The organism is Pseudomonas sp. NPDC089406 (assembly GCF_044900265.1).
In the GTDB taxonomy this organism is placed as follows: Bacteria; Pseudomonadota; Gammaproteobacteria; order Pseudomonadales; family Pseudomonadaceae; genus Aquipseudomonas; species Aquipseudomonas fakonensis.
The window spans coordinates 55,955-99,940 of record NZ_JBJDNC010000026.1; the positions used below are offsets into that span (position 1 = coordinate 55,955).

Here is a 43,986-nt window from a genome sequence, read left to right on the forward strand (position 1 = left end):
TACACAGGTTCGCCCTGTTCGGTGTAGCCGACCGTGCTGTTGCCCCCACCGAGCGTTGGCGCGGTGTTGGGCGCCAGCGCTGCGTGCAGGGTCACCAGTGCCTGGCTGCTGGCCGTGCCTTTGTCAGTGCCGCCGCCATTGTCGACCACACTCAGGCTGATGGTGCGGGTGCCGGCGAGGTTGTCGCCGCTGTTGCTGTAGGTGAGGCTGTCGACCAGGACCTGGGCGCGCTGGGCGTCGCCGTTGACATAGAGGACCAGCTGGGTCTGCCCGCCGCTGCGGATGATCACGTACTCCTGGCCGCTGGCGCTGAACTGCGCGCCGCTGTTGGTATCGTCCAGGTAGATCTTGCCGCCGTCGACGCCGATGATGTCGCCGCTGGCGGTGGGGTCCAGGGTCAGCACCACCTGCCACACCTGCTGGCCGGCCTCCACCACGTCGATCTGGGTGCCCTCGAACAGCTTCACCGGCTCGCCCTCGGCGTTGAACACCGGGGTGAGGCCGGTGGTGTCGACCACCGGCGCATCGTTCACCGCCTCGATGGCCAACTGCACCAGGCGGCTGTCGCTGTGGCCGTCACCGTCGTTCACCTGCACGCTCAAGGTGGCGCTGCTGGCCGGGTCCTGGCTGCTGTTGCTGTAGGCGATGCTGCGCAGCACCTGCTGGGCGTTGGCCTGGCTGACGCTGGCGATGAAGCTTAGGGTGAGCACGCCGTCGGCCTGCACGAAGCTGGCGATGGCCTGGCCGTTGAGCAGTACCTGGCCGTTTTCCAGAGTCAGGCCGCTGCCGGTGAGCAGGCTGAACACATCCTCGGTGCTGCCGCCGCCGTCGCGCTGGATGACGATGCTGGCGCCCTTGTAGTCATCCAGGGCGTCCAGTTGCGGGTCGTGCAGGGTGGCGCCGGGTAGCACTGCCACGGCGTCGCCGCCTTCGGTGAAGGTGCTCGACTGCGCGGTGAGGTTCAGTACCAGCAGGCCTTCGCTACCGAACTCGCCGGTGAGGTACAGCTGGGTGCCGTCAGCGCTCAGGCTGACAGCGCGGATTTCGCTCAGGCGCACGCCGTCGATATTCAGCTGCTGGCCGCTGCCCAGAGTGCCGTCGCTGCCCAGCTTGTACAGGCTGATCTGGCTTTCGCCCACGGCGATCAGCGCGCTGCCGTCATCGCTGACCACCAGGGCCTTGGGCGCGGCGGGCAGGGTAATGCTGGCGCCGCTCTGGGCCAGCTTGCCGTCGGCGCCCACCTGCAGGCTGTACAGGGTGGTGCCGTCGGCGACGTACAGGGTCTTGCCGTCGGCCGCCAGGGCCAGGCTGTTGGCATAGTGCTCGCCAGCGCTGCCGGCCAGGTGCTGCACCAGGCTCAGGGCGCCGTTGTCGGCCACGGCATACACGCTGACCAGTGCATTGCCGCCAGAGTTGGCGGCGAACAGGTACTTGCCGTCGGTCGACAGTTGCAGCGCGCTGAACCAGGCGTTGCCGTCGGCGGGGGTGAGGCTTGCGCTGCGCGCCCAGCTGTCGCCAGTGCGGGTGAACACCAGCAGGCCGCTGTCGCTGCTGATGTAGGCGGTGTTGCCTTGCACCAGCACGTCGTTGGCCAGGCCCGCGTCGGCGCCGAAGGTGCCCAGGGCGGTCAGTGCGCCGCTGCTGGTGTCGCGGCTGAACACGGCAATGCCATGGCTGTCGGTGCTCAGGTACAGGGTCTTGCCGTCGGCCGACAGGCCCAGGCCACTGGAGCCTTCGCCCAGGCCGTTGCTGGCCGTGGCATCGAGGGTGCTGGCCAGGGTCAGGGCGCCGTCGGCGCCACGGGTGAACACGTACAGGGTGCTGAAGGTCACGTCAGCGCCGGTGCCGGTGGCATCGTCGTACACCCATTCGCTGGTGCTGCGCAGCACGTAGACCTGGTCGCCGACGCTGACCACGCCGTTGATGCCGGCATAGGGGTTGGGCCAGTCGCCGGACTGCACCAGCTCGGCCAGCTCCAGCGCGCCGATGTCGGCGCCCAGCACCGGGCTCTGCCGGGTGACGGTCACCTCGGCGGCAAGGCTGGTGGTGGCGGTGTCGCTGCCACCGTTGGCGGTGCCGCCGCTGTCTTTCACTGCGCTCAGGGTGATGCTGCGCACGCCCAGGGTGGCGCCTTTGCTGTCGGTGTTGGCGTAGCGCGCACCATCGACGACCACAGCCGCCGCACTGGCGCTGATGCCGGCGGCGCTGCCCAGCACCACGGTGGCGGTGCCGTCGCTTAGCGTGACGGTGTAGCTCAGGCCACCGGCGGTGATGCCGCTGCCGGCCACCAGGGCGATCTGGGTGCCGTCCAGCAGCAGGGTTTCGCTGGCACCGTCCTTCACGCCGCTGACGGTGAAGGTCAGGCTGGTGATGGTCTGCCCAGCTTCCACTGCATCGATGGCGCTGGCGTCGAACAGCTTCACGCTGTCCTTGCCAGGCTCTTGCTGGCTGTCCACCGGGGTGGTGCTGACTACTGGGGCGTCGTTGACTGCGGCGATCTGCACCACCAGTTCGCGGCTGGTGGTGCCGCTCTTGTAGTCGTCCTGGAAGGTCAGCTTGAGGCTGATGCTGGCTTCGGGGTCGTTACTGGCGTTGGCATACGAGATCTGGCGCAGCACCTGGTTGGCCACGGCCTTGGTGGTGTCGGCGGTGAAGGTGACGGTGAGCTTGCCGTCGACACGGGTGATCGTGGCGATGGTGGTGCCGTTGAGCTGGATCTGCTCGCCGCTGCGGGTCAGGCCATTGCCGGTGGTGAAGTCGAACAGGTCGTCGGGGTTGGCGCCGCCGTCGCGTTCCAGGGTAATCACCGCGCCTTTGTAGTTGCCGGCGCCGCTGGCCAGGGCGTCGAGTTCGGCGTCGGACACGCCGAGGTTGGCGCCAGGGTGGATCACCTCGGCCTGGCCTTCGGTGTAGTCCAGTTGGGCGGCGTCGGAGATGCTGATGGTGCCCAGGCCGCCTATGGTGAAGAAACCACCGCCGTAGATCGATTCACCGTCCGCCGACACTGCCATGCGGTAGGCACGGCCACTGGTGCCGGTGATTTCCTTGACGAACACCGGGACGCCGTCGTCGCCGAGGCTGTAGATGCGCAGGGTGGCCGAACTGGTGCCGGCGAACAGCGTCTTGCCGTCGGCCGAGAGCGCGACGCCCCAGGTCTGGGCCGCTGTAGCGGCGGTGTTGACGAACACCAGGCTGTTGCTGGCGCTGTCGTAGTGGAAGGTACGGATACCATTGCTACCGGTGGGCACGTAGATGTAGCCGCTGTCCGAGACCACCAGGTCGCGCATGGTGGTATTCAGGCCGTTGCCGGTGATCTGTGCGGTGCGCGTCAGCCCGCCTGCGCCATCCGGTTCGTAGACCACCAGGATGCTGGTGCCGATCACGTACACGTTGCCCTGTGCGTCGGCCTTGACGGCGTAAGCGGTGTTGAAGGTGCTGTCGGTGATCAGCGTCGCTGCCGACAGGCTGCCATCGCCATTGGCGGCGAAGCGCAGCAGGGTGTTGCCGGCCACGGCGTAGAGGGTGCCGTCGGCGCCCACGCTCATCTGCTTGATCTGTGTGGCACCGGCGTCGAGGCTTTGCCCGGTGGCGCTCAGGGTGCCATCGGCGTTGACGTCGAACACGCTGACTGCGTAATTGCCGCCGGCGGCTTTCTGGCCGACCACGTACAGCTGCTTGCCGTCGGCCGAATAGACTGCCGATGCCGCATTCTTCAGGCCGTCCACCTCGACACCGTTGCTGGCATCGCCATCGTCGGCAGTACCCTGAACGATACGCTGCACCAAGGTCAGGGCACCGGTATCCAGGTTGCGGCTATACACGTACAGCGTGCTGTTGCCACTGGGGACGATGGTGTGCCCGCCCGCGCTACTGCCCAGTACAAATACCGTGCGCCCGTCGTCGGAGACTTCCACACTGTAGACATAGTCGCCGAAACCGCTGAGCCCGCCGTTGTTGGTGTACACCAGGGTGCTGCTGTCCACGCTCAGCACCGGCTTGCTGTTGTCAGCCTCGGTCTGGGAAATCACCCGCAGGGTCAGCTCGGTGCTGGTGGAGGCGCCGGCGCTGTCGGTGACGGTCACCTTGATGGTGTATTCACCGGTAGCGCTGGTGTCGCCAATGAGAGTGCGGGTGGCCGGGTCGAAGCTAACGCCCGAGGGCAGCCCGTCGACGCTCCAGGTCAGGGTATCGCCGTAGCCCTGGTCCTTGTCGCTGAACAGGGCCTGGTCGAGGGTGGCGCTGTTGCTGCCCACGGTGAGCAGCACGGTGTCGGCAGCGCTGCTGTTATGTTCGGGGGCGCGGTTGGCGATCTGCTCGACGTCCAGGGTCAGCTCCACCGAGGCGCTCTGGCCGCTGGCGTCGGTGGCGGTGACCACAATGACGAATTCACCGGTGGCAGTGGTGGTACCGCTGATGGTACGGGTGACGCGGTCGAAGCTCAGGCCGTCGGGCAGGGGGCTGACGCTCCACACCAATGCGTCGCCGTCGGCGTCGCTGAACAGGTCAGCCGGCAGCACGGTGCTGTAGCCGGTCTCGCTGGTGACCTTGGGCGGCACATAGCTGCCGGCGTTGCCCACCGGCACGCTGTTGGCGCGCAGGGTCAGGCTGAGCACGCCGCTGGCCAGCAGGCCGTCGCTGATGCTCACCTGCAGGGTCATCAGGCTGCCGGGGGTGGTGCCGCTGGCGGCGCTGTAAGTGAGTTGTTGCAGCACCTGGTTGGCCACGGCCTTGCTGGTGTCGGCGCTGAAGGTGACGGTGAGGGTGCCGTCGGCGGCCACCGTGAAGCTGGCGATGGTGCTGCCATCGCGTTTGATCGCGCTGCCTTCCAGGGTCAGGCCGTTGCCTTCGGCCAGGCCGAAGCTGCCGCCAGTGACACTGGGATCGACGCTGATGCTGGCGCCGTTGTAGTTGTCCAGGCGGTCGAAGTTCGAATCCTTGAAGCTCAGTTCCTCGCCGAACCGGGTTGCCTGGCCCAGGTTCAGGCTTTGCACGCTGCTGTAGCGGGTGACGTTGTCGCCGGCCACCAGCACCGAACCGTTGCCGGACACCGCAATGTCCTTGCCGCTGGTGTTGCCCTGCACGCTGGCGTGCAGGGTGAGGTTGCCGCTGCTGTCGATACTGTAGCTGCGCACCGTGCCATCGCTGCTGGCGGCGTACAACAGGCTGCCATCGGCGCTCATGGCCAGGCCATTGACGTCGCTGGCGGCGATGCTGGCGATGCGGGTCACCTCGTCTGCCTCGTAACGCAGGATGACGATGCTGTCCTTGCCCGGGTCGGCGATGTACAGGTACTTGCCGTCGGGGGAGATGGCTAACGCATCGCTGGTGCTGTCGGCGGTCAGGCCGCTGAGCACCAGCTGGTTGAGTAGCACCAGCTTGCCGTCGCTGCCGTGCTGGTACACCGCCAGGGTGGGTGAGGCGTTGACGCCAACGCCGGTGTAGAGGATGAACACCCGGTCGTCGCTGGTAATGATCTGCCCGCCGCGGCTGTTGCCGTTTTCGATGGCGCGGGTGAAGTAGGTGAGGGCGCCGGTATCCTGGTTGCGGGTGTACACCACCACGTCGTTTTGTGCGGTGCCGGCGTACACATAACGGCCGTCGGCAGAAATCGCCAGGCCGCCGCTGGTGCTGCCGTTCTGGGTGGCCACTGCCACCGCCGAGGTGATCTTGCCGTCGGCATCCACGCTCAGCTGCATGATGCTGGTGCTGCCGGAGCTGGTGTAGATCGACTTGCCATCGCTGCTGATCACCAGGTCCGCGATGTTGCCCAGGCTTGCGTTGCTGTAAGTCTGCAGGCGGGTGAGGGCGCCGCTTGCGTCCACCGAGAACACTTGCAGGGCATTGCCGCCGGCGACATAGGCAAAGCGCCCGTCGGCCGACCACACCACGTCGCTGCCATTGCCGATGCCAAGGTCTGCCGGGGTGTAGGTTTCGCGGCTGTCCAGGCCACCGCTGTCGCTGAGCACCGGGGCCACGTTGACCTGGTTGTCGAGGGTGACGCTGGCCTTGATGGCGGACAGGTCGGTGCTTTGCCCGCCGCTGTCGGTGAGGCTTTTCAGGGTGATGCTGACGGTGCCGCTGTCGACGGTCTTGTCCAGCACCTGGTAGCTGAGGTTGTCGATCAGGGTTTGCGCCCGTGCGGCGGTGGGCGCCTGCACGCTGGCTTGCAGGTTGATGGTGACGGTGCTCACGCCATTCTCGACGCTCACCGACCAGGAGTAGCCGTTGGCTTGGGTGAACCCGCTGCCGTTCTGCAGCACGATCTGCTCGCCGTCGATCACCAGGGCCTGGTTGCTGCCGCTGCTGCTGACCTGCAGGGTCAGTTCGGTGGGCGCCTGTTTGCTGCTGTCGAGGGTGACCTTGACGTTGTCGAACAGGTTGACCGGCCCGAAGCTGTCGGTGCTGTCCTTGATGGTCACCGTGCTTTTGGTCGGGGTGGCCTCGGTACCGGGCGCGGTGGCGCTGGCATCGACCTTGGCGGCCACGTCGGCGGCAGTGGCGACGGCCGCGGCATCCAGCAGGATGCGCGGCTCCAGGGCCAGCGCCAGGCGGGCGCGCGGGGTACGGTTGCGGGCGTTCGGGGTGGTGGTCATGGGTTCGAAGTCCTGTCGATGAATGCGGGCGCGGCCTTGGGTCACTCGACCAGGCGGGCGTAAAACTCGTGCTTGATCTTGTCGGCGATGTCGTCCAGCAAGTGCTGGATCTGCTCCTGGCCTTCGTTGAAGGTGGGGGCGTTGGCGAAGGTCATGCTGCCGCCGCCCTGGGCGCAGGTTTGCAGGGGGATGCCGGCCACCCGGTCGAACAGCTGGCGGCCGAAGTCCTGCGGGTCGCCCGGGCGTACGCCGATGAAGTGGAACTTCAGGTGGCGGCTGCGAAAGCTGTCGCACAGGTCCTGGAAGCGCCGGCTGGCGGTGGCGGTGCCGCCCGGGTCGTTGTTGCCGTTTTGCACCGCTTCGCCGACCTTGCCGGCGTTGTAGGCGTCGGTGTCGAACCAGTCGCCGGTGGTGTTGGCCAGCATCACGATGATCTTGGCGTTCTGCGCCTTGTCGCTGTCGGGGAAGTCCAGCGGCAGCTCGCTGTCGCCCCAGCCGGCACTGCCGCGCATTTCGGGGGACAGGGCATGGCCGGCCCAGCCCATGCCGATGGCGTAGTTGACGTTGAAGCCGGTGCGCATCTCGTCGAGGCGGTCCTCGACCTTTTTCAGCTGGTTGGTCAGCGGCAGCAGTGCGGCCCGTGGGCAGCCGACGTTGCCGATGATGAAGCGGGTGTCGTTGACCCCGGTGGCCTGGCCGAAGTCGGGGTTGGGGCCGGTCCAGCTGATGCTGGGTTCGAGCGGGTGGTTCTCGGGCAGGTCGTGGCGGTAGTACACGCGGGTGAACTGGCCGGTGGGGGGCTGATCCCAGTAGTACACCTGGCCCGGGTACAGGCCGCGGTTCATGCACAGGCGCTCGGTGCGCGGGTCGGGCATGCGCCCGTCGGACAGGTCGCGGATGCCGGTGCGCCACAGCGAGGTCAGCTCCACCGGGCGAATGGCCGCAGCGGTGGCCCAGCGGCGCAGGCGCCCGGTGTCTTCGCGGTCATACACGTTGACCACCTGGCTGAACGGCACCAGCGACAGCCAGATGCGTTTTTCGCTGTTCTCGTCATCGTCCAGCAACTGCCCGGCGAAGCGCTTGAACATCTTGCGCAGGGCCGCCAGTTCGGTGGCGCCTTCGGTGCCGCTGTTGGGCAGCACGATGGCCACTTCGGTGGAGCGCGCCACCACCTCGACGGTGGAGTGCACGCGCATGTCCTTGACCTCACCGCCGAGCAGCTCGGGGTCGGCCTTGAAGCGCACTTCGACCTTGTAGCGGATGCGTTCGTCTTCGCCGGTCTGCTCTTCGAGCTCGACGCTGTCGCGGTCGATCTGGCTGGCCAGGCTGGTGTCCATGCCGAGGTTGTTGACCACGTAGCCGTAGGCCAGCTCGCGCAGCACGGTGGGCGATTTTTCGTTTTTCATCAGCCGTTCGTTGCCCACTGCCATGGCGGCGGCGTCGGTGGCGCGCTTGACCTGGGCGGCGTTGCTGGTCATGCGGTTGGTGTCCAGGGCATAGGCGGTGGCAAGCAGCGCGCCGCCCAGGGCCAGGACCATGAATGGCGCAATGCTGCCGCGTTGGCGGTGGCGGGCGGCGGTCATGGTTTTTTTGCGGGAGAGCATGGGCGTCGGGGCATCCGGGGTGGCGTGGCAGGGGGATCACGCGGGATGCAAAGATAAGAATAATTCCCAATATCGCTCAATGGGCGGTTTATTAAGAATGCTTAAGGGTGGGGGTTTTAGGGGGCGGTGGTGGGGCTGGCAGGTGTTCGCCACAAACCTTGCAGCGCCTGTGAGATCGAGCGCCGCCCGCGCGGCGCATCTCGACCGGACGGCGCCCCGGCAAGGCCGCTCCTACATTTGTTTCGGGCCAGTTATGCCTGTGAAAGTATCGGCGCCTGCCTTGGTGCATGCCTTGAGTCATGTGAAGCGGCGGCAACGCCCACGCTGAAATCGCGTCGTACCAACAAGGCGGACCAGGTGATGGCACAGGAGAGACTGGCCCGAAACAAATGTAGGAGCGGCCTTGTGTCGCGATGCGCCGCGTGGGCGGCGCTCGATCTGATAGGCGCTGCAAGGTTTTTGGCGAGCACCTGGCAGCCCTGATGCGGTTACCCTGAAAGGACCTAATGCCCTGCGCGAGCAACGTTCTTGTGTTGCCTGAACCGGCCTCATCGCCGGCAAGCCGGCTCCTACAGGTACAACGCAAACCTGAAGGTCATGGGGTCCCTGTAGGAGCGGCTTCAGCCGCGAAGCCGACAACGCGGTGGATGGCACCGGCTTCGCCGGTGTTCGCGGCTGAAGCCGCTCCCACACGGACCGCAAAGCCTTGCAACTTGCGCGGTACCTGTAGGAGCCTGCTTGCCGGCGATGAGGCCGGCACAGGCAGCACAAGACAGTCACCCGCTCAACGCCTCCACCTGTCAAACAAATGGGTGAATGCCAACGCATGAAAAATAATCATGGCTCCCGTTACCGTGGTCATGATCCAGAAACTGGCCATGTGCATGGTTTCCAATGGGAACTCAATGACACCTTTTCCCGCCATGATCTCGAAGTAAATGACAGCCATGCAAGTCGCATAGATGAGTTCTCCCCAAAATTGCCAAGCTCGCATCATGTCCTTGAAGATGTATTTGTTGAGTACCAATCTCAGTCCTACGTCGGACAGTGCGAAGATGACGAGCCCAAGCAGTTTCATTATTGTATTTTCGATGGGTGAGTTAAAAGTGAAGTCGGGAGTTGACCCTCGGCGTATAAGACTCTGGGGGCATTCTCCCGACCGGTCGCACAATTTAAAAAAGTCATGGATGTTCGTGGAAAATGCGGGATGCCCACATGTGAAAAGCAACCATGCCCAAGCTGTATACTACCAATGCCCAGTAGCCAGCGGAAAAGGAAGGGCCGAAGTCAAACGCAATGAAACCATTATCCCCCAAAAGCTGGAAGTAGAGGCCGGAAAAGTATGCGGCGTGGAGAATGGATACCCAAACCTGCCAAGTGCGCGTCATGCTGATAAAGATGAATCGTCTAAGTAATAGGCTTGCGACGATATCGGCTAGCGCGAATAGTATAAGCGTGGCGATTTTCATGTTTCATGCCTGTCTGAGAACAAGGCTCGACTCCTTATAGCCATTTATCGTATCCATCTGTCAAAAAGATTCGTGAATGCCAATGCATGAAACAGGATCATACCGCTGGTTATGACCATTACGCTCCAGAATCCAATAGAATGCATGGAAGCCAGTGGGAACTTTATGATCCCACGCTCGCCGAGAATTTCGAGATACGCTTCAACCGGCCACATGGCATAGAACAGTGCGCCCCAAAGCTGCCAGGCTCGAGTCATGTCTTTGAATATGTATTTATTGAGCACCAATCTCAGTCCTGCGTCGGATAGTGCGAAGATGACGAGTCCAAGCAGTTTCACTTTTGTATTTTCGACGGATAAGTTAAGGGTTGGCCGGAAGTTGACCCCCGGCGCATAAGGTTTCTGGGGTTTTTCTCCCGACCGGTCGCACAATTTAAAAATCACGGGTGCTCGTGAAAAAAGCCGGACGCCCACCAGTGAAAAGCAATCATTCCAAAACTGTATGTCACCAGCATCCAGTAGCCAACGGAATAGAAGGAATCAAACTCAAACGCTACAAAACCGTTATCCCCCAGAAGTAGGAAGTAAAGACCGGAAAAGAACACGGTATAAAGGTAAGCTACCCATGTCTGCCAATTGCGCGTCATGCGGACAAAGATGAGTCGCCTGAGTAATAGGCTCAAAAATATATCGCCTGCCGCAAATATCGCCAGTGTCGCAATTTTCATTTTTGTATTCGTCGGCCAGTTGTTTCAAGTTGACTCTCAACGGCGCCACCTGTCAAAGAGGTGAGTGAATGCCAAGGCATGAAAAATAATCATGGCTCCCGTTACCGTGGTCATGATCCAGAAACTGGCCATGTGCATCGTTTCCAATGGGAACTCAATGACACCTTTTCCCGCCATGATCTCGAAGTAAATGACAGCCATACAAATCGCATAGATGAATTCTCCCCAAAATTGCCAAGCTCGCATCATGTCCTTGAATACGTATTTGCTGAGGGTCAATCGCAGCCTGACATCTATGAACGCCAATAGGATGAGTCCCAGTAGTTTCATTTTTTGTATTCGTCGATCAGTTGTTTAAGTGTGAGGCCGGAAGTGAAAGCCTCGACAGATAATGCTCCCTTACCCATTTGCATGATCGCCCGCTCCTTGTCAGTGCTCATGTAGTGGTATAGGCGCCATGCACCTCTTTTTGGGATTTTTCTGACAAGCGCTCTTCCAGAAATTAATAGGTCGGTAGCGTAGTAGGCGATGTTCCCTTCTCGCTCGCTATAGCCCATCCGCAGAGCGACCTCTTGATAGGTTTTTCTGACTGGCCCAACTACATCTGTTCGCCCTTCATACATCCCTCTGGCGTTTTCGTAGAAGTTGTTACCTCCATGGGCAATCAGTGGCAGCCCGTGAAACGCACACGTCGTCCCATAGCTACGTACGCAACTGCGTATGCCGGTAAAAAACTGTGAAGCACCACCGGCCATACCGCCCATTTGCGTGAATATTCGACTGGCCTGCGATTTCAGGCTGTTGGCCTCACCCCGTATCGCCTCCAACCCCTGCTCCGGACTGATCCGCCGCTGATACACATCCTCCACCACACGCTTTGCGTAATACGCCAGCTCGCGGTTGAACTGCATGCGCAACTTGCGATCACGCAGATGCCGGGCACTGACCCCGCAGCCGTAGCTGATGAACCGCGAGGCGGCTGCGTTCACCTCCCAGAAGGCATCGTCCAGCCGGTCGCCATAGTCGCCGCGCTGGCTCATGGTTGTTCTGCCCAGGAGGCGTGGCCGCTGGTGCTGGCGGCGTGGTGGATCCAGCTGATGGTGCGGTAGCTGATGCTCAGGCGTTCTTCGGCGTCCTGGTCGCTCATCAGGATGGCGTGGGGCATTTCCAGGTCCTGGGCGACGATCAGCGCGCCGCCGAGTTTTACCGAGAAGTACTTTTCACGGTGCCCGCCGGGGTGGGTGCGGTACAGGTGGATGTCGCAGTCGACCACTTCCCGGCCATCCACGGCCTGCGCCAGCAGGGGCGTGGCCTTGTCGATGTACTTGGTGATGAATACCGGGTGGTGGGTGCCGCGCAGGGCGTTGACCGGGTTGACCTGGCCGTGGTTGAAGGACAGCACCATGATTTCGTCCCGGTGCCCGTGCTGGCAGTGGTGGCCGATGGATTCCTGCGAACTGCAGCCGGCAGATATCAGGCCTTGCTGCTTGCCGGTGATGGTCATGTAGCCATGAAAAGCCATGGGGTGAACTCCTTGTCAGTGAAGCGCGCAGCCTAAGGAGTTCGCGGGCATAAATATGCCAGCTGGTTCTGAAAATTCATGCGGGTTTAGAAACGCAATGTTTATTGACAGGAGGGGTGCAATTGCGGGGGGGAAACGAGAAAGGGGTGTCGTATTCACAAGCCTGTGCCGGCCTCATCGCCGGCAAGCCGGCTCCTACAGGTACGGCGCAAACCTGAAGGTCATGCGATCGCTGTGGGAGCGGCTTTAGCCGCGAAGCAGACAACGCGGTGGATGGCACCGGCTATGCCGGTGTTCGCGGCTGAAGCCGCTCCTACAGGGGCCGCGCGGAGCTGAAGACGGGGCGCCTCACTCGCCCTCATCCTCAAGCCCGATCTCTTCGGTCAACTGCTTGTCCAGCGTCACATCGTTGTACACCACCCTTGCAAAGGCCAGGGCCTGGATGTCCTTGTCCACCAGCAGGTTGCTGCTCAGGGCCAGGTCGGCGCTGCGCCGGCACAGCTGCACCACCAGCATCGCCGAGTCGATCTTGTCTTCATCGTCGCGGCTTTCGGTGAGCGTGCGTTCGGGCAGCTCGGCATTGTAGGTGGTGCCGCTGGAGTACACCGGGCACAAGTCCTGTTCGTCGCCGCGGTGCAGCGGCTTCCACTTCAGGCTGCGGTCCAGCTCCACCCGGGTGATCACCAGCTGGTAGCTGCCGAACACCTCGCTGGGGGCGACGCCGTTGACCAGCGCCTGCAGGCCGTCGTAGTCCAGGCGGTTGTGCATCGCCAGGGTGCTGGCCAGGGTGTGGGCGGCGCGCTCCAGGTGGGCGCGGGCCTGGCTGACGTTGTACAGGTCGGCGATCACCAGGGTCATGCCGATCAGCAGCGGCAGAATCAGGGCGGTTTCTACCAGCGCGTTGCCGCGCTGTCGTTTGCGCAGGCGCATGCTCAGTAGTCCTCCGCCTTGTCGCTGGTCAGGTTGCCCAGCAACTGCCGGTACTGGTACTGGAACGCATCACCAATGCCGAACAGCATCGGCAGCGGGGTCATGAACGGCTGGGTCAGGTCGACGGTGACACTGAGCACCGGCGGCGACTGGTCCTGGTCGTCGATCTGCTTGTCGGCCTCGGCGCCGCCGAACTGGCGCAGGGTGTCGAAGGTGAAGATCTCCACCACGAAATTGTCCTTGTTCAGCAGGCCGTAGGAATAGTCCACCAGGCGTTCCTCGATGGCGTCCTGCAATGCCTCGGGGGTTTGCCGGTAGAACGCCTTGTCGCCGCGAAAGTCCTGCAGGGCGCGCTCCAGGCCCAGGTTGCCGATGCCGATCATCAGCGAGATGCGCGCCAGTTCGAACAGCATCATCACCCCGAACAGCAGCACCGGCAGAATCAATGCGGTTTCCACCGCAGTGACCCCGTGCTGCTGGTTGAGCAGGGCGCGCAGGCGGGCTGCGATCATCGCCTCAGTCCTCGAGCAGCTTGAGCGGGTGCTGGCTGGCGGCAAGCAGCTCGCTGGTCAGCGGCGCACCGGCCTGTACCCGCGACTGGGCGGTGCGAAAGCTGGCCAGGATGGCGTCGGCACGGGCCGGCTCCAGGTGCTCCAGCAGCACGTTGCGCGCGGTGTCGTCGTGGCCGGCCAGCACATAGGCCAGGGCCAGGTTCAGTTGCAGCGAGATATCGTCCAGCCCGCGCGCCTGGTTGAGCAGGCCGATGGCGCGGGTGGTGTCGCCGGCGGCCAGCCAGGCCAGGGCCAGGTTGTTCAGCGCCGGGGTGTAGCCGGGGTCCAGCTGCAAGGCGGCGTCGAACTGCTGGCGGGCCTGCTCGCTTTGCCCTTGCAGGTTCAGCGCCACGCCCAGGCCGTTGAGCGCTTGGGTGTTGCGTGGGTCGGCCTGTACCGCGCAGCGGAAGTCGCGTTCGGCCTGGGCGCTCTGGCCCAGGGCCAGGCGGGCGCGGCCAAGGCCTGCGCACAGGGCCAGGCGCTGCGGCGCCGGCAGCGCTTTTACATCGCCGCCCAGTGACAGCCGCGCACGTTCCAGCAGGCCCAGGGCCTCGCGCGGCGGGCGCACGGCCGAGGCGACGCTGGCGTATTCGAGCAGGTAGCTGCCGCTGAGCTGATGGCGCTCGTCCATGCGCGCATACACGCCGTGGGCGGCTTGCAGGCGCTGGGCGTCGCGCAGGGTGTGGGCCAGTTTCAGGGCCTCGCGGCCCTCTTTGTCCAGCGCAGGCTCGCGGCTGGCCAGGCTGCCGAGGTTGGCGCAACCGGTAAGGGTCAGGGCCAGCAGGGCGGTGAGCAGGGTAAGGCGGTGGGCACGCATGTTCGGGTCTCGCTTCATTGGCTGAGCAGGCGGATGACGCGCACCAGTGCAGGTGCGCCCATCATCGCAACGATGGGGGGCAGAATCAGGGTCATCAGTGGCACGCTGAGCTGGGCCGGCAGCTTGCCGGCGCGTTCCTCGAGGCTGAGGATCAGCGTTTTGCGGCTCTCTTCGGAAATGGTCCGCAGCGCTTGCGACAGCGGCGTGCCGTAGCGCTCGGCCTGGATCAAGGTGGCGACCATGCTCTCGATGCCGCTCACGCCGGTGCGCTCTGCCAGGTTGAGCAGGGCGCGCGGGCGGTCGCTCAGAATTTGCAGTTCGGCGCAGGTGTAGCGCAGCTCGTCGGCCAGCTCCGGCGCCGACAGCGCCAGCTCCTTGGACACCACCTGCAGCACCCGCCCCAGCGGCAGGCCGGCCTCGGCGCAGATCACCATCAGGTCGAGGGCATCGGGCAGGTTGCGCGCCAGGCGCTCGCCGCGCCGGGCACTGCGCATGCGCAGCCATAGCTCGGGCAGGGTGCTGCCGGCAAACAGCGCCAGCAGGCCGCCGGCCAGGCCGTTCAGGCCCAGGCGCGAGCCGGCCGGCACCAGGCCGAACAGCACCACCACCGCCAGCAGCACGCCCAGGCTGAGCTTGCCGGCCATCAGCAGGCCCAGGCCCTGACGGCTGCGAAAACCAGCCATGGCCAGCAGGCGGCGCAGCTTGTATTTGTCGTTGTCGCTGCCGGCCAGTTGCTCGCCCACCCGGGCGATGGGCAGCAGCAGCGCTTGCAGGCGTGGCGGCAGTTGCAGGCCCTGGTCGCGGGCCAGGTTGTCGGCCTGGCGCTCGGCGCCGTCGCCAGCGGCCTCGCCCAGCAGCCGGGCGCGCAGGGGCGCCGGTTGCGCGCGGCGGTGCAGGCCGATCAGCAGCAGGCCGATGCCGGCCAGCAGCACGGCCATGGCCAGGGCCAGCAGGGGGTCGTCATACCAGGCCATCAGGACACCCTCCGGACCATCAACTGGGTAATCAAAAGGCCCAGGCCGACGCTGCCGAAGGCGTAGAACAGCACGGCGTTGCCGGTGGGGTCGTTGAGCAGGAAGCGAAAGTCCTTCGGCGCGCTCATGTACATGTAGCCCAGCGCCAGCGGCACCAGCGAGGCGACGATCTTGGCCGAGGCGCGGGCCTCGGAGGTCTTGGCCTGGATCTTCAGGTGCAGCTCGTGGCGGTCGCGCAGGGTCGAGGCCAGGCGGTCGAGGGTTTCGCCCAGGCGCCCGCCAGCCTCCTGGTTGATGATCAGAATCACCGCAAAGAAGCGGTACTCGTTGAGCGGCACGCGCTTGGCCGAGTCCTGCATGGCCTGGCGCAGCGGCACGCCCAGGCGCAGCCAGTTGTCGATCAGGGCGAACTCCACTGACAGCGGCCCGGGCAGGTTCGGCGCCACCAGGGCGAAGGCGTTGCTCACCGGCACCCCGGCGCGGGCGGTGCGGGTGATGGCGTCGATGGCCTCGGGCAGGCTCTGCTTGAGCTCCTTGAGGTGGCGGGCCATGCCGTTGCGGTAGCCGATGCTGGCCAGCACGCTGAAGGCCAGCACCGTCAGCAGCAGGCTGCCGAGCACCGGGAACGGGGTTTCGCGGCCCAGCAGCACGCCGGCCATGAAGCTCACCAGCAGGGTCAGGCCGGCGCGCATCGCCAGGCTCTGGCGCCAGCCCAGCACTTGCAGGCCCAGCCACAGCTGCGCCAGGCGCGGGCCGAGCAGCGGCAGGTCGGCGAACGGGGTGTGCTCCAGGTCCTTGAGAATGCCCGCTGCGGCGCCTTGCGGGTCGGCGTTGCGGGCTTGGCCTGCGAGGTCTTCCTTGAGCTGCTCCAGGCGCTGGGCGATGGCCTTGTCGTCCGGGCCGCGGGCCCGCAGGCTGCGGGCGGCAAGCACCGCCAGCAGCACGGCGAGGAACACCAGTGCGGTCAGCAGGTCGAGGGTGGCGTCCATCAGGCGTGGCCCCCGAACAGGTGCGAATGCGAGGTGTAGAACTGCGGGCGCTGGCCGCTGGCTTCGTACTGGCCGAGCAGCTTGCCGTTGGCATCGACGCTGTGGGTCTTGAAGCCGAACAGTTCCTGGGTCTGGATCACGTCGTTCTCCATGCCGCAAATCTCGGTGACCGAGACGATGCGCCGGCCGCCGTCGCGCATGCGCTCCACCTGCACGATCAGGTTCACGGCACTGGCGATCTGCCGGCGGATGGCTTCCAGCGGCAGCTGCATGCTGGCCATCATCACCATGTTTTCCAGACGCATGATGGCGTCGCGCGGGGTGTTGGCGTGCACCGTCGACAGCGAGCCGTCGTGGCCGGTGTTCATGGCCTGGAGCATGTCGAAGCATTCGCCGCCGCGCACCTCGCCGAGGATGATGCGGTCTGGGCGCATACGCAGGGCGTTGCGCACCAGGTCGCGTTGGTCGACCTTGCCGGTGCCCTCGGCGCTGACCGGGCGGGTTTCCAGGCGCACCACGTGGGCCTGCTGCAGTTGCAGCTCGGCGGCGTCCTCGATGGTGATCACCCGGTCGGCGTCGCTGATGTTCTGCGACAGGGCGTTGAGCAGGGTGGTCTTGCCCGCGCCGGTACCGCCGGAAACGATGATGTTCAGCCGCGCCAGCATGGCGCGCTTGAGCACCTCGACCATGTCCATGGACAGCGCGCCGCGTTCGGCGAGAATCTCCAGGGACATGTTGCGGCGCATGAATTTACGAATCGAGATGCTGGTGCCGTCGATCGCCAGCGGGTAGGTGATGACGTTGACCCGGCTGCCGTCGGCCAGGCGTGCGTCGACCATCGGATGGCTTTCGTCGATACGCCGGCCCACCGCTGCGGCAATGCGCTGGGCGGTGTTGAACACGTGCTCTTCGTCAACGAAGGTGATCGGCGAGAGCTCCAGCTTGCCGTAGCGCTCGACGAACACCTGGCCTGCACCGTTGACCAGGATGTCGTTCACCGAATCGTCGGCCAGCAGCGGCTCGATCGGGCCGATGCCGACCATCTCGTTGAGGGTCTCTTCGGCGATGGCTTCTTCTTCGGGGCGCGACAGCTGCAGGCGGTGCTCGTCGCAGATGCGCCGGATCATGCTCTCGATCTGCAGGCGCAGCTTGTCGCGGCCCATGGCGGCGGCTTTGAGCGGGTCGATCTGGTCGTACAGGTGGTGGCGCACCAGCTTGCGGTTCTGCGCCCCCGGGGTGTCCTGCGGGCGTTGCTGGGCGCTGCGCTGGGTGCTGGTGGCGCGCAGCTCCTGGCTGGGCGGCGCAGGCTGTTCGGCGGCGTGTTTCACATCGGCGCGCACCGGCCGGGGTTTGTGCGGTTGCTTGATCAGCATCGATAGGGCTCCTTCACGCGGCGCGCTGGCGGGTCAGCGCCTGCTTCAGGCGGGCCATCAGGCCACTGCCCTGGGCGGCGCGCTGCGGGGTGTGGCCGGTGGCGAGGTCGGCGAGGTCGAGCAGGGCGTTATGGAATGCCGGGGCCCCGGCCAGCTTGAGCGGGCCGGCCAACAGGCTGCCGGGCAGCGACGGGCCGGCCCAGGGCAGGGCCAGGTCGATGCGCCGCTCGACGAAGTCCTCGAACTGGCTGCGCTCGATCACGCCCGGGTGCTGGCCACGGGCGGCGTTGCTCACCAGCAGCAGGTGCTGGCCTTCGCTTTCGTCGCCGATTTCGCGCAGCAGGCGGTGCAGGTTGCGCGCGTCCTGCACGGTCAGGTCGGTGAGCAGGATGCGCGTCTGGGCGTGGGCCAGCACTTCCAGGCTGCCGTGCGGGCGGCCGGCGGGCAGGTCCCAGACCACCTGGTTGAACATGCTGCACAGGGTGCCGCCGATGTTCAGCAGGTGCTCCACGCTGAAGTTCTGCGCCGGGCGCAGGCCTGGGGCCTGGGCCAGCAGGTGCAGGCGTTCGTTGATGCGGCCCATGGCCCGTTGCAGCAGGCGGCTGTCCAGCTCGGTGCTGGTCAGGGCGCTGGCCAGGCCCGCTTCGCCCTCAAAGCCCAGCAGCAGGCTCTGGTCACCGTTGCAGCGGTCGAAGTCGACCATGGCGGTGGGGGTGTGGCGTTGTTCGCTCAGCAGCAGCGCCAGGCTGGCGGCCACGGTGCTGGTGCCGACCCCGCCCGAGGCGCCGCTGATGGCCAGGGTGCGCCCGCTGCGCACGCCGTGGGCGACGCTGTGGCCGTTGCGTGCGCGGGCCACGGTGGTGGCCAGCAGGTCCAGCGGCACGGGTTTGGCCAGGTAGTCGAACACGCCGCTGTGCAGCAGGGTGCGGTACAGGTCGATATCCTGCTTGCGGCCCAGGGTGACGATGTGGCACGACGGGTCGCAGACCTGCGCCAGTTCTTCGAGCGATTGCAGCGGCAGCGGGTCACCTTCGATGTCCACCACCAGCACTTCGGCGGGCGGGTTGCTGCGGCACCAGGCGATGGCAGCGGCAATGCCGCCGGGCAGGGCCTGTTCGGGCGACTGGCCCAGGCGCGTGAGCATTTCGCCGAAGCGGGTGGCCTCTTCGTTGCTGGCGGCAAACAGCATCAGGTCCTGGGCGGGGAGGGTTGTGTCGTTCATGTCGCGGTTCTCTCTGCGAGCGGCCGAAGGCGGTCAGTCCTGGAAGTCGATGTCGAGCAGCTCGCGCACTTCATCCTCGTGGTAGCGCTGCATGGCGCCCACCGCGTGAATGCCGTCGGCGCTGTCGAGGGTGCGCGGGCGGGCCAGGTCGCGCGGGTCGGCGACCATCGCGGCAATGTTGGCGCGCACCGCGCAGCCGGGCTGGCCGACGGCCTCGAACGGCTTGACCGTCCAGGTTTGGGCATTGGCCACGCTGCAGTCGGGGATCTTCGCCACGATGGCTTCGGACACCACTTGCAGGTCCCAGTCACGGGCTTCGCCGGCGTCCAGGCGGGTGGGGCGGATGCTCACCTCGGCGGCGCCCTGATCGCGCAGCACGCTGGCCAGGCGCTGGGCCAGGCGGTCGCCGCTGGGGGTGTATGGCTGCAGGGTCAGGTGCTGGTTGTGCAGGCGGCCCTGGGCGTGCAGCAGGCTGTTGAGGTTGTCCAGGGATTCGGCGGTGAAGCTGCCGTTGCCGCTGGCCTTGAGCGAGGCCATCAGCGCCGACGGCGCCACCGTGGCCTGGGGGACCGGGGTGAACGGGGCAAAGCGGGTTTCACGCATCTGGTTGAGCTGGCGGTCGCAACCACCCAACAGCACGGCCAGGGTCAGCAGGGGCAGCAGGGCACGTCTAGTCATGGCGGTTCTCCTCAGAACAGGTAGCCGGCGGTGGCTTGCAGCGGCAGCACGGCGTCCAGCGAACGCACGCCGCGGCCTGGGGTTTGCAGGTCGCCAGGGGCGGTGGGCTCGACCACGTAGGCGGTAGCGATGATTACAAGCTCCGTGTCTTCCTGTTTGCTGCTGTCGGTCTCGAACAGGCGGCCAATGCCGGGGATGCTCTTGAGCCCGGGCACGCCGGTGACGGTCTGGTTGACGTTGCTGCGCAGCATGCCGGCCAGGGCGAAACTCTGGCCGCTGGACAGCTCCACGGTGGTGTCGGCGCGGCGTACCTTGAATGCCGGGATGGTGAAGCCCTGCAGGTCGACGGCACCTTCATCGGACAGGTCGCTCACTTCAGGGGCCACGTGCAGGCTGATGCGGTTGGGCGACAGCAGGGTCGGAGTCATGCGCATGATCACGCCGTACTGCTTGTAGTCGATGGTCACCTGGTTGTTGTTCATGATCACGATCGGCACCTCGCCGCCGGCGGCAAAGCCTGCGGTCTCGCCGGACATGGCAGTGAGGTTGGGTTCGGCCAGCACCGTGGCCAGGCCGTCCTCGGACAGCGCGGTGAGCAGCCCGCCGACGGTCATCGAGCCGCGCGTGCGCACGCCGCCGGCCACGGCGTTGGTCACCGTGCCGCCGGTGAAGGCGCCGGTGGTGGCGTCGAACAGGCTGCTGCCATTGCGGAAGAAGAAGTTGCCGTCCTTGAGCGCGACGTCCCAGTTCAGGCCCAGGGAGGTGGTCATCGAGCGTGACACCTCGACGATACGCACGCTGATGTTCACCTGGGACGACAGCTCGACCTTGAGCTGGTTGACGATGCGCGGGCTGTCGCTGCCGCCGCCTGGAGCACCGCCACCGCCGCCACCGCCGCCACCACCGCCCCCTGCGCCGCCGCCTCCGCTGCTGTCGTCTTCACCGCCGACGTAGGCCTTGACCGCATCGATCACCAGCTTGGCCTGCTGCGGAGTGCGCACATTGCCGCGCACGATCAGGCCGTTGCCCGAGGCCGGGCCGAAGTTCACGTTGACCCCTGGTACTTCCTCGGCGATCTGCCGGGTGAGGGCGTCCAGGTCGTAGTGGGTCTCGAGGTTGATGGCGCTGATTACCTGGTCGTTGGCATCCAGCGCGTACAGCGTGGTGCGCCCGGCGCCCTTGGCGTAGACGAACACGTTGCCCGGCGAGGGCATCTGGAAGCTGGCGATGGTCGGGTCGGCCACCAGCACGTTGGCGGCCAGGGCCGGCAGTTGCAGCAGGCGCCCTTGCTTGACGGTGAGGTTCACCGTTTCGCTGGGTTGTACCTGGGTCAGCTTGCGTGGCAGTGGGCGCGGCGCAGGTTCGGCCTCGGGCTCAGGGTCGGCCGCAGTGGCCGGCAGGTTGGCGTAGATCGACGGGTCGCCCCAGGTTTCGAAATTGTCGGCGGGGTTTTCCTGGGCGGCGGCCTGGGTGGTTTCGGCCTGCACGCCTTGGGCGAGCAGGGCGCAGCCGAGGGCCAGGGCCAGTGAGGGGGCGAGTGTTGCTGGGGCGAACTTCATCGTGGGACTTCCAGAAAAGCTGCGGTGTCAGGTGGCAGGCGTGGGGTGGGCGAGTGCGGTCAGCGCGACAGGTCGCGGACTTCGACGGCGTCGCCGCGGTACATCTGCAGCATCGCCGCAGGGCTGCTCAGGCTCTTGTAGACGCCGGTGGCCTGGCTCAGGGTGGTGATGCTGCGGCCATCGGTGACCATCGGCTGGCGCGGTTCGCGGGCGCCGCGCAGTACCAGTTGCAAGGTGCCGACTTCCTTGGCTACCGACAGGCGCTCGGCCTGGGCCGGGGTCACCTCCAGGGTCACGGTCTCGAAGCTGGTGTAGCGCTTCTTGTCCTTCTCCACCGGTTGCTCTTCACGCACGATCAGGGCGCCGCGGGTGATGTTGTTCAGGGCCAGCACGCGCACGTTGCGCAGCAAGGTCTGCGAGGCCAGGCGCGGGGTGCTGCTGCCGGCACCAGCGGTTTCTTTCTCTTTGTCGCGGTCCAGGCTCAGCACCACGTCGACACGGTCACCGGTGGAGACCATCCCCGAGTTGCTGGCCACCGCGCTGGTGGGCACCGAGATGGCGCGCAGGCCCGGTTGCAGCACGGCGGCGATGAAGCCCGGCTCGCCTGGCTTGATCAGCAGGGTGGCGGCCAGTGGTTGGCCTGCGCGCAGCGGGCGGCGCACGGTGCCGCCCACGGCGACGGCCAGGGTGTCTTTGTTGTCGAGGAAGTACAGCAGCGACGAATGCTCGCCTTCCAGTACTTGCCAGCGCACGGCCAGGGTGTCGATGAACTCGCCGGGGCGCAGGTCGCGGGCGGCCACCAGCACGGCGGGCAGGGCAGGCGGCGCGGGTGGCGGTGCAACCACCACAGGTGCCGGGGCCGGCTTGAGCATGACCCGCACCAGCAGCGCGGCGCTGCCGGCGACCAGCAGCGTGCCTGCCAGCAGAAGGACGGAAGGGGTTTTCATGATGAAGTCGCGTGCTCAGGAATGGATGGGAATGAACAGGATGTAGAGGGCACCGGTGACGATGGCCAGCCCGTAGGGGATGCCCTGCGGGCAGTGTTCGGTGATCACGATCGGGGTCTGGATGCCCAGGCGCGGAAAGCGCCGGGCCAGGCGCTGCACGCCGTGGCCGAGCAACTGCTCGATACGCGCCAGCAGCGGCAAGCCCAGGGCCAGCAGGCCGCCGGCCAGTGCCGTGACGATCAGAAACGCCAGTTGGTCGGCAGGCCCGACCCACAGGCAGATCACGGCCATCAGCTTGACGTCGCCGGCGCCGACCCGGCCCAGGAAGAACAGCCCGCAGCCCACCAGCAGCACCAGTGCCGCGCCCAGCAGGCAGGCGCCCATGGCGCTGAACACGCCGAGGGTGTCCAGCTGTTGCCAGGGGCCGAAGCCCAGCAGGGCGGCGGCCGGTTGTACGAACCACAGCGCCAGCAGCACCAGCACCAGCAGGTTGTGGATGCGCCGGTAGAGCAGGTCGGAGCCGACCACGAACACCAGCGCCGGCAGCAGCACGAAGAGGGCGAGGGTGTTGTCCATGGGGCGCTCCGGGCTCCGGGTTACTGGCCGGGGGCGTTGGTGTTGGTGATCTGGTCGGCGATGGAGGAGAAGCGTTCCTTCAGCGCGGTGACGAACACACCGTCGGAGCCGAAGATCACGCCGATGGCAGCAGCCATGGCGGCGGCGAGGATGCCGTATTCGATGGCGGTGACACCGCTTTCATCGTTGAGGAACTGTTTGAAGCGCTTGAGCATGGCGGGCTCCGGTGGGCGAAGGGGTGGATGGGAAGTGGTTGGTATTAAGATTTATTCTCATGTACCGGGCAAGGGCGGGTGTATTAAGAATGCTTAAGGAAGTGAGAGGTTTTGCCGCATTCCTGTAGGAGCCGGCTTGCCGGCGATGAGGCCAGCAAGGCAAGCGCTGTTACCCGGCCAGGCCCCATCGCGGGGCAAGCTCGCTCCTAAGGAACAAATCACAACTCGTTGATTTAACGAAGATTCTGTGGGAGCGGCTTTAGCCGCGAACACCGGCGCAGCCGGTGCCATCTAGCGCGGTGCCTGCTTCGCGGCTAAAGCCGCTCCCACAGGTACGGCGCATGGTTCGGGCTTCGCGCGATCCTGTAGGAGATCACCCAGCCCTTTGGGCTGCGCTGTCGCGCAGAGAACAGAATTCGTAAGCGCGCGACATACCCTGTGGGAGCGGGTTTACCCGCGAAGCAAGCGACGCGGAGTCTGGCACCGGCTTCGCCGGTGTTCGCGGGTAAACCCGCTCCCACAGGGCCCTGCTAAATCAATGAGTTGTGTTTTGTTCTATGAGAGCCGGCTTGCCGGCGATCACCGGCACAGCCGGTGCCAGCATTCGCCTGTGCCGGCCCTATCGCCGGCAAGCCGGCTCCTACAGGGGGCGTGTAGAAACGGGGGCTGCGGGGGCCTTGATCTCCAGCATCGCGCACAGCCCGGGCTGGTTGTCGATCAGCAACAGCTGGCCGCCGTGCAGGTCGCAGATGGCGCGGGTTAGGGTCAGGCCCAGGCCGTTGCCGGGCACGTTGCCGCTGGTGTCCAGGCGCTGGAAGCGGGCCATGGCGCGGTCGTTGAGCGCGTCGGGGATGCCGCGGCCGCGGTCGGCCACGCACAACCGCGAACGGTTGCGCACCTGCTCGCCGCGCAGGGTGATCGGCGAGCCCTTGGGCGAGTACTTCAGGGCGTTGTCCACCAGGTTGGCCAGGGCCTGGAACAGCAGCGCGCGGTCGCCGTACACCCTCACCCGCGGGCTGCACTGCACGTTCAACTGGCAGTCACGCTCCTCGGCAAGCGGTTGGTAGTAGTCGGCGATGTCCTGCAGCAGCTCCTGCGCGCTGTGGCTGTCGAACTGGTGGGCGCAGCGGCCGGTTTCCACCTCGCCAATGCGCATCACCGCGCGGAACAGGCTCTGGATGCGTTCGCTGTCGGACACCGCCTGCATCAGCTCGGCCCGCGCCGGCTCGTCCTGCAACTGCTCGGCCACGCTCAGCAGGCGGGCCTGCAGGCGGGTCAGCGGGGTGCGCAGCTCGTGGGCGATGTGGCTGGTGATGTTCTTCACTTCCTCCATCAGCCGGTCGATGCGCTGCAAGCTGTGGTTGACCTCGCTACCGAGCTGGTCGAACTCGTCGCCGTCGCTGTGGCAGGCCACCCGCGAGCCGTGCTCGCCACTGGCGTAGCGGGCCAGGGCATCGCGGATGTGGTTGATGCGCTCCAGGTTGCGCCGGCTGAAGGGCAGGCTGGTGAGCAGGATCAACAGCAGCACCAGCAGCATGGTGGCGCCGGCCATCAGCGGGATGATCCGCGTGCGTTCGAGCATCGGCCGCAGGTTGTAGGCGCTGAAGTAGCTGCCGCCGTCGGCCAGCGGCACCAGCAGGCCGAGGATCTCCGCCGTGCCGTTGCCACCGGGCACCACGGCATGGCGCCAGTTGCCCAGGCAGCCGCCGGCGCAGTCGAACTGCGGCACCAGCCAGGCGTTGCCATAGCGCAGCTGGCCCTGGGCATCGACCACCGTGGGCAGGTGCTCCTTGCGCGCCTCGGTGGGTTCGCGCTGCTGCAGCGCCGCCACCACTTGCGCGGTGCTGCGCAGGCTGCCGTGCAACTGCTGGGAGCGCACGTCGTTGAGGATCATGTCGCGCACGTGGCTGCGGGTTACCACTTCGAGCAGGTGGTTGCTGCACACGATCGAGATCAGCGACACCAGCAGGCAGACGAAGGCGATGGTCGAGGCCTGGCGAAAGTTGCTGGTGTTGAGCAACTGGCGCAGGCCATAGGCGTTAACCAAGGACATAGCCGATGGCGCGTATGGTGCGGATCATCTGGCGTTCGAAGCCCTTGTCGATCTTGGTGCGCAGCTTGGACAGGTGCACGTCGATCAGGTTGGTCTGCGGGTCGAAGTGGTAGCCCCACACCCGCTCCAGCAGCATGCTGCGGGTGACGGTCTGGCCGCGGTGCTCGGCCAGTACCTGCAGCAGCTTGAACTCCTTGTCGGTGAGGTCGATGCGCTGGCCGTCGCGGCTGACCGTGCGCCGGCTCAGGTCCACCTGCAACTCGTCGATTTGCAGCACCTCGTCGTGGGCGTGCTGCTGGTGGCGGCGGGCGAGCAGCTCCAGACGCAGCAGCAGCTCGGTGAAGTCGAACGGCTTGCCCAGGTAATCGTCGGCGCCGGCGCGCAGGCCTTCGACGCGGTCGGCGGTCTGATCGTTTGCGGACAGCACCAGGATCGGCGGGCGCGGCTTGCCGGTGAGCTGGTTGAGTACTTCGATGCCGTCCATCTTGGGCAGAACGCGGTCGAGGATCACCACGTCGAAGGCTTCGCGCAGGATCATGTCCAGGGCGCCTTCGCCGTTGTCGGTCATCCTGCAGTTGTGCCCGCACGCATGCAGCTTGCTGCCCAACCAGTGACTGACCGAGGGGTCGTCTTCCACCACCAATACGCGCATGGCGTTGATCCTTTAAATAGCGTCGAAGGAGTGTTGCATTCTCACGGGTGGCCGCTGGCCAACTGAGTTAAGAATTATTAAACAGAATGAGAATACTTATCAATAAGCTTTGATTGTATTTTGCAATTACGTTCGATTACTCGCAATTTTCGAAGTTTTATGCAGGGTTTGGCAGGGAAAAACCCTTGGTATGCCAGGGTTATGCGCAAGGGTGTTGCGGGCAGGGAGGCTAGGCGGGGAATGCGGCGTGGTGTATAGACGCGGCAGCTTTGGTTTTTTTCAGAAGGTTTTGCAAGGAGTGCAGGTGACATGCAGGAATCGCTGTTTTACGACTTGCTCGCAGTGCTGATGCGGGTGGTGTGTTACCCCATCGGCTGGTTGGTGTTGCGCTTGCTGACCTTCGGTCACTACCCCCGGCGGGGTATTTGGTTGAGCGGTTCGACGCCGGAGGTGATGACCACGATGCTGGGGGTGGTGGTGTTGCTGGTTGGGGTGATGGCGCTGGCGGGGCAGTTTGTGGTGGGGTAGGGCGCTGTCAGGCGGATGCGATCCTTGTAGGAGCGGCCTTGTGTCGCGAAAGGGCTGCGAAGCGGCCCCAGGATGTCAGCTTTGCCGCATCAATCGCCGGGGCTGCTTCGCAGCCCTTTCGCGATACAAGGCCGCTCCTACAGGCGAGCATTGCAGGTCAATCAAGTGCTGGGGCAAATGCCCTGTCGATAAACGCCTCCAACCCCGCCGCCTCGATGATCTCGATGGAAAAATGCCCGAATCGCTTGGGCAACCAGATGATCCGCGCCCCGGCTGGCGAGGTCAGGGCCTCGCGGGCCAGGGGCTGGCCATTCTCGTCTTCCGGCTGCACACCGCTGGCCACCAGTTCGTCATAGGCCAGCTCGATGTCCGGGGTGGAGTAGCAGTGGCGGTAGATCATCCCCTCGCCATGGGTATCGAGCAGTGCTTTCAGATTGCCGGCCAGCGGCTGCACCAGCATGAACCGCTCCTTGCCCATGCGCGCGATGGCGTAGCGCACATGCAGGCCGCCGCGCTGCCACACCTGGGTGGTGGAAATCTCGGCGCTTAGCACCTGCCGGTAGTAATCGCAGGCTTGTTCGAGCTGGCTGACCAGCACATCGACGTGGCTGAAGGTGAGCTGCATGGCGTGGGCTCCTGGGTGGCCAGCGAGCATAACCCAGGCACGTGCCCTGTAGGAGCCGGCTTGCCGGCGATAGGGCCAACCTGCCTACAAAGCCATCAATGCACCGTCTGCGGCGCCTCGGACACTTGCTGCACTTGCGCCAGCAGCGCCTCCAGCAAGGTGCGCACGCTTTCCAGCTCATGCATCGCCGCCAACAACAGGAACGAACCCGGCGAACGAGTACTGAGCAACAGGGATTGATGGGTGACGGCCAGCGCGCAATTCACATGCTCGGTGGTCTGCACCAAGGTGTCTTCGAAAAGGTGAGGGTGGGGTGGATCGGGGACAATCTTCAGCATAGTGACCTCAGTGTCTGTAGGGACTACCAGAGACCCGCTGTCAAACAGGAAGGTGGCAGCAGTACGTGGGTTGACAGACCGAGGACACTGAACTCGGCGCACTCGAAAGTGCCCCACGTACAGCCGCCATTGAGGTTGCACGCGTGATCAGTAGTCGAAACAGTCTGTCAAAACTGACCGCTGAATATGCAGCGGCTGGCCGAGACTAGTGACCGAAACGGGCCTGGGCAATGGCTGAACGCGTGGAAAAGCTTGTTTGGGAAACGTCCTACATGGAATAGGGAAAATCCGATAAGTCAGGCCGCAAAGCGGCCTCATCGCCGGCAAGCCGGCTCCTACAGGGGGCGCGCCCGTGGCTTCAGTGCCTTGGCCAGGGCGCAGTTCACATGCTCGGTGCTCTGTACCAAGGCGCCCTGATGCGGCATGAAGACATGCGCGTTGATGCCCTGATGCCGCCTTGAGACATGCACCAAGGCTGGCAACCATGGCCTGACAGGCATGGCCACGTTGCAACAAATGTGGGAGCGGGTTTATCGGGGTGCCGAACCACCGCGAAGCGCCGCGCGGGCGGCGCTCGATCTTGAGAGCGCTGCAAAGCTTTCGTCGGGCACCTGTATGCCCTGATGCACTCTGGAGGCGTGCGCCTCGAAGCCCCGTTGCAACCTGAAGCCACTCCTTCTCCGTTCGACCCAGATCATGGCTGGATTGATCGCAGCAGGGCTGCCAGGTGTTCGACGAAAACTCTCCTGCGCCTATGAAACCGAGCACCGCCCGCGCGGCGCTTCGCGGTGGTTCGGCACCCCGATAAACCCGCTCCCACATTTGTTGCAACGTGCCGTACCTGTCAGGCCATGGTTGCCAGCCTTGGCGCATGTCTCACGCAACATTACGCTTGCTGGTTAATCGACGCTGGCTTGAGCTGGAGGGGGCGGGCTTCAAGCGTGTGTCGATTCAGAATGCGGTCGTCCATTTGGTCGAGCGCGAGAAGGTCAATCGGCAAGCGGCATTAAGGGTTGTCAATCGGGGTAGGAGCACCCCTCAGTTGAGCGCACAGGAAAAGGAATTGCAGCGTCTCTTCCGGGCGGCTCAGCGATATGAAAAGAAGAATCCGATACGCTGACCGCACCTCGGAAAAGCGCCCATTGATTGTTATAGCCCGGGGTACAACGTTCTTTTCCTGCTGAAACAATCAATTAGGGGCGGAAGGGGTCTCGCTCTCCCTCGCATTGTTTCAGACGAGCAACTACGTCAGGGGGGGTCTTGTCTGTATCTATCCTGCCAGTAGAATCAAGATTGATTTCTGTCGTGGCTCCCCATCTTGGAGTGATGTTGATGCATCTCTGAAAGCCCTTGTCTGACCACCAATCGAACATCATGAAAAAGTCCTTATCGGGGAACACGTGGCCGATGTCTGCGGTTGATTGGCCGGGTAGTATTTCGCCCTTGTCGATGCGGTGCTGAGTGTTCCAAATATAGTGTAACTCCTGCTTACCCTCTTTTGGATAATGAACGGCTACCCTTGGCAACGTCCCATACCAAAATGCCAACGATACAAGAAGGGCCAGGAACATCACACGGCCCTTACCCATCTTGGTTACACACGTGGGCACGAACGCCATCTCCCCAATCCTCTGGCTTTACAGCAAGAACCTTATCCATGATCATCTTTGCGGTAATACCCCCGTTAGGGTGTTCGGTGAATAGTTCGATGCCTATGCTGATTGATATCCGGTCGGGAGCATCGTCGTAGACTTTCGCACCTTCTACGCCTTCTGTCGCGTGTGGTCCTCTGCGATTTTCCCAATCAAACACTTTCCTGATGGCGTCTGATGCGTACTGTTCAACCCCAGCACCATCGGCCAGCACGCTTTCGGAAAGCCCCCCAGCCCTGCCAACATAGCCGTAATGTATGTTCGACCAGATATCATAGAAGTAGTCGTATTTACCCTGTTTGTGCCGATAGCCGCCAAACTTCGCATGGATTATCGGCTTGTGGTCCCATGGACGATTCTGGCCTACTCGCTCAGTCCAAATGGCCATAGCAGCTGCACCATTCGCAGCCCCTATCGCTTGAGCGCTGGTCGTCCCTATCTGCGCATACCATGCCATGGGACGGCCATTCACTTGAATAGACGGGAAGCCTGTAGTGATGACTGCCCCACACCCACAGGTATCTCCCACACGGGCAGACCCCATGAAGTTGATGTTTACGTCACCGGATGCGGAAGCGATAGGGTTAGTCCCGTGACCGGGCAATGGGCAGACGTGTTTGTCACCCAGTCGAGCAGAAGAAATCATCGAGCATCGTCCTTGCGTCTTTCGTCCATAGACAAACCAGTCTTTAAGCTGGCGCGCGGAGGCTACTGGAAACGGGAGGGCAGATCTATAGGAAAAGTTCTAATCTTGGACAGTGGGAGCTGCGGAAAATCCCATTGAGCGTATTCACAGTTGAACACTGAAGGGAGGGTAGGGAGCCACGGTGGCTACAACGTCCTCTACCTGCGCTTGTATGGGGTGTGACTGGACACGGATGTCTGTTCACTGCCAGCACTCATTTAAAAACACCCACTATAAGCAGAGGGGGCTTAAAGGTATCTCTCTTAGGCGCTCGGTTTTATAGGCGCAGGAGAGTTTTGGTCGAACACCTGGCAGCCCTAATGCGATCACCCCAACAATGATTGAGGTCGCAGGTGTGGCTTCAGGGATGTATCGAGGCTTCGAGGTGTAAGTCTCCAGAGTGCATCAGGGCATACAGGTGCCAGACGAAAGCTTTGCAGCGCTCTCAAGATCGAGCGCCGCCCGCGCGGCGCTTCGCGGGTAAACCCGCTCCCACATTTGTTGCAACGTGGCCATGCCTGTCAGGCCATGGTTGCCAGCCTTGGTGCATGTCTTCAGGCCGCATCAGGGCATAGAGGCTCCGGCGAAAACTTGCTTGCTCGCAAGCCCGCCCCTACAGCGAAGCCCCTCCCGCCAGGGGTTTGAGCTCACTCGGCAAGCGCCCGGTCCAGCGCTTGAACGAGCGGCGCAAATTGGTGTTGTCGTTGAACCCCAGCATCTGCGCCACCTCGTCGTTGCCATACCCCTTGACCTGATACAGGTACAACGCCAGATCGCGCCGGGCACAGTCGAGCTGTTCCTGAAAATGCGTACCCTGGCGCGCCAGGCGGCGCTTGAACGAGGCCGGGCTGGTGGCGAAGGCGCAGGCGACGCGCTCAAGGCTCAGGGGCTGGCGCAGTTGGGCGAGCAGATGGTCGTGCAACTGGTCGAGAAAACTCGTCTGCCAACCCCAGGTGTTCAATTGCGCATCGCACGCCTGGCGCGCCACCTGCTGGGCGGTGGAGCCGGCGCCGGGCCAGGGGCGCAGCAGGTATTCGCGGGGCACGCTCATCACCGTGCACGGGCAGTCGAAGGCCAGCGCATCGCCCAGGTGCACCCAGTACTGCTCCACATACCCAGGCTCCGGGTGGGCGAACTGAAAGCGCCACGGCAACTGCTCGTGCTGTTGACGGCGGGCCAGGGCGACCACGGCGGTCATGCTGGCTTCGAGCAGGAACAGGGTCTGCTCGCCCATGGCGCAGCTTTCGCGCCAGTACAGGTGCAGGTACTGCTCGTCCAGGCGCAGCACCGGGGTCAGCAGCGGCGACAGCAGGGCGCGGTACTGGCTCAGGCGCTCCAGCGCCTGCAGCAGGTGGTCGGCCTGCTCCAGCAGCAGGCTGGCGGCGCCGTAGTGCCCGGGCCACAGGCGCTGGCCATAGAGAAAGCTGCTGTCGGCGGCGTCCAGCAGGCGCCGGGCGTTGGCGATCAGGCGCAGGAACTGCTGCGGGCTGAGCTGCGCGGTGCCTGTGATGATGTCCTCGTAGAACAGCCCGCAACCGCGCAGCAGGTGGTGTGTGTCGATGTGCCGCGAGCGCGCCAGGTCGATCAGCGCGGCGGGCAGGTGGTGGGCGGCAATGAAACGGCTGTCGCTGTCGTAGCCGTTCATGCGCTGCGCACCTGGCGTGGCTTGGCCCGGGCCAGGGCCTGGTTGAGGCGCTTGAGCAACTGCGCCTCGTCTTCATCTACAGCCATCACGCAGGCAACGCTGGCAGCCAGTTGCAGGCGTTCGCCGTGGCGGGCGGTGTGGTGGGCCAGATGGGCGATGCTTTGGCGCAGCGCCTCGGCCATGGCCTGGGCCTGGCGCTCACCGGTGTTGGGCAGCACCGCGACGAAACGATCGCCGGCCAGGCGGCAGAGCATGTCCTGCTGGCGCAGGTTGAGCAGCAGCAACTGCGCCACTACTTGCAGCACCTGGTCGCCTTCGTCCTGGCCATAGCGCTGGTTGACCTGGTTGAAGTCGTCCAGGTCGATGGCCACCAGCGACAGCGGCTGCTGTTCGGTGCTGGCCTGGGCGATGGCCTGTTGCAGGTGCTGGCGCAGGTACTGGGCGCCGGCCAGCGGGGTGAGCTTGTCGAACAGACGGTGCTCGCGGAACAGCTGTTCGCGCTTGCGCATCTGCTCGCTGATGGCGCGTTGCTCCTGCTGCAGGTGGTACATGCCGAGGGTCAACAGCAGCATGCCTACTGGCATGGGGGCGGTTTCCAGCCAGTTGTCCCAAATCGCCTCGGGGGGCAGGCGGATGAATTCGTCGAGGGTGTCCATCCACATGGAAAACGCGGTAAAGCACAGGCCCACGGACAGCAACCGGGTGACCCTGCCGGCCGGTCGGCCACGCAGCAGCATGAACAGCCAGCCGCAGAGGATCAGGCAGGTGCCGCCTTCGCCGGCCACGTCCATCCAGTTGATTTCGGCCCAGGGTTTGATGTTGCCGGCGGCAAGGTAGATGAGCAGGCCGGCGTTGAAGGCCAGCAGCAGGCCGGCGAGGGTCAGGCCGTGGCGTTTGAGCAGGGGGGGCATGGGGCGTCCTTGGTGTTGTTGTGGCCTGGGCGGGCCCTATCGCCGGCAGGCCGGCAGCTTACAGTGCAGGTCTGAAACTCATGCGACTCTCTGTGGGAGCGGCCTTGTGTCGCGATGGGCTGCGCAGCGGCCCCCGGATCTTGGCTTCATGCAAAATCGCCGGGGCTGCTTTGCAGCCCATCGCGACACAAGGCCGCTCCTACAAGGGACCCCTGGTGGCAGTGGGCAGCATGCGGGCCGATTATCTCAATCCGATGACGCTCACTTGCCGCGTGCGGTGCAGGGCAGGCCGTCCGGGCCGGTGCTGGCGTCGCAGTAACGCTCGCTGGCCAGGGCCAGCTTGGGCTCGTGCAGGAACTTGCGGCCCTTGGCGTCGCGCTGGATGTCGAAGGCGTCGTACAACTGGTCGTCGGCCGAATAGGCGCGTACCTGCAGGCGGTCCTTCTCTACCCGCACGGTCTGGTACAGCTGGGTGTCCTCGGCGCTGCGGTCGGGCTGGCGGTGGGCGCGGTCGTTCAGGCCATACATTTTCGAGCCGGTCACCGAGACCATGTACACCGGGCCAATGGCCTGCCTGGCGCGCTGCGCGGCGGCGGTGGCCTGGCGCCCGGCGGCGTGGGTCAGGCGGCTGTAGCAGTGGTCGTGGCCCTGCAGCACCAGGTCGACCTTGTAGCGCTCAAGCAAAGGTTGCCAGGCGGCCTTCAGCGGTTCGGTGTCTTCGGGGCGGGCGCAGGTGTAGACCGGCTGGTGCATGACCACGATGTTCCACTGCGCCTTGCTGCTGCGCAGGGTGTTCTCAAGCCATGCGGTTTGCGCCGGCAGGGTGCCCAGGTCGAGGGCCGAGGTGCCGTCCAGCACCACGAAGCGCACGTTCTGGTAGTCGCTGTAGTAGCTGGTGTCGGCCACCCCTTCGGCGCCGTTGCGCGGCAGGGCGAACTGGGCCGGTACGTGGGGGCTCAGGCTGCGGCTTTCGCTGCCGTCGGCGTTCAACTGCTCCAGGTACTCGTGGTTGCCGAAGGCGGTCAGCTGCGGGATGGCGGCGTACGACCAACCACCGGCCTGGTTCCATTCGCCCCACTCGTCGTCGTGGGCCAGGTCGTCGCGCGAGGCCACCAGGTCGCCGGCGTGCACCACCAGGGCCGGCTGCGCCACGCTGCGCAGGGCCTGGCGGATGGTGCGCGAGGCGATGGCGAGGATGTCGTTCTGGGTGTCGCCCAGGTACACGAAACTGAACGGCGCGAACTGGCCTTTGGCGGTGCGGAACTGGTGCCACTCGCTCCAGCCGGCGCTGCCCTTGACCCGGTACACATAGGCGGTGTCAGGCTGCAGGTGCTCCAGGCGCACCTGGTGGTAGTTGGCCGGGCCGTTGTCGCTGTCCAGGCGCTGGGTGCTGCCATTGAGCTGGCTGGCTTTGGCCTCCAGCGACGGGCCGGCCAGGGCCGGGCCCAGTTGCAGCACGGCGTCGGCCTGGGCCAGGTCGGTGCGGTAGCTGACCGCCATCTGGGTGGCGGCGTTCTGCCCCGGGGTGAGCACGATGCGGTCGGCAAGGGTGCCGGCGGCGTAGGGCTGGCCGGGTGAGCGCGGGATGGGGTTGGTGTCGCTGGCCTGGGCCATGGCGGCGCAGAGCAGGGTGGCGGCGAACAGCAGGGGGCGGTGCATGGGGTTTCCTCGAATGGCCCGGATGGCGTGATGGGGGGCAAAGGAAACAAAGGCGAATGACGGTTCGGTTACCGGGTGGGGGGTCGATTTGGCTCAGGTGAGCGAGTGTTCCAAAGCTGATTTTGGCGGCCATGCACGCCCCTGTGGGAGCGGGTTCACCCGCGAAGCAGGCGGCGCGGTAGATGGCACCGGCTGCGCCGGTGTTCGCGGGTGAACCCGCTCCCACAGGGGGCTGCGAGCACTTGGGCGAGCATTTTCCAGCGCGGTAGCGCACCTTGCAGAGTTGGAGTGTCGATGCTGTTGGCCAGGGGTCATTTGAGCTCAAAACGTCGGTAAAAACCGCCGAAAACCCGGTGCCAGGGCGTTAGCTGCCGGGCTCTGTCATGCAAGTGCCACACAGCCTTTTTAGCGTTCGCAGCCATTCCCGGGTTCGCCGGGCCACTGCAAACGAGGGTTTCCAAGGTGGCAATGCCGTTACGTCACATCCGTTGCAACGGGTTTCGGGTCAGCCTGCTGGCCATCGCCATCGGCGCCGCACCTGCCTGGGCCGAGGAAGAGGCGGTGGAGCGGGTCGAGGTAATCGGCCAGGCTGCCAGCATCGACAAGGCCCTGCGCGAGCAGAAGAGCTCCGACAGCATCGAGAGCGTGGTGCACGCCGACGGCGTCGGCCAGTTGCCGGACGACAACGCCGCCGAAGCCCTGCAGCGGGTGCCGGGCCTGTCGGTGGAGCGCGACCAGGGCGAAGGCCGCTTCGTCAGCGTGCGCGGTATCGCCCCGGACCTGAACAGCGTGACCATCAACGGCACTCTGGTGCCGGCCCCTGAAGGCAGCCGCCGCGCCGTGGCCCTGGACGTGCTGCCGGCAGAGCTGGTGCAGTCGCTGTCGGTGGTCAAGAGCCTGACCCCGGACATGGACGCCAACTCCCTGGGCGGCACCATCGAGGTAGAGAGCCTGTCGGCCTTCGACCACGACGGGCTGTTCTACACCTTCAGCAGCGAGGCCAGCCAGGACACCAACGTCGACAAGACCAGCCCGAAATTCTCAGGTGCCTTCAGCAACCGCTTCAGCCTGGGCGACGGCGTCGACAACTTTGGCGTGGCGGCGGCGTTCAGCTGGCAGAAGCGCAAGTTCGGCTCGGACAACGTCGAGACCGGCGGCAACTGGGACTTCAGCGGCGGCGATGCGCGCCTGGAAGAGGTGGAAGCCCGCGACTACCAGATCACCCGCGAGCGCACAGGCTTTGGCCTGAACTTCGACTACCAGCCCGACGACTACTCCAGCTACTACCTGCGCACCCTGTACAGCAAGTTCAAGGACACCGAAACGCGCAATGCCATGGGCCTGGAGTTCGCCGACCCGCAGGGTTCGGGCCAGCGTGGCGAGGCCGAGGGTTGGCGCGACCTCAAATCCCGCGAGGACACCCAGGAAATCCAGTCCTACGTGCTCGGCGGCGAACGCATGATCGGGCAGTGGACCCTCAACGCCCAGGCCGGCTACAGCCAGGCCACCGAGAAAGACCCGGGCGGCATTGCCGGGGCCAAGTTCGTCGGCGACTTCGACGGTGTGGGGTTTGACGGCACCTCCAAGCCACGCCTGAGTGTGGGCAGCGACTTCTACAACCCCAACAACTTCACCTTGGATGAAGTGGAGTGGGAGAAGGTCAACGGCAAGGACCAGGAAAAGAACATCCGCCTGGACCTGGCCCGCGACTACGAGCTGGCCGGCAACAGCGCGCAGGTGAAGTTTGGCGGCAAGGTCAGCCGGCGCGACAAGACCAGCGACACCGAAACCTGGGTGTATGACGATTTCACCGGCGTGAGCCTGGCCGACTACCAGAGCGGTAACGTCGACTATGCCCTGGGCCACTACGGCAACGGCATCAGCGCCGGCGCCATCAAGGGCCTGATCGGCAGCCTGGACAAGGCCGCGTTCTATGACGAAGAAGCCTCGCGCATCAACGATTTCGACATGCGCGAGGACATCAACGCCGCCTACCTGATGCACACCCTGGATGTAGGCGACTGGCGCCTGATCGCCGGCCTGCGCTACGAGGGCACCGAGTTCGACGCCAAGGGCACGGGCCTGCGCGAAGGCACCTACGAGAGCATCCACAGCAGCAACCGCTACGACCACTGGCTGCCCGGCCTGCATGCGCGCTACCAGCTGACGCCGGCCACCGCCCTGCGCGCGGCCTGGACCAACACCGTGGTGCGCCCGACCTTCGGCCAGCTGGCCCCGGGCTTTGCCATCGACGGCGCCGACGCCTCGTTCGGCAACCCTGAGCTGAAACCGCTGGAGTCGATGAACCTGGACTTCGGCATCGAGCACTACATGGGCCGCGCCGGGGTGGCCTCGGCGTTCCTGTTCTACAAGGACCTGGACAACTTCATCTACAGCACCGACCTCGCCGGCACCGGCGAGTGGCTGGGCTTCGACGAGGCGCTGACCTTCGAGAACGGCGGCGGCGCGCGGCTGTACGGCCTGGAGCTGGCCTACTCGCAAAAATTCGACTGGCTGCCCGAACCCTGGAACGGCCTGCTGGTGGGCGCCAACCTGACCCTGAGCAAGTCCGACGCCACCTACCAGGGCGCCACCGGTGCCAAGCGCCACATCGACCTGCCCAACCAGTCCGACACCGTGGGCAACTTCATGGTCGGCTGGGAGAACGACCGCCTCAACCTGCGCCTGGCCGCCAACTACAAGTCGGGCTACCTGCTGGAGCTGGGCGCCATCGACGACAAGGCCCACGACCAGTACGCCGACGACCAACTGCACGTGGACTTCAAGGCCGGCTACTTCCTCACCCCCGAGCTGCAGCTGACCTTCGAGGCGCAGAACATCACCGACGAGTCCTACTACGTGTACAGCGGTCACCGCCGCTACAACGCGCAATACGAAGAATACGGCCCGACCTACAAGCTCGGCCTGACCCTGACCCACTTCTGACCCGGATACTGCCTGCCGATGCGTATGTTCAATCTGTCCATGCTGGGGCTGTGTATCGCCCTGGCCCAGGGCGCCGCCGTCGCGGCGCCGAACCTGGCTTTCAAGGGCCAAACTGTTGCCAGCGAATACAGCCAGTGGCTGGCGCCGCTGCCGTTCATGCACCAGGCCGAACGCCTGCAGGTGGCCGCCAAGGCCTTGCAGGTGGTCGATGCCCAGGGCCGTGTGCTCGGTGAGCTGGCCGGGCGTTTCGAAACCCTCGACCACCGCGCCGATGCCAATGGCCTGCTGGTGGCAACCCTCGACAAGAAGCGCCAGCAGGCCTTGCTGACCCGCCTGGGTGGCGATGGCCAGTGGGCGGCGCCGCTGTACCTGCCCAAGACCCGCTATGCCATCGAAGGCCTGTGCCTGTACCGCGACAGCGCGCGCAACGACTTTTTGTTCCTGGTGGGCGAGGAGGGCCTTGGCGAGCAGTGGCTGGTCGGCCATGCCGGCGTGCCGCTGGCCGAGGCTCGCCAGGTGCGGGCCCTGAGCCTGCCGCCGCAAAGCGGCTTTTGCCAGGCCGATGACGCCAGCCACAGCCTGTACGTGAACGAAGAGAACGTCGGCCTGTGGCGCTACGAGGCGGCCGCCGAGGCGCCGCTGCTGCGCGAGCCGGTGGATTTGCGCGCACCGTTCGGCGGGCTGGCCAAGGCTGCCGCGGGCATGGCCGTGGTGCCGGGCGGGCTGCTGGCGCTGGACCCTGCGGCGGGCGCCTTGCACCTGTATCAGCAGGCTGCCGGGCACTGGACCCGGGCCGGGGTGGTGCCGCTGGCCACGCTCAAGGAGCCTGAGCAGGTAAGCGCCCGCGCTGCCGGCAAGGGGCTGGAGCTGTTGCTGGTGGACGATAAAGGCACCCACCGCGCGCAGCTGGCCTGGGCGCCGAAAGCGCTGCCACTGCCGGCCGCCCCGGCGCAGGTCACCGCGCTGGCGCAGACCGACGGGGTACCCAGCCTGGGCGATGCGGCGGACGACCCGGCGATCTGGGTCAACCCGCAGGACCCGTCGCAGAGCCGCGTGCTAGGCACCGACAAGAAGGGTGGCTTGCTGGCCTACGACCTGGCTGGCAAGCAGCTGCAGGACCTGCGGGTGGGGCGCCTGAACAACGTCGATGTGCGCAGTGGTTTTCGCCTGGGCGAGCGCGAGGTGGACCTGGCGGTGGCCAGCAACCGCGACACCAATGGCCTGCACCTGTTCGCCATTGACCAAGACAGCGGCCAGTTGAGCGATATCGGCCAGGTGCCCACGGGGCTGACGGAGGTTTACGGCCTGTGCCTGTTCAAGGGCACCGATGGCGCCATCGACGCCATCGTCAACGACAAGGACGGGCGCTTCGAGCAGTACCGCCTGGATGGCAGCAACGGCAAGGCCGGCGGCCAGCGGGTGCGCAGCTTCAGCACCCCGACCCAGTCCGAGGGCTGCGTGGCCGACGACCGCCGCCAGCGCCTGTTCATCGGTGAGGAGGATGTGGCGGTGTGGGCGTTGGATGCCCGCAGCAGTGCCCCGGCAACCCTGCACAAGGTGATCGGCGTGGGTGGCCCGGTGCAGGACGATATCGAAGGCCTGGCGCTGTACCACGGTGCGCAGCGCGATTACCTGGTGATTTCGAGCCAGGGCAACGACCGCTACGTGGTGGTCGAGGCCGAGCCGCCGTACCGGCTACGAGGCAGCTTCCAGGTGGGGTTGGATGCCGAGCGCGGCATCGACGGGGCTTCCGAGACCGATGGCCTGGAAGTGACTTCGGCGAACCTGGGCGGGCCCTTGAGCCAGGGGCTGCTGGTGGTGCAGGACGGGCGCAAGCGCATGCCCGAGGGTAACCAGAACTACAAGTACGTGGCCTGGGCCGAGGTGGCCCGGGTACTGGGGTTGGAGTGACAGCCCGGCCATGACGTGCCCCGCTGTAGGAGCGGCCTTGTGTCGCGAAAGGGGCGCGTAGCGGCCCCAGGATTTCCACGCCCATGGGGGATTGTCGGGGCTGCTGCGCAGCCCTTTCGCGACACAAGGCCGCTCCTACACACACAGGGGCGCGTTTGGCCTGGCTGTCATCCCCCCGCAACCTCTTTGCCATTGACTAGGAGCCAGCCGGCTCCCCCGATTGAAAGGACACACGACATGCAAACCCCGACAACCCCGCTGCAACACACCAGCGTCTGGGGCCTGGTCAGCGAGGCCAGCCTGGTGGTGCAGGCAGTGATGCTGTGCCTGGTGCTGGCCTCGCTGCTCAGCTGGTACCTGATCGTCTGGCGCGGCACCTTGCTGCGCCGCGCCGAAGGCCATGGCAAGGCGTTCCTCAAACAGTTCCGCGCGGGCGAACTCGGCGCGTTGTACCAGGACGCCCAGCGCAACGCACCGGGGGCGGATGCCGGCTTGCAGCAGATCTTCGTCGCCGGCTACCAGAGCTTCCAGCAACTGCAACCCGGCCAGCAGCCCGATGCCGTGCTGGAGGGCGTCGAGCGCAGCCTGCTGGTGGCCATCGCCGAGCAGGAAGAGCGCCTGGAAAAGGGCCTGCCGTTTCTCGCCACGGTGGGTTCGGTCAGCCCCTACATCGGCCTGTTCGGCACCGTGTGGGGCATCATGAACTCGTTCCTCGGGCTGTCCCAGGTGCAGCAGGCGACGCTGTCCACGGTCGCCCCGGGCATTGCCGAGGCGCTGATCGCCACTGCCATCGGCCTGTTCGCGGCCATCCCTGCGGTGATGGCCTACAACCGTTTCTCGGCCCGCGCGCAAACCCTGATCGCCCGCTACTATGCCTTCGGCAACGAGCTGCAGGGCCGCCTGCAACGGCGCTTGCAGGCAGCCCCGGCGAACCTTGCCGCAGCGGCCTGAGGAGACCCGAGCATGCTAGTCAGACCTGTGCGCAAACATGGCCTGAAGGCCGAAATGAACGTGGTGCCCTACATCGACGTGATGCTGGTGCTGCTGGTGATTTTCATGGTCACCGCGCCCATGCTGGTGCAGGGCGTGCAGATCGAGCTGCCCAAGGTGGCCGCCGAGGCGCTGCCCACGCCGAACCAGCAGCGCATCGTCACCCTGTCGGTGAAGGCCGACGGCAGTTACTACTGGAACCTGGGCAGCGAGGTGGACACCACCGCGCAGACCGACAGCGCCGTGGATACCGCACAGATGCGCGAGAAGATCGCCGTCATCGTGGCGCAAGACCCGCAGACCCAGGTGTACCTGCGCGCTGACCGCGACACCGACTACGCCAGCGTAGTGGCCGGCATCGCCGAGCTGCAGCGCGGTGGTGTCAGCCGCCTGGGCCTGATTACCGAGGCGCCGTGACCATGACCAGCCTGACCTTGCAGCAACCGATGTGGCCGGCCTGGCGCGAGCATGGCAGCGCGCTGGCCATTGCCGTGGCCCTGCATGTCGGCGCGGCCTGGTTGTTGTTCAGCCTGTCGCACACCCCCGAGCTGCCAGCACCGCCGGCGCAGGTGATCCAGACCCAGCTGGTGCAGTTGCCGGCGCCGGAGCCGGTGGTGGCTGCGCCGCCGGTGGTGGAGCCGGCACCGGTGGCGCCTGCGCCAGAACCGCAACCGACCGTGCAGGCGCCGCCGGTTGAGGACGCGGCGCTTGCGCTCAAGCGGGTACAGCAAAAGGAGCGCCGCGAGCGCGAGCAGCAGGCCGAGCTGGCGCGCAAGCAGCGCCAGGAAAGCGAGCGCCGCGAGCAGTTGGCGCGGGACGAAAAGGCCCGCGAGGCACGTGAACAGGAACAGCGCCTGGCCGCCGCACGTGATGCCGAGGCCGTGCGCCAGGCGGCTGCCGCCAAGGCCCGTGCCGAGGCCGACGCCGCCAGCCGGCAGTACCTGCCGATCGCCAAAGAAGCGCCGGACTACCCGCAGCGGGCGCTGGACCGGCATATCGAAGGGGAGTGCACGGTGGCCTACACGGTAGACCCAGGCGGGCGAGTCACGGACCCGCAGGTGGTCGGCAACTGCCACCCGCTGTTCGTCAAGCCATCGCTGGCGGCGGCCAAGCGGTTCCGTTACCAGCCAAGGTTGGTCAATGGCCAGGCGGTGGCGGTGGCCAATGTGAAGAACACCTTCAGTTTCAGGATTGAGTGACGGGGTAATGCCGGGCTGACCATGAGCCATGGGCGGGCTCGGGCCTGTGGGAGTGACTGTCTTGTGTTGGCTGTGCCGGCGATCACTGGCGCAGCCGGTGCCAGCTTTAGCCTGTGCAGGCCCTATCGCCGGCAAGCCGGCTCCTACAGGTACGGCGCTGACCTGAAGCTCATGCATTACCTGTGGGAGCGGCTTTAGCCGCGAAGCAAGCAACACGGTGCATGGCACCGGCTGCGCCGGTGTTCGCGGGTGAACCCGCTCCCACGGGGCACTGGTTCTGCCAGATCACTGCATGACCCGCCGGCCTCAAGGCTGCTTGCGATACATCCCGGTCATCATCTGCGGGTTGTCGGGGGCGGCGTTGTACTTGACCACCGCAAAGCCCTTCACCAGCTGGATGTGGTACGGCCCGTTGCCCTTCGATGCCTGCCCCTCGCGCACGAGAATCAGGTTGCCGGCCTCGATCGGCAGGCGGTGGTGCTCGCTGATCAGCTGCGTGCCGGTCTTGGCATCGCTCAGGGTCAGGGTGAACTCCGCCACCTCGCGCCCTTGCGCGTCGCGCTCGGGGAGAATCGCCAGGTCCAGCTGGCCGTTGCGCTGGAGAAAGTCGGCGAGCATCTGGTAGCGGCCGCTGCGCTCGCCCGCGGGCACATCACCGAGCTTGTCCGCTGCCGGCTCCGGGCCACCGTGGCGCAGTAGCAGTGGCAGCTCGGGTTTTTGCGTGTAGCTCTTGTCGACCCAGTAACCTGTGTAGGTGCCGGGGTCTTCCAGGTTGGGGGTGATGCTCCAGATGCCGGTCTGGTGGCCATCGTCGGCAAACTCGAACAGGTACAGGTACTGCAGGCCGTCGTACTCGCCACGCTCGCCCACCAGCCTGATAGGCGCGCCGCTGCCGCTGCGGGTGTAGCGCAGCTCGCCGATGACCACTGCGCCCTGGTCCTGGAACCACAGCTGCACCGGCAGCTTGCCGTCGAGAGTACCGTTGAGCTTCTGCGCGGTTGCGATCTGCGGCCCTTCGATGTTGCGGGTCTCGCGCCACTGGCCGTCTTGCCAGGCGCCGCGGGTGCGCATCAGGTAGCCCGGCGGCATGCTGACCTGGCGGCCATCGAGGTCGGCCGGGATTTCCTCCTGGGTCACGCTGCTGTGCTGCACCAGCTTGCCGTCGGTGAACTGCCAGCGGGCGCTGCGGCTCGCGCAGCAGCCGCGGTTGGTCAGTACCACCAACTGGCGGTTGGCGGTGTCCACATCGAACATGCCGAGTACGGTTTCACGGGCCAGCGCAGTGAGTTCGTTGTGCTGCACCCAGTGTGCTTGCTGTTCGTCCTGCAGGTAGACGGTGTAGCGGTAGTTGCCGGTCAGCATGACCTGGGTGGCATCGCGGATGGCCACATCCTGGCGGCCGTCGAAGTTGAAGTCGCCGAAACTGAGCAGGCCGTAGGGGCCGCTGAGCCAGTCATTGACGCTTTCGGGGTCTTCATCGGGCAGGCTGTCCATTTGCGTTTGCAACTGCTGCAACGGCTCGAGGCTTTGCCGGTCGCGCAGGGTGATGAGCGCCTGGGCCAGTGTTTGCGGGTCTTGCGGTACCTCGGGGAACAGCACCTCCACCAGGTATTGGCCGCTGGGGTCGACAAGGGCGAACGACTTGGGGGCGGCCATGGCCTGGGGGGTGAAGGCCGTGGCTAGCACTACGCCGCAGAGCAGCCTGCGCATTTGACGCTTCCTTGCTGAAAAATGGGCGGCGAGTATAGCGGCAAAGCGGGGATCGGTTGTGCGGCGCTGTGGCCTCATCGCCGGCAGGCCGGCTCCTACAGGGTAGGTGGTGTGCTTGCGGCGTCGCTGAGCCACACCAGCAACTGGTCCGGGTTGCCGTTGGCCATGCGTTCGAAGGTGGGTGATTCGAGCATGGCCTTGGCGCGTGTGCCCATGGCCAGCAGGTGGGTGGCGAAGCCCGGGCCGAGCTGGCCGCTGTCTTCCAGCGACAGGCCGCTGCGGTTGTGCTGGATGGCCAGGTGGTAGTGGCAGGCCGCATCGCCGCTGGCGGCCAGCACCACGGTGAAGCGCGCGCCGAGCAGGCTGGCCAGGCGCTGTTGTACCAGGGCCAGCAGCGGGGTGGGGTTTTCGTCGTGCAGCGCCGTGGCCAGCGCGGTGGTTGGGAAGGGAGTCATACGGGATCCTGCGCAAGAGGTTCTGTAGTGACCAGCTTAGGCAAGGGCACGGTGAACTTGGGTTAAGCGGGAGTAAAAGCAGGTAATACCCCTGTAGGAGCCGGCTTGCCGGCGATGGCGCCAGGCCTGCAAACCACGATGCCGTGGCGGATGGCCTCATCGCCGGCAAGCCGGCTCCTACAGGGGGCTCAGCTTTCAGAAGGTCTGGCCCAGGGAGAACTGGAAGATTTGCGTTTCGGCACCGTCCGGTTTTTTCAGGGGCGCGGCCAGGCTGAAGCTGAGCGGCCCCATCGGGCTGTACCAGGTCACCCCGACACCCAGCGACACCGCCAGCTGGTTCAGGCTCACGTTGCCGCAACCGGTGGTGGTGCTCAGGTAGCAGGTGTCGGCGTACACGTTGCCGGCATCGACGAACACCGAGCTGCGCAGTTGGCGTTGGTCTTTCACGAACGGCAGCGGGAACAGGTACTCGGCACCGCCGGTGATCAGGATGTTGCCGCCCAGCGCGTCGGTGTCGCGGTCGGAGTAATAGGCTTGGCCTGCGCTGGAGTACGTGCCGGTGGCCGGGGTGTTGCGCGGACCGAGGGTGCCGTCCTTGAAGCCGCGTACCGAGCCCTGGCCGCCGGCGGTGTAGTTCTCGTAGAACGGCAGGCCGTCGGTAGCGCCGTAGCCGTTGCCGTAGCCCAGGTTGGTGTGCAGGCGCAGGGTGGTGTTCTGGGTGACGGGCAAGTAGGTCTGGCCGCTGTAGTCGAGCTTGTAGAACGACAGGTCGCTGCCGGGGGTGGTGGCCATCAGGGTCAGGCTCTGGGCGTGGCCGCGGGTGGCCAGCACGCCCTTGTTGAGGGTGGATTCGGACCAGCCGATGGAAGCCTTGAGGTTGTTGAAGCTCTTGCCTTCGCGCTGGATGAAATCGTAGATCTCGTCGGCGCTGTAGGTGCCCGGGCTGATGTCGTCGTGCTGCAGGGTCAGCCCGTAGGTCAGGCGCGAGGTCTCGTTGATCGGGTAGCCGATGCTGACCCCGGCGCCATAGCTGTTGATGGCGTAGTACGACACGCCGTCGTCGTAGTAGTCGCTGTAGTCGGTGCTGCTGTAGAAGGCGTTGTAGCCCAGGCTGACGCCATCGGCGGTGAAGTAGGGGTCGGTGAAGCCGAAGTTGTACTTGGTCTGGTACTCGCTGCGGGTCAGTCCGATGGACACCTTGTTACCGGTACCGAGGAAGTTGCTCTGGCTGATCGAGCCACCCAGGATCAGGCCCGCGCTTTGTGCGAAACCGACACTGGC

Annotated in this window: 39 protein-coding genes (1 of these 39 running past the window's edge); 6 read left to right on the plus strand and 33 right to left on the minus strand. The window is 65.2% G+C overall.

Annotated features, from left to right (window positions below; translation table 11 throughout):
• The 23 genes from ACI2KK_RS18620 to ACI2KK_RS18730 all read right to left on the minus strand — a co-directional run.
• Window positions 1-6,593 carry the 5' portion of a beta-propeller fold lactonase family protein gene (locus tag ACI2KK_RS18620; protein WP_404670037.1) on the minus strand. Its footprint begins 3,148 nt before the window's first position, so only the first 6,593 of its 9,741 coding nucleotides appear in the window; the start codon lies at window positions 6,591-6,593; the stop codon falls past the left edge of the window.
• Window positions 6,594-6,634: 41 nt separating this feature from the next.
• Window positions 6,635-8,197, minus strand: coding sequence for a Tad domain-containing protein (locus tag ACI2KK_RS18625; protein WP_404670038.1), 1,563 nt, complete (start codon window positions 8,195-8,197; stop codon window positions 6,635-6,637).
• A gap of 784 nt (window positions 8,198-8,981) precedes the next feature.
• Complete coding sequence (locus tag ACI2KK_RS18630; RefSeq protein WP_404670039.1) at window positions 8,982-9,275, minus strand: hypothetical protein; 294 nt, start codon at window positions 9,273-9,275, stop codon at window positions 8,982-8,984.
• A 103-nt stretch (window positions 9,276-9,378) separates the two neighbouring features.
• Window positions 9,379-9,666 (minus strand): hypothetical protein, encoded by a 288-nt coding sequence (locus tag ACI2KK_RS18635; RefSeq protein ID WP_404670040.1) that lies wholly within the window; start codon window positions 9,664-9,666, stop codon window positions 9,379-9,381.
• Between the two features lie 44 nt (window positions 9,667-9,710).
• Complete coding sequence (locus ACI2KK_RS18640) at window positions 9,711-10,109, minus strand: hypothetical protein (RefSeq protein ID WP_404670041.1); 399 nt, start codon at window positions 10,107-10,109, stop codon at window positions 9,711-9,713.
• On the minus strand, window positions 10,106-10,393 hold the full coding sequence (locus tag ACI2KK_RS18645) for a hypothetical protein (protein ID WP_404670042.1): 288 nt from the start codon (window positions 10,391-10,393) through the stop codon (window positions 10,106-10,108). The genes ACI2KK_RS18640 and ACI2KK_RS18645 overlap by 4 nt, the downstream gene beginning before the upstream one ends.
• Before the next feature lie 36 nt (window positions 10,394-10,429).
• On the minus strand, window positions 10,430-10,723 hold the full coding sequence (locus ACI2KK_RS18650) for a hypothetical protein (RefSeq protein WP_404670043.1): 294 nt from the start codon (window positions 10,721-10,723) through the stop codon (window positions 10,430-10,432).
• Entirely contained in the window at window positions 10,720-11,433 is a 714-nt protein-coding gene (locus ACI2KK_RS18655; RefSeq protein WP_404670044.1) for a DUF4225 domain-containing protein, read from the minus strand. Before ACI2KK_RS18655 ends, ACI2KK_RS18650 begins: the two co-directional genes overlap by 4 nt.
• Window positions 11,430-11,915 (minus strand): Hcp family type VI secretion system effector, encoded by a 486-nt coding sequence (locus ACI2KK_RS18660; RefSeq protein WP_404670045.1) that lies wholly within the window; start codon window positions 11,913-11,915, stop codon window positions 11,430-11,432. The genes ACI2KK_RS18655 and ACI2KK_RS18660 overlap by 4 nt, the downstream gene beginning before the upstream one ends.
• Window positions 11,916-12,263: 348 nt before the next feature.
• A complete protein-coding gene (locus ACI2KK_RS18665; protein ID WP_217842926.1) occupies window positions 12,264-12,845 on the minus strand; it encodes a TadE/TadG family type IV pilus assembly protein in 582 nt (193 codons plus the stop codon).
• 2 nt (window positions 12,846-12,847) lie between these two features.
• On the minus strand, window positions 12,848-13,357 hold the full coding sequence (locus tag ACI2KK_RS18670; protein ID WP_404670046.1) for a TadE/TadG family type IV pilus assembly protein: 510 nt from the start codon (window positions 13,355-13,357) through the stop codon (window positions 12,848-12,850).
• Between the two features lie 4 nt (window positions 13,358-13,361).
• Window positions 13,362-14,213: a tetratricopeptide repeat protein gene (locus tag ACI2KK_RS18675; RefSeq protein ID WP_404670047.1), complete on the minus strand. Its 852-nt coding sequence runs from the start codon at window positions 14,211-14,213 to the stop codon at window positions 13,362-13,364.
• Between the two features lie 14 nt (window positions 14,214-14,227).
• A complete protein-coding gene (locus ACI2KK_RS18680; RefSeq protein ID WP_369990848.1) occupies window positions 14,228-15,187 on the minus strand; it encodes a type II secretion system F family protein in 960 nt (319 codons plus the stop codon).
• Complete coding sequence (locus ACI2KK_RS18685) at window positions 15,187-16,176, minus strand: type II secretion system F family protein (RefSeq protein WP_404670048.1); 990 nt, start codon at window positions 16,174-16,176, stop codon at window positions 15,187-15,189. Before ACI2KK_RS18685 ends, ACI2KK_RS18680 begins: the two co-directional genes overlap by 1 nt.
• On the minus strand, window positions 16,176-17,549 hold the full coding sequence (locus ACI2KK_RS18690; protein WP_404670049.1) for a CpaF family protein: 1,374 nt from the start codon (window positions 17,547-17,549) through the stop codon (window positions 16,176-16,178). The genes ACI2KK_RS18685 and ACI2KK_RS18690 overlap by 1 nt, the downstream gene beginning before the upstream one ends.
• Window positions 17,550-17,562: 13 nt before the next feature.
• Complete coding sequence (locus ACI2KK_RS18695; protein WP_404670050.1) at window positions 17,563-18,771, minus strand: CpaE family protein; 1,209 nt, start codon at window positions 18,769-18,771, stop codon at window positions 17,563-17,565.
• Between the two features lie 33 nt (window positions 18,772-18,804).
• On the minus strand, window positions 18,805-19,449 hold the full coding sequence (locus ACI2KK_RS18700) for a CpaD family pilus assembly lipoprotein (protein WP_404670051.1): 645 nt from the start codon (window positions 19,447-19,449) through the stop codon (window positions 18,805-18,807).
• Window positions 19,450-19,460: 11 nt separating this feature from the next.
• Window positions 19,461-21,008, minus strand: a complete 1,548-nt coding sequence (locus ACI2KK_RS18705; RefSeq protein WP_404670052.1) for a type II and III secretion system protein family protein — start codon at window positions 21,006-21,008, stop codon at window positions 19,461-19,463.
• 59 nt (window positions 21,009-21,067) lie between these two features.
• A complete protein-coding gene (gene cpaB / locus ACI2KK_RS18710) occupies window positions 21,068-21,955 on the minus strand; it encodes a Flp pilus assembly protein CpaB (protein WP_404670053.1) in 888 nt (295 codons plus the stop codon).
• A gap of 15 nt (window positions 21,956-21,970) precedes the next feature.
• Window positions 21,971-22,531, minus strand: coding sequence for a prepilin peptidase (locus ACI2KK_RS18715; protein WP_217842936.1), 561 nt, complete (start codon window positions 22,529-22,531; stop codon window positions 21,971-21,973).
• Window positions 22,532-22,551: 20 nt separating this feature from the next.
• Window positions 22,552-22,746: a Flp family type IVb pilin gene (locus ACI2KK_RS18720; RefSeq protein WP_217842937.1), complete on the minus strand. Its 195-nt coding sequence runs from the start codon at window positions 22,744-22,746 to the stop codon at window positions 22,552-22,554.
• A gap of 640 nt (window positions 22,747-23,386) precedes the next feature.
• Entirely contained in the window at window positions 23,387-24,799 is a 1,413-nt protein-coding gene (locus tag ACI2KK_RS18725; RefSeq protein WP_404670054.1) for a sensor histidine kinase, read from the minus strand.
• The gene (locus ACI2KK_RS18730; RefSeq protein ID WP_217842940.1) at window positions 24,786-25,451 is read right to left on the minus strand and encodes a response regulator transcription factor; all 666 of its coding nucleotides are present in this window, start codon (window positions 25,449-25,451) and stop codon (window positions 24,786-24,788) included. Before ACI2KK_RS18730 ends, ACI2KK_RS18725 begins: the two co-directional genes overlap by 14 nt.
• A 309-nt stretch (window positions 25,452-25,760) precedes the next feature.
• Here ACI2KK_RS18730 and ACI2KK_RS18735 point away from each other — a divergent pair, with 309 nt between their 5' ends.
• Window positions 25,761-25,979, plus strand: coding sequence for a hypothetical protein (locus ACI2KK_RS18735; RefSeq protein ID WP_404670055.1), 219 nt, complete (start codon window positions 25,761-25,763; stop codon window positions 25,977-25,979).
• A 157-nt stretch (window positions 25,980-26,136) separates the two neighbouring features.
• Here the strand turns inward: ACI2KK_RS18735 and ACI2KK_RS18740 are convergent, their stop codons facing one another.
• The 7 genes from ACI2KK_RS18740 to ACI2KK_RS18770 all read right to left on the minus strand — a co-directional run bounded on the left by ACI2KK_RS18740 (window position 26,137) and on the right by ACI2KK_RS18770 (window position 33,494).
• Complete coding sequence (locus ACI2KK_RS18740; RefSeq protein ID WP_404670056.1) at window positions 26,137-26,604, minus strand: VOC family protein; 468 nt, start codon at window positions 26,602-26,604, stop codon at window positions 26,137-26,139.
• Window positions 26,605-26,699: 95 nt separating this feature from the next.
• Entirely contained in the window at window positions 26,700-26,942 is a 243-nt protein-coding gene (locus tag ACI2KK_RS18745) for a hypothetical protein (protein ID WP_404670057.1), read from the minus strand.
• Between the two features lie 1,193 nt (window positions 26,943-28,135).
• Window positions 28,136-28,513 (minus strand): hypothetical protein, encoded by a 378-nt coding sequence (locus tag ACI2KK_RS18750; RefSeq protein WP_404670058.1) that lies wholly within the window; start codon window positions 28,511-28,513, stop codon window positions 28,136-28,138.
• A 10-nt stretch (window positions 28,514-28,523) separates the two neighbouring features.
• Entirely contained in the window at window positions 28,524-29,240 is a 717-nt protein-coding gene (locus tag ACI2KK_RS18755; protein WP_404670059.1) for a polymorphic toxin type 44 domain-containing protein, read from the minus strand.
• Between the two features lie 652 nt (window positions 29,241-29,892).
• Window positions 29,893-30,924 carry an AraC family transcriptional regulator ligand-binding domain-containing protein gene (locus ACI2KK_RS18760; protein WP_404670060.1) on the minus strand — a complete coding sequence of 344 codons (1,032 nt, stop codon included), beginning with the start codon at window positions 30,922-30,924 and terminating at the stop codon, window positions 29,893-29,895.
• A complete protein-coding gene (locus tag ACI2KK_RS18765; RefSeq protein ID WP_404670061.1) occupies window positions 30,921-31,835 on the minus strand; it encodes a GGDEF domain-containing protein in 915 nt (304 codons plus the stop codon). Before ACI2KK_RS18765 ends, ACI2KK_RS18760 begins: the two co-directional genes overlap by 4 nt.
• A gap of 261 nt (window positions 31,836-32,096) precedes the next feature.
• Window positions 32,097-33,494: a fibronectin type III domain-containing protein gene (locus tag ACI2KK_RS18770; protein ID WP_404670062.1), complete on the minus strand. Its 1,398-nt coding sequence runs from the start codon at window positions 33,492-33,494 to the stop codon at window positions 32,097-32,099.
• A 468-nt stretch (window positions 33,495-33,962) separates the two neighbouring features.
• Between ACI2KK_RS18770 and ACI2KK_RS18775 the strand changes: the two genes are divergently transcribed.
• The 5 genes from ACI2KK_RS18775 to ACI2KK_RS18795 all read left to right on the plus strand — a co-directional run bounded on the left by ACI2KK_RS18775 (window position 33,963) and on the right by ACI2KK_RS18795 (window position 40,540).
• Window positions 33,963-36,440, plus strand: a complete 2,478-nt coding sequence (locus ACI2KK_RS18775) for a TonB-dependent receptor (RefSeq protein ID WP_404670063.1) — start codon at window positions 33,963-33,965, stop codon at window positions 36,438-36,440.
• Between the two features lie 18 nt (window positions 36,441-36,458).
• On the plus strand, window positions 36,459-38,351 hold the full coding sequence (locus tag ACI2KK_RS18780; RefSeq protein ID WP_404670064.1) for a phytase: 1,893 nt from the start codon (window positions 36,459-36,461) through the stop codon (window positions 38,349-38,351).
• A 237-nt stretch (window positions 38,352-38,588) separates the two neighbouring features.
• Window positions 38,589-39,302: a protein TolQ gene (tolQ, locus tag ACI2KK_RS18785; protein ID WP_404670065.1), complete on the plus strand. Its 714-nt coding sequence runs from the start codon at window positions 38,589-38,591 to the stop codon at window positions 39,300-39,302.
• A gap of 12 nt (window positions 39,303-39,314) precedes the next feature.
• Complete coding sequence (tolR, locus tag ACI2KK_RS18790; RefSeq protein ID WP_404670066.1) at window positions 39,315-39,758, plus strand: protein TolR; 444 nt, start codon at window positions 39,315-39,317, stop codon at window positions 39,756-39,758.
• Window positions 39,759-39,760: 2 nt separating this feature from the next.
• A complete protein-coding gene (locus tag ACI2KK_RS18795) occupies window positions 39,761-40,540 on the plus strand; it encodes a TonB family protein (RefSeq protein WP_404670067.1) in 780 nt (259 codons plus the stop codon).
• A 306-nt stretch (window positions 40,541-40,846) separates the two neighbouring features.
• On the opposite strand, the gene ACI2KK_RS18800 is transcribed toward ACI2KK_RS18795, so the two are convergent.
• The 3 genes from ACI2KK_RS18800 to bamA all read right to left on the minus strand — a co-directional run.
• A complete protein-coding gene (locus ACI2KK_RS18800) occupies window positions 40,847-42,250 on the minus strand; it encodes an XAC2610-related protein (RefSeq protein WP_404670068.1) in 1,404 nt (467 codons plus the stop codon).
• 95 nt (window positions 42,251-42,345) lie between these two features.
• On the minus strand, window positions 42,346-42,705 hold the full coding sequence (locus tag ACI2KK_RS18805; RefSeq protein ID WP_404670069.1) for a hypothetical protein: 360 nt from the start codon (window positions 42,703-42,705) through the stop codon (window positions 42,346-42,348).
• Between the two features lie 195 nt (window positions 42,706-42,900).
• A partial coding sequence (bamA, locus tag ACI2KK_RS18810) for an outer membrane protein assembly factor BamA (RefSeq protein WP_404670070.1) occupies window positions 42,901-43,986 on the minus strand: 1,086 nt, incomplete at its 5' end.

Coding starts and splice junctions, on each gene's coding strand:
- ACI2KK_RS18625 (WP_404670038.1), bottom strand. CDS start 8,197: ATGCTCTCCCGCAAAAAAACCATGACCGCCGCCCGCCACCGCCAACGC.
- ACI2KK_RS18630 (WP_404670039.1), bottom strand. CDS start 9,275: ATGAAACTGCTTGGGCTCGTCATCTTCGCACTGTCCGACGTAGGACTG.
- ACI2KK_RS18635 (WP_404670040.1), bottom strand. CDS start 9,666: ATGAAAATCGCCACGCTTATACTATTCGCGCTAGCCGATATCGTCGCA.
- ACI2KK_RS18645 (WP_404670042.1), bottom strand. CDS start 10,393: ATGAAAATTGCGACACTGGCGATATTTGCGGCAGGCGATATATTTTTG.
- ACI2KK_RS18650 (WP_404670043.1), bottom strand. CDS start 10,723: ATGAAACTACTGGGACTCATCCTATTGGCGTTCATAGATGTCAGGCTG.
- ACI2KK_RS18655 (WP_404670044.1), bottom strand. CDS start 11,433: ATGAGCCAGCGCGGCGACTATGGCGACCGGCTGGACGATGCCTTCTGG.
- ACI2KK_RS18660 (WP_404670045.1), bottom strand. CDS start 11,915: ATGGCTTTTCATGGCTACATGACCATCACCGGCAAGCAGCAAGGCCTG.
- ACI2KK_RS18665 (WP_217842926.1), bottom strand. CDS start 12,845: ATGCGCCTGCGCAAACGACAGCGCGGCAACGCGCTGGTAGAAACCGCC.
- ACI2KK_RS18670 (WP_404670046.1), bottom strand. CDS start 13,357: ATGATCGCAGCCCGCCTGCGCGCCCTGCTCAACCAGCAGCACGGGGTC.
- ACI2KK_RS18675 (WP_404670047.1), bottom strand. CDS start 14,213: ATGCGTGCCCACCGCCTTACCCTGCTCACCGCCCTGCTGGCCCTGACC.
- ACI2KK_RS18680 (WP_369990848.1), bottom strand. CDS start 15,187: ATGGCCTGGTATGACGACCCCCTGCTGGCCCTGGCCATGGCCGTGCTG.
- ACI2KK_RS18685 (WP_404670048.1), bottom strand. CDS start 16,176: ATGGACGCCACCCTCGACCTGCTGACCGCACTGGTGTTCCTCGCCGTG.
- ACI2KK_RS18690 (WP_404670049.1), bottom strand. CDS start 17,549: ATGCTGATCAAGCAACCGCACAAACCCCGGCCGGTGCGCGCCGATGTG.
- ACI2KK_RS18695 (WP_404670050.1), bottom strand. CDS start 18,771: ATGAACGACACAACCCTCCCCGCCCAGGACCTGATGCTGTTTGCCGCC.
- ACI2KK_RS18700 (WP_404670051.1), bottom strand. CDS start 19,449: ATGACTAGACGTGCCCTGCTGCCCCTGCTGACCCTGGCCGTGCTGTTG.
- ACI2KK_RS18705 (WP_404670052.1), bottom strand. CDS start 21,008: ATGAAGTTCGCCCCAGCAACACTCGCCCCCTCACTGGCCCTGGCCCTC.
- cpaB (WP_404670053.1), bottom strand. CDS start 21,955: ATGAAAACCCCTTCCGTCCTTCTGCTGGCAGGCACGCTGCTGGTCGCC.
- ACI2KK_RS18715 (WP_217842936.1), bottom strand. CDS start 22,531: ATGGACAACACCCTCGCCCTCTTCGTGCTGCTGCCGGCGCTGGTGTTC.
- ACI2KK_RS18720 (WP_217842937.1), bottom strand. CDS start 22,746: ATGCTCAAGCGCTTCAAACAGTTCCTCAACGATGAAAGCGGTGTCACC.
- ACI2KK_RS18725 (WP_404670054.1), bottom strand. CDS start 24,799: ATGTCCTTGGTTAACGCCTATGGCCTGCGCCAGTTGCTCAACACCAGC.
- ACI2KK_RS18730 (WP_217842940.1), bottom strand. CDS start 25,451: ATGCGCGTATTGGTGGTGGAAGACGACCCCTCGGTCAGTCACTGGTTG.
- ACI2KK_RS18735 (WP_404670055.1), top strand. CDS start 25,761: ATGCAGGAATCGCTGTTTTACGACTTGCTCGCAGTGCTGATGCGGGTG.
- ACI2KK_RS18740 (WP_404670056.1), bottom strand. CDS start 26,604: ATGCAGCTCACCTTCAGCCACGTCGATGTGCTGGTCAGCCAGCTCGAA.
- ACI2KK_RS18745 (WP_404670057.1), bottom strand. CDS start 26,942: ATGCTGAAGATTGTCCCCGATCCACCCCACCCTCACCTTTTCGAAGAC.
- ACI2KK_RS18750 (WP_404670058.1), bottom strand. CDS start 28,513: ATGTTCCTGGCCCTTCTTGTATCGTTGGCATTTTGGTATGGGACGTTG.
- ACI2KK_RS18755 (WP_404670059.1), bottom strand. CDS start 29,240: ATGATTTCTTCTGCTCGACTGGGTGACAAACACGTCTGCCCATTGCCC.
- ACI2KK_RS18760 (WP_404670060.1), bottom strand. CDS start 30,924: ATGAACGGCTACGACAGCGACAGCCGTTTCATTGCCGCCCACCACCTG.
- ACI2KK_RS18765 (WP_404670061.1), bottom strand. CDS start 31,835: ATGCCCCCCCTGCTCAAACGCCACGGCCTGACCCTCGCCGGCCTGCTG.
- ACI2KK_RS18770 (WP_404670062.1), bottom strand. CDS start 33,494: ATGCACCGCCCCCTGCTGTTCGCCGCCACCCTGCTCTGCGCCGCCATG.
- ACI2KK_RS18775 (WP_404670063.1), top strand. CDS start 33,963: ATGCCGTTACGTCACATCCGTTGCAACGGGTTTCGGGTCAGCCTGCTG.
- ACI2KK_RS18780 (WP_404670064.1), top strand. CDS start 36,459: ATGCGTATGTTCAATCTGTCCATGCTGGGGCTGTGTATCGCCCTGGCC.
- tolQ (WP_404670065.1), top strand. CDS start 38,589: ATGCAAACCCCGACAACCCCGCTGCAACACACCAGCGTCTGGGGCCTG.
- tolR (WP_404670066.1), top strand. CDS start 39,315: ATGCTAGTCAGACCTGTGCGCAAACATGGCCTGAAGGCCGAAATGAAC.
- ACI2KK_RS18795 (WP_404670067.1), top strand. CDS start 39,761: ATGACCAGCCTGACCTTGCAGCAACCGATGTGGCCGGCCTGGCGCGAG.
- ACI2KK_RS18800 (WP_404670068.1), bottom strand. CDS start 42,250: ATGCGCAGGCTGCTCTGCGGCGTAGTGCTAGCCACGGCCTTCACCCCC.
- ACI2KK_RS18805 (WP_404670069.1), bottom strand. CDS start 42,705: ATGACTCCCTTCCCAACCACCGCGCTGGCCACGGCGCTGCACGACGAA.